The organism is Bradyrhizobium sp. CCBAU 25360 (assembly GCF_028128695.1).
In the GTDB taxonomy this organism is placed as follows: domain Bacteria; phylum Pseudomonadota; class Alphaproteobacteria; order Rhizobiales; family Xanthobacteraceae; genus Bradyrhizobium; species Bradyrhizobium ottawaense.
Genome location: NZ_LBJA01000033.1, coordinates 55,711 through 111,642, shown reverse-complemented (window position 1 = coordinate 111,642; position 55,932 = coordinate 55,711). Strand labels below are relative to the sequence as shown.

Below are 55,932 nucleotides of genomic sequence, written 5' to 3'. Positions count from 1 at the left end.
GATCTCGGCGGGGATCGCCTGTTTCACTGCGCCCATCGACTTCAGCATTCCACTTCAGCATTCCACTTCAGCATTCCTTGGGATCGACGAGGCCGTTGCTGCGCCCGACGATCTCGTAGTTTCCGCCCTTGGCGACCGCGGTGTACATCTTCATCTTGCAGTGCCGCTTGCCCGGCACCATCTCGGCAGGCCCGCCCGGACCTTCGGCGATCTTGGCATGGTCGAGCGCCGCCGCGACAGACTCACGATCGATCTTGCCGGCTTCCTTCACCGCGGCCTCCCACAGCTTCAGACCGCGATAGGTGCCGGTCGCCGCACTGCCGGCGGCGAACAGGAAGTTGCCGGGAAAATCCTTCTCGTAGGCCGCCTGGATTTTGGCGTCGAACGGGTTCTCCTTGGTCAACACCTTGAAATAGTCGAGGCAGCTGGCGAGTCCCTCGATCTCCGCGGCCTGATTGATGTTGAGCGTGTTCTCGTCATAGTAGACGCAGGCGAGCCGTCCGCCGTTCTTGAGGAAGCCCGCTTCATAGAGCTGCTTGAAGAACGGGCCGACGCCCGGCGGGATGACGGTGTTGAAGACGACGTCGACCTTGTTGGAGATGATGCGGTTGACGGTCGCGGAGAAATCCACCTGGTCGAGCGGGTAGTATTCCTCGAACACGACCTCGCCGCCATTCGCCTCGATCACCTTGCGGGCATAGACGTTGAGCGTGTGCGGCCAGACGTAGTTGGCGCTCGGCAGCGCGAACTTCTTGCCGCCGTTCTTGATCAGCCAGGGGATGAACTCGTCGCATTGCTGCGCCGGCGTCGGCCCGGTGCAGAACAGATAGGGCGTGCACTCCTTGCCCTCGTAGAGCTGCGGATAGATGTAGAGCGTCTTGCCGCGCGCCACGATGGGATCCTTGATCGCGTTGCGCATCGAGGAGGTGATGCCGCCCAAGACCATGTCGACCTTATCGCGCTGGATCAGCTTGCGCACATTGCCGACGGCGACGGATTCGTTGGAGGCGGTGTCCTCGATGTAGAGCTCGACCGGACGGCCGAGCAGACCGCCGGCGGCATTGATCTCCTTGATCACCATTTTGGCGACGTTGGCGTCGGCATTGCCGGCATAGGCGATCGGGCCGGTGAGGTCGGTCGCGATGCCGACCTTGATCGGAGCCTCTGCGGCATTGGCCCAGGGCGCCGGAATCACCCAGCTGCCGACCCCGGTTGCGACCGCGCCGGAGGCAAAGGCAAAATTGGAGAGGAAGCGGCGACGTGAGAGCTGCGTGCGATCGAACATGACTAAACCCCTTTTCCAGCGATGAGGCCCTGTGGGCGGAATTTGATGAAGACAATGGCAAGGACGAAGACGAGCACGTCGGCGACGACGGGCGCCATTACCCAGGGCAGCGCGGCGCTGAGCGTGCCGATGACACCGGCGCCCGCGACCGGCCCGATGAAGGAGCCGACGCCGCCGACCATGACCGCGACGAAACCCTGGATCAGGAAGCGCAGGCCGAGATCGGCGTAGAGGCTGAACACCGGAACGATCAGCGCACCGGCAAGGCCGGCGAGCGCGGAGCCGAACGCGAAGGTGGCGCCGTACATCAGGGGCGTGGAAATGCCCGAGGCCCGCGCCAGCGATGGATTCTCGAGCGTGGCGCGCATGCGCAGACCAAAGTTGGTGCGCGACAGCAGCAGATAGCAGCCGGCCATCACCAGAAGCGTGATGACGATGATGGTGAAGCGCCAGGCCGAGATGTGCATGGCGCCGATGTCGATCGAGCCGCCGATCGGCTCGGGCACGGTGAGATAAAAGCCGCCGATCAGGCCGCGCACGGATTCGCGGATGATCAGGCCGAGCGCATAGGTGCCGAGCATCGCCACGATCGGCGCGGCGTAGAATCTCCGGATGATCAGCGCCTCCAGCACGAAGCCGAGCGCGCCGACGACGAAGGGCGCCGCGACCATGCCGGCCCAGATCGGCAGGCCCTTGGCGTAGGCGAGATAGGTGATGTAGGCCCCGAGCAGGACGAACTCGCCCTGCGCGAAGTTGAAGATGCCCATCATGCTGGCGATGATCCCGAGCCCCAGCACGATCAGGACGATGATCGCACCGAAGCTCAGGATCTCGAACGCCGCGACGAACGCGTTAGCCATGCTTTGCTGTTCCGCTCGTCTTCACTGAGGCCCCGCTCACATCTTCTTCCAGTCGCCGATCTGCTCGAAGGCGTGCGCGGCGCGGTAGATGGTGGATTCCTCGAACATGCGGCCGACCAGCATCAGCCCGACCGGCAGGCCATCGACCATGCCGCAGGGCAGCGACATCGCGGGATGATGGGTGATGTCGAACGGCGCGGTGTTGGAGATCATCTCGAGGGCGCGGGCGACGTACTCCTCGCGGCTGGCATTGGGCTCCGGCAGCTTGGTCGCCTTCATCGGCGTGGTCGGCATCAGCAGCAGATCGTAGTCCCCGAACGCCTTGTCGTAGGCCGCGGTCAGCCGGCGCGAGATGTTGAGCGCCTTGCCGTAGAAGCGTGGACCGAAATTGTTGTTGATGTAGGTGCCGAGCATCATGAACAATTTCGTGGTTTCGGACAGCGAATCGGCCTGGCGGCGCCAGCCGCGATGGAAATCCATCAGCGAGGTCGAATAGAGATCGCCGCGGCTGAGGCCGTAGCCGTCGCCGAACATCATGGTCTGGGTCAGGCCTTCGGTGCCGATCGGGGTCCAGATCGCACCGCCCAGGAGGTGCATCGGGATCGACACCGTCTCGACGGTGGCGCCGATATCCTTGAAGCGCTTTGCGGCCTCGCGCACGCTTTCATTCACGGCGGCTTCTGCAACCGGCTGTTCAAAACCTTCCTTGACGATGCCGATCTTCATGCCCTTGACGCCCTGGCCGAGCGCCTTGGTGTACTCCTCGACCTTTGGCGACTTGATGCGCGGATCATAGCCGTCGTCGCCGGCGAGCACTTCGAGCAGCAGCGCGTTGTCGGCGACCGTCGCCGTCATCGGCCCGGTATGGTCGACATAGATCTCGATCGGCATGATGCCGGTATAGGGCACGAGACCCCAGGTCGGCTTCATGCCGTAGATGCCGCAGAACGAGGCCGGCATGCGGATCGAGCCGCCCTGATCGCCGCCGATCGCCATGTCGACCTCGCCGAGCGCGACCACGACGCCCGAGCCCGACGACGATCCGCCGGCCGAGTAGCCCATCTTGTGTGGATTGTGCACTGGCCCGTAGGACCCGGTGTGGCTGCCGCCGGACAGGCAGAAGTGCTCGCAATGCACCTTGCCGGCGATCTCGGCGCCGGCATCCAGCATGCGCGTGACGATGGTGGCGTCGAAATCGGGGACATAGCCTTCCAGCGTCGACGAGCCATTCGTCATGGGAACGCCGGCCAGCATGATGTTGTCTTTCAGCGCGACGGTCTTGCCCTTGAGCTTGCCGCTCGCGGCGCCCTTCACGGTCGACTTGCGATACCAGGCGTTGCGGGGGTTCTCCTCAGCCGAGGGGCGATAGCCCGGGGTGCGCGGATATTTCACCTCGGGCACCTCGTCCGGCATCGCGGCAACGAGATTGTAGGCCTCGATCGAGCCCTGCATCAGGCCGCGGAACGAGGCGACGTCGTCATCGGTGAGCGAAAGGCCGCATTGCTCGGCGACACTGCGCAATTGGGCGGGGGTGGGAAGGACAACTGTCACGGCGCTCTCCTCTGAGGCTTCTTGGTCCCTGGCGTTGGACGGAGTCTCGCGGTCGCGCTTGCACAAGCGCGGCCCGTTCGGCTTCGCGTCGATATTACAGACGGAAATATTTTCCTTTTCAAGTATTATTTCGCGAAGCCGCTGCGACGTATCAACAGCCGCCCCTCAAAGCGTCTTGATGATCTTGAAGTCGAGACCGTCGGCTTCAGCGAGGTACATCGGCATCTCGGCGCGCCCGTCGCGAAGAACCACGGGACCGCGGCCCGCCGAGTAAACGGTGTTGCGTGCGGCCTTCAGCAGCGGACGAAAGGCCAGCGACCCGGCACGATTGGCCACCGACTCCAGGAACCGCAACCCCTCATAATTCGACTGGCCGACCGAGCCGACCGGCGGCGCGTGCGGGCCGAACATGGCCTGGTAGCCACCGAGGAACTCGTCATTGGCACGCGAGGCCATACAGTTGAAATAGCCGGAGGCGCAGAACAAATTCTCGGTGTTGTCGGCGCCGATGCCGAGCAGCACGGTCTCGTCCATCGCGCCGGCAAGCCGCAGCGTCGAGGTCGCAAGGCCGGCTTCCGCGAAGGCGCGATTGAAGGTGATGCTGTCGGTGCCGATCAGCGAGATCAGCACGACATCGGGCTTGGCGGCGCGGATGCGCGCCAGATGCGGCTCGTGATTGTCCTCGCCGACGGGGACAAATTCCTCGCCGACGACCTGGCCGCCGGCCTCCTTGATGTAGCGCTTCACCGCGCGATGCGACTGCCAGGGCCAGACATAGTCGCTGCCGATCAGATACCAGCGCGCCGCCTTCTTGACGTCCGCCAGCCAGTGGATCGACGGCCGGCTCTGCCAGCGCGGCGTCTCGCCGATCGCCATCACGCCCGGCGTGCGCTCGCCGCCTTCATAGACGGGAGTGTAGATGTAGGGGATGCGGTTGCCGGTGACCTTGCGCAAAGCGACACGGACGGCGCTGATATGCGAGCCCATGATCAGGTCGACCTCGTCGAAGGCGATCGCCTGCTCGGCGCGTTGCACGACGTCTTCGATCGGGCCGCCGGAATCGTAGATCGAGAGCTCGAGCTCGCGCCCCAGGATGCCGCCGCGCTTGTTGATCTCGGCGACCGCGAGCATGGCGCTGTTGGTGGAGGTCGGGCCCCAGATTCCGGGCGAGCCGGTGAAGGTGAGGAAATTGCCGATGCGCAGCTTGTTGCGCGCGCCGCGGCGTTTCATGACATGCGTGTCAAACGGCGACAGGTCGAAATCCGCTGCCGCGGACGACAGATTCCTGAACAGCAAAGACGGTGGCAACGCCGGACCGCCATGAGCCGGGAAGTTTACCGTCGCGCGCACGCCAACTCCTGTCTGGCACCAGACCTGAAAGCACATTGAGCAGGCGGCCGCGGCTTCCGCCCTTTTGTTGTGCAATGATCCTATTTTGAAAATATTGAATATTCAAGAATTGAAGTGCATATAGATGCAGCATCGATTGCAAGACATTCACTCAATTAGGTCAAGACAAAGTCTTAGCCGTGGCAAAACCGTCGAAAGAAAACACCCCGATCACCGAACACCTCGCTTATTTGCTCGCGCAAGCCAACCGGGAGATCAACCGGCAGCTCGAGCTGCGGTTGAGCAAGGAAGGCGTGCCGGTCGAGCAGTGGCGCATCCTGAAGGTGCTGTCCGATGGCAACGGCCATTCGATGGGCGAGCTTGCGGGCGCCGTGCTGCTCAACCATCCGACGCTGACCAAGATGATCGACCGCATGGTCTCCGACACGCTGGTCTATCGCGTGCAGGACCCGGGCGACCGCCGCAAGGTGCTGATGTTCATCTCCGACCGCGGCAAAGTGTTGTGCAAGAAGCTCAACTCGCTCGCGGTCGACCAGGAGGAGCACATCCTGGAGAGCTACGGTGACAAGTCGACGAGCGAGCTCAAGCGGCTGCTGGAGAGCTTGATCGACAGCTCGAATTAGACCTCGTGAATTGGAGCGTGGGGGCCCTGCGAAGCCGACACACTCATCTGCCATTCAATGCATGGAGAGAGGACCTCCATGAAAGCACGCGCGTTGGTCACGCTGGCATTGGTGGCGCTCACAGAGCGCAGCAGGCCTTATTCAGTTCTCAAGGCTCGCCCTCGCGTCCAGGCGGAGAATGAGCAGGCGCCGCATAACTGCATCATCGCCAGCACGAGAGGGGATAGCGTTGGCCGTTCCATGTCGTCCAGCCCGCGGACTTGTTGCTGACCGGTTTGGCTAAATACCATTTATTGCCGTCGGCATGGTTGAAGTACACGCCGCCCTGCGTTCCGCTGCGTGGATTTGTTAACCTCACCCATCGCGAGCCATTATCTGAGAAGCTGCCTGCCCAGCGTGCTCCCGAGCTGGTGGTGCAAGTGTCGCCGTTACAGCTTGTCTGACTGTCATCAACGGCGGCCCATTTCATCCGGGCCGACCGGCCGTCTATGTTGCACGACCATGTTCCGCCCCACCATCCGCCCACTTGGCTCGCAGGGGCGGGACCGCAAGCGTAGAAACTCAGGGCAAGAACACACAAGGTGGTTGGCAGCGCGCGTTTGGACATTGCTGGCTCCCAATTTTCGGCCCCCGTGCGATTCAATCAAAACACGGATTGAGCTCATTAGAGGTGATCCAGATCACAATGAGCAGTGGCAAAATATTGGATGGTTACCCCAAGGCGATCCCCGAGACACGATGCCGCGCTTTGACCGTCGGCTTTCCAGGCTTCAGCTGCGCAGCCGGACGAGCGAGTGGCCGCCGACAATCTGCTGCAGCGGCACCCGGGAGTGACCAAAGGAACAGGCGCTGCAGGCCACGCGCATGGAACAGGGCGATGCTTCTCACGAGGGTGATGAACGGGCCAAGTACCTGTTCGCTCAACATCGGGGCTGGTTGCCAGGTGGGCAAAGCGTGCTCAGCCGCGCGTGACGGAAGCCAGACCCCCTGACAAATGTGAGCCAGCCATCCTCAATGGCGTGTGCCTACCATTCGTGATGCACCTGAAGATCAGCAGGCACCATATGGATCGGAAGCATTTCAATCCCTCGCGAACTCGAAGGCCAATACAGCACCGCGAGTTCGCTGGGTATTGAGATCATCGATCAGGCATACCGCCCGTGGCAGTGCTTGTACTTCTTGCCTGAGCCGCACGGGCAATCCTCGTTGCGGCCGACCTTGCCCCAGCTTGCCGGGTTCTTCGGATCGCGCAACGCTGCATCGCTGGCCTGAGCGCCGAGCGTGACGCTGGCGAGCGCCATTTCGTCCTCGCCGGTGTTCGGGTCGAACTTGTGCGCCTCCATCGGCGGCAGGACGGGCGCTTCCTGCTCCGGCGGAACGATCTCGACCCGCATCAGCTGCGCCGTGACGGCCTCGCGCAAGTGAGCGCTCATCTCCTGGAAGAGATTGAAGGCTTCGGTCTTGTACTCCTGCAAGGGATCGCGCTGGCCGTAACCGCGCAGCCCGATGACCTGGCGCAGATGGTCGAGCATGATCAGATGCTCGCGCCAGAGATGGTCGAGCGTCTGAAGCAAAATGGTCTTCTCGACGTAACGCATCACGTCGGGACCCCATTGCGCCACCTTGGCCGCCATGTGCTCGTCGGCCTTGGTCTCGATGCGCGTGAGCAGCTCCTCGTCGGCGATGCCTTCTTCCTTGGCCCATTCGTCGACCGGCAGGTCGAGATCGAGCACGCGCTTCAATTCGTCCTTCAGGCCGGCGACGTCCCACTGCTCGGCATAGGCATGCTCCGGCACGTGCTTGGCGACGAGGTCGTCGATGAAGGCGTGACGCATGTCGGTGACGGTCTCGGCGACGCTCTCGTCCTTCATCAGGTCGACGCGCTGGTCGAAGATCACCTTGCGCTGGTCGTTCTGGACGTTGTCGAACTTCAGGAGGTTCTTGCGGATGTCGAAGTTGCGCGCCTCGACCTTCTGCTGCGCCTTCTCCAGCGCCTTGTTGATCCAGGGATGGATGATGGCCTCGCCCTCTTGCAGGCCGAGACGCTGGAGCATGCTGTCGAGGCGATCCGAGCCGAAGATGCGCATCAGATCGTCTTCCAGCGACAGGAAGAATTTCGAGCGGCCGGGATCGCCCTGACGGCCGGAACGGCCGCGCAGCTGATTGTCGATACGGCGGGATTCGTGGCGCTCGGAGCCCATGATGTAGAGGCCGCCGGGCTTGGTCACGGTCTTGGCGGGCTTGTTGCCCTTCGCCGGCTCGATCTCGACGATCTCTTCAGCCTTCAGCACGATGTCGCGGAAGCGCTCGACGTCGGCCTTGATCTGCTCGATCTTCCTGGCTTTCTCGGCCTCGTCCTCGATGCCCGCGGTCTCCTTCGGGATGCGCATCTCGAGCGAGCCGCCGAGCTTGATGTCGGTACCGCGACCGGCCATGTTGGTCGCGATCGTGATCGCGCCGGGCACGCCGGCTTCCGCGACGATATAGGCTTCCTGCTCGTGGAAGCGCGCATTCAGCACCGCGAACAGTTTCGCCGGCTTGCCGGCGCGCGCGGCAGCGTAGAGCTTGTCGAGCGCGTTCTCCTTGCCGAAATCGATCTGCTTGTAGCCGTTCTGCTTGAGAAACTCGGCCAGCACTTCCGACTTCTCGATCGACGCCGTGCCGACCAGCACCGGCTGGAGTCGCGAATTGGCCCGCTCGATCTCGGCGAGGATGGCCGCGTATTTTTCCTTGTGGGTGCGATAAACCTCGTCGTCCTCGTCGAGGCGGCCGATCGGCACGTTGGTCGGGATCTCAACGACTTCGAGCTTGTAGATGTCGAAGAGCTCGTCGGCTTCGGTCAACGCCGTGCCGGTCATGCCGGCGAGCTTCTCGTACATCCGGAAATAGTTCTGGAAAGTGATCGAGGCCAGGGTCTGGTTTTCCGGCTGAACCTGCACGTGCTCCTTGGCTTCCAGCGCCTGGTGCAGACCCTCGGAATAGCGGCGGCCCTGCATCATGCGTCCGGTGAACTCGTCGATGATGACGACCTCGTCGTCGCGGACGATGTAGTCCTTGTCGCGCGTGAACAGCGTGTGCGCGCGCAGCGCCTGGTTGATGTGGTGCACGACGGAGACGTTCTCGACGTCGTAGAGCGACTCGCCCTTGAGCTGGCCGGCATCGCGCAGCAGGGTCTCGATCTTCTCCATGCCGGCTTCGGTCAGCGTCACCGTGCGCTGCTTCTCGTCGACCTCGTAGTCGGTCTTGTCGAGCTTGGGCAGGAAGCCGTCGATGGTGTTGTAGAAATCGGAGCGGTCGTCGAGCGGACCGGAGATGATCAGCGGCGTGCGCGCTTCGTCGATCAGGATGGAATCGACCTCGTCGACGATGGCGAAGAAGTGCGGGCGCTGGACCATGTCCTCGAGCCGGTACTTCATGTTGTCGCGCAGATAGTCGAAGCCGTATTCGTTGTTGGTGCCGTAGGTGATGTCGCAGGCATAGGCCGCCTTGCGCTCGGCATCGTCGAGGCCGTGCACGATCACGCCGGTGGTCATGCCGAGGAAGCCGTAGATCTGGCCCATCCAGCCGGAGTCGCGGCGGGCGAGGTAGTCGTTGACGGTGACGACGTGGACGCCCTTGCCGGCGAGCGCGTTGAGGTAGACCGCGAGGGTCGCGACCAGCGTCTTGCCTTCGCCGGTCTTCATCTCGGCGATATCGCCCTCGTGCAGCACCATGCCGCCGATCAGCTGGACGTCGAAATGGCGCTGGCCGAGCGTACGCTTGGCGGCCTCGCGCACGGTGGCGAAGGCGGGGACCAGCAGCTCGTCCAGCGTCTTGCCCTCGGCGAGCTGCTTCTTGAAGTCGGCGGTGCGGGCCTTGAGCGCCTCGTCGGAGAGCTGCGAGACCTCTCCTTCCAGCGCGTTGATCGCGTTGACGCGGGACTGATATCCCTTCACCCGCCGGTCGTTGGCGGAGCCGAAAAACTTGCGGGCGAGCGCGCCGATCATGCCTAGTTCCTGTGTTCGCGATTCAAACGCGTTGCAGCCAAGAAGTTGTCACCCGCCTGCCTATCAACTCACCGTGACGCCTGATGGCGTCAGAGCCCGGACTGCGGGGGGTCATCCGCCATATGGGTGGGAATTGGGCAAGTCTGGGTTCAACGGCCAAAAACGCAGCAAAATAAACGCCATCGCCATGGTCGCGACCGGGCAGAGATATGGCCCGGTCAGGGCCTTGTCAACGGCGGGCGCATTGCGGCTAATTCATCATTTTGACAGACTTTTCGCGTTGCCAAGCCCCCCTGTATTGGGCGAGTGTCCGCCCCGCTCGAGCAGCCCCCTGCTTCAACATAAGGATTTTCCATGACCACCTCGTTCCCGGTAACCAAAACCGGCCTGCGCTTCGGCCTCGCCACCGCCCTCGTGGGCTGCCTTGCGCTGGCGCTGATCGCGGGTCCCGGCCGGGCCGCCGACGATCCGGTGCTGGCGAAGGTCAATGGCGCTGAAATCAAGAAGAGCGACGTCGCCATGGCCGAGGAGGAGCTCGGGCCGAGCCTCGCCCAGATGGACCCGGCGACCAAGGACGAGAACGTCCTGTCCTTCCTGATCGACATGAAAATCGTCAGCAAGGCTGCCGAGGACAAGAAGGTTGCCGATAGCGAGGAATTCAAAAAGCGCCTGGCATTCGCCCGCAACCGGCTTCTGATGGACAGCCTGCTCGCGGGTGAGGGCAAGGCCGCCACCACCCCCGACGCCATGAAGAAGGTCTATGAAGAGGCCTCCAAGCAGATCACCGGCGAGCAGGAAGTGCGCGCCCGCCACATCCTGGTCGAGACCGAGGACGAGGCCAAGGCGGTGAAGGCCGAGCTCGACAAGGGCGCCGATTTCGCCGAGCTCGCCAAGAAGAAGTCCAAGGATCCGGGTTCGGCCGACGGCGGCGATCTCGGCTTCTTCACCAAGGAGCAGATGGTGCCGGAATTCTCGACGATCGCCTTCGCGCTCGAGCCCGGCAAGATCTCCGACCCCGTCAAGTCGCAGTTCGGCTGGCACGTCATCAAGGTCGAGGAAAAGCGCAACCGCAAGGCGCCGGACTTCGAGCAGGTCAAGGCCCAGATCGAGCAGTACGTCACCCGCAAGGCCCAGGCCGACTACGTCGCCAAGCTGCGCGCCGAAGCCAAGGTCGAGCGGCTGGACCAGCCGGCGGCGGACGCCAAGCCGGCGGATGCGGCGAAGCCCTCCGACAGCAAGATGGCGCCGCCTGCAAAGAAGTAAGAATTCGCTGTCACTTCGGTGACGTGAAGAGTATCTAAGCCTTCGTGATGCCCGGCCCCCGCGCCGGGCATCTGCATATTCAGATCCCACCAAGGCGCCCCGCGATGTCCTCCTCCGTCTCCCCGCTCGCCCCGAAAACAGTTCCCGACATGCCCACCATTGCGGGCATCCGTCTCGCGACGGCCGAAGCCGGCATCCGCTACAAGAACCGAACCGACGTGTTGCTGGCGGTGATGGACAAGGGCACCGCGGTCGCCGGCGTCTTCACCAAGTCGAAATGCCCCTCCGCACCGGTGGAATGGTGCCGCGCCAAGCTGAAAGGCGGCAAGGCGCGCGCGTTGGTGGTCAATTCCGGCAACGCCAATGCCTTCACCGGCAAGACCGGCCGCGCCTCCACCGCGCTGACCGCGAAGATCGCGGCCAAGGCGGTCGGATGCAGCGAGGGCGAAATCTTCCTGGCCTCGACCGGCGTGATCGGTGAGCCGCTGGACGCGACCAAGTTCGACGGCGTGCTGGGCCGATTGGCTGAAGCCGCCGAGCCCGGCGACTACCTCGCTGCGGCCAAGGCGATCATGACCACCGACACATTCCCGAAGGTCGCGACCGCGACCGTCAAGCTCGGCAAGGCCAAGGTCACCATCAACGGCATGGCCAAGGGCGCCGGCATGATCGCCCCCGACATGGCGACGATGCTGTCCTTCATCTTCACCGACGCACCGATCGCGCCCGCGGCCTTGCAGGCGCTGCTCAAGAACGGCGTCGAGGACACCTTCAACGCGGTGACGATCGACGGCGACACGTCCACGTCGGACACGCTGCTGGCCTTCGCCACCGGCGCTGCCGCCGAGCACGGCGCACCGAAGATCAGCCGCGCCAGCGATCCGCGCCTGAAGGCCTTCGTCAAAGCCTTCAACCAGGTGCTCGCCAATCTTTCTGAACAAGTGGCCCGGGACGGCGAAGGCGCGCGCAAGCTGGTCGAGATCACCGTCGAGGGCGCCAAGACCAAGACCTCCGCGCGCAAGATCGCGATGTCGATCGCCAACTCGCCGCTGGTCAAGACCGCGATCGCCGGCGAGGACGCCAATTGGGGCCGCGTCGTGATGGCAGTCGGCAAGGCCGGCGAGCCGGCCGATCGCGACAAGCTTTCGATTTCCTTCAACGGCATCCGCGTCGCCAAGAGCGGCGCGCGCGATCCGGATTATGACGAGGCGCAGGTCTCGGAAGCGATGAAGGCCCCGGAGATCGCGATCAAGGTCTCGCTCGGCCTCGGCAAGGGCCGCGACCGCGTGCTGACCTGCGACCTCACCAAGGAATATGTCGCGATCAACGGCGATTACAGGTCGTAGTTTCGCTACTCTCAGACCCATCCCCGCGCAATGGCGAAGCCATTGTCGCTGGAGGTGCGAGTGATGGGGCGCGAAGCGCCCCATCGGGAGCCTCGAAGGATGCACGGCGACCGCTACAGCCGCGTGGAGAGAGCCGGGCCGTCGCCCTTCGAGGGCCGCCGAAGGAGCGGCCACCCCAAGGGTGACGGTAAGAGAGCGCGAGAGCCGTGCTTCAAATCACCCTGAAATCCGCGCGTCCGCGACCGCTTTCTTGAACAGCGCGTTCATGGCGTCCGAGATGCCTTGCGTCGGGCTCACCTCGAAATAGAGCCCGGACGACGCGCAGCTCTGCATGTTCTGCGCGATCTCGCTGTTCGGCGACGGCCCGTAGGGGCCGGTATTGAACGGAGCGACCCATTTCATGTACCAGCTGTTGGTGGGCAGCGCGAGGTACGTTGTGTACAGCACGGCAATCTTGACGCCCCGGTCCTTCATCGTCTTGCAGAGCGCAGCATTGAGCGGCGATTGGCACCGCGTGGTGCCGGAGAGCGGTTTCAGGCATCCGGTGTTGCTCTCGTCAGCGACCCCGTCGGAGACGAAGAACAGATATTTGAGCGGGCTGGACGACGTGCCGGTTCCGGGGGAGCTGATCTCGCCGTTGATCGCAGGGAATATCGCGGTGAATGCCGTGTCCTGGTCGTTATTTTCGTTCTGACCGTTCACCGACATCAGGTCGATATTACCCGCCGCCGATTTGGCGCTGGAGAGAGAGCCCGACAACGAAAACAGATTGCGCAGGCCGAGCGTGCTTGCGGAGCCGCCGAAATCGTAGATCGCCATTCTGAACTGGTTTGAATAGGTTTCAGTCGCACTCGCAGTATCCATCAACGACTGCGTTGCGGTCCGCAGCACGTCGATCCGGGTGGTCACGCCAAGCTTTTTGGCAAGGTCGTAGTAATTGTTCTTGTCCTTGAGGTCGTGGCAGGCGAAAGCGCACTTGTCCGATGTGTTGTTGACCATCGTCTGCACGTCGGTCGGCGTGGCGCCGACACCCATCGACGGCGAATTGTCCAGCAGCAGGTAGAAATCGATATAGAGCGGCATGCTGGCCGTCGCTTTCGACGTACCGGTCAGCGTCAGCGCGGTCTTGCCGATCAGGCCGAGAAACATGGTGTTCACGGTGGCGTTGAACGCGACGGTCGAGGTGACGGTCGATCCGGTTTTGACCACGGTCGGCGTGACGCTGTTGAGAGTGTAGCCGGTCTGATTGGCGCGATTGGCGTCGAAGATGTTCTGGGCGTCGGTGACGCCCACGGAGATCGAGCCATCCGACGTCATGGAGCCGGCGGCCTTGAAGGCCGGCGATGCCTTGGCGATCGAGCCGACGCTGGCAGCATCGGCTGCGGCCTGAAGCTTGGCCCGGGTCTGCGTCGCGCGCGAGTAGTCGACCGCGCAGCCGACCGCCGTGATCAACGGGACGCAGGCGAGCGCGAAGATCACCGCGATATTGCCGCGCCGGTCTTGGACGAACCGGCGGATGATGGTGGAATTCGCTGCGCGCATGGCTTGGGCCCGAGTGGTTTAAGCGTTTCCACTCTAGGAACCGTCGATTAAATATGACTTATGGGAACCTCGAAAACATGGGCCGCAATAGGGTTAATAAACCGTTGCGGATGATCTTCAGCGAGCGACATCGCGTATGGCCGATCTGAAACTGACACTGGTTGTGGCTTGCGCGCTGATCGACCCCGACAAGCGCGTCCTGATCGCGCAGCGCCCCGCGGGCAAGACGCTGGCCGGCCTCTGGGAGTTTCCCGGCGGCAAGCTCGAGCCAGGCGAGCGGCCGGAGCAGAGCCTGATCCGCGAGCTGCACGAGGAGCTCGGCATCACCGTCGCCGAGCCGTGCCTGGCCCCACTGACCTTCGCGAGCTACGGCTACGAGACCTTCCACCTCCTGATGCCGCTCTATATCTGCCGGCGCTGGGAGGGACAGGTGACGCCGCGCGAAGGCCAGACCCTGGCCTGGGTCCGTGCCAACAAGCTGCGCGACTACCCGATGCCGCCCGCGGACATTCCGCTGATCCCGCATTTGATTGATCTATTGATGTGAGATGCACTGTGCCCCGGACGCAGCGCAGCGCTCCTTCAGCGATGCGCTGCAGAGCCGGGGCCCACGCTTGCCGCGGAGCTGGTCCCGGCTCTGCGCAGCAGCGTTTCACGCTGCAGCGCGTCCGGGACACGCATCACTCTTTCCCCGCCTTCTTCACCGCCTCCGCCAGGCTCGCTTTCGCCGATCCCGGCTTCAGCGGCTGCTGCTGGCTCGCATGCGGGGCCCAGCCGGAGAGCCAGATGATGTCGAAGGTGGCACGGATGCGGCCGTCGGCATCGGCAAAGCGCTCAGTGTAGATCTCGGCCATCCGCAGCAGCGTCGCGCGCCGGCTCGGTGTTCGCCGCCGCTCGATCAGCACATTGGCAGCGCCCATGCGCCGGAGATCCTGCATCAGCGCGAATGCGTTGGAATAGCGCACCACGACGCGGTCGACGTCGGTCACCGGCAGCGCAAAGCCCGCGCGCTGCAACAGCGCGCCGATGTCGCGCAGGTCAGCAAATGGCGCGACGCGCGGCGAAACGCCGCCCTCGCATTCGGCTTCCGCGGCGGCAAAGGCCTGGCGCAGCTCGGTCAGGCTGTCGCCGCCGATCATCGCCGCGAGCAGCAGGCCGTCGGGCTTGAGCGCGCGGCGGATTTGCGCGAGCACGCCCGGCAGATCGTTGACGAATTGCAGCGCCAGCGCGGAGACGACGAGATCGAGGCTTTCGGGCGCGAAGGGCAGCGTCTCTGAACCCGCAGCATCGAGCGCGATCCGTTGGAGGGAAGGCAGGCGCGTGCGCAACGCCGCCAGCCCCTCACCAGGCGTCCAGAGATCGACCGCCGCGTGAAACTCCCGCATCACCGCAGCCAACCGGTCGGACATGTCCTCGGCGACGCGATCAAGCAGGAAGGTCACCTCGCCCTGTGTCTGCGCACGCCGCTGCCGCGATTGCAGCAAAGCGCGATCGAACAGAGCGGGCGGGGTTTGCGGGGACTGAACCATGCCGCTGGTTACGCCGATCATGCTGGTTCTGGCAATCGCTCCCGTGTCCCGGACGCGCCGCAGCGCTCTTGCGCTGCTGCGCAGAGCCGGGACCCAGACACCAACACCGGACGATGCCGTGAGATGGGCCCCGGCTCTGCAGCGCACCGCACCGGACGATGCTTCGCATCGCCGGGGCGCTGCACTGCGTCCGGGGCACGAGAGCGTGGCTTGAGCCCGGAGCCTCAGAACGCTAGCCTTCCCGCATGGACGCCGACGCCGCCCCCACCCGTTCCATCGCCGCCCCCTTCCGGGCGGCGTGGACGGCCGGCCGCCACGCGCTGTCGCGCGCGGCACGGCTCGCGCTCGACATCGCGCTGCCGACGCAGTGCGTGTCCTGCCGCGAACCGGTCGATGGCGAGGGCGTTTGCGCTTCGTGCTGGGCGCGGCTGTCATTCATCGAACGTCCCTACTGCCCGCGGCTCGGCATTCCCTTCGTCTATGATCCCGGCCCCGACATGCTGTCGATGGAGGCGATCGCGAGCCCGCCGGCCTACCAGCGCGCCCGCGCGGCCGTGCGCTATGACGACGTCGCGCGCACGCTGGTGCATGCGTTGAAATACCAGGACCGCACCGATTTGGCGCCCGCCATGGGCCGCTGGATGGCGCGCGCGGGCGGCGAGCTGCTGGCCGGGGCCGACATGCTGGTGCCGGTGCCCCTGCATTGGCGGCGAGCCTGGCGCCGCCGCTACAACCAGTCCGGAGCCCTGGCGCAGATCATCGGGCGGCAGAGCGGTGTCAGGGCGAGGGCTGAGGTGCTGCGCCGGGTGCGCGCCACCGAGCAGCAGATCGGCCTGTCGCGGGCCCAGCGCGCCACCAATGTGCAGGGCGCGTTCCAGGTATCTCCCGACCGTCAGGCCGAAATCCAGGGCCGCCGCATTGTCCTGATCGACGACGTCCTGACGTCGGGGGCGACGCTGGATGCCTGCGCGCGGGTCCTGCTCCGGGCCAAGGCCGCCCAGGTCGACGTGCTGGTCTTCGCCCGGGTTGTCGAGAGCGGCCCCCGTCCCATATAATTCAATGACTTCATGAGATGAGAGCGCCGGACGCCATGACTGCTGCTGTCGAGATCTACACCAGGCCGGGCTGCGGCTATTGTTCCGCGGCGAGGTCCCTGCTGACCCGCAAGAAGGCGACCTTTACTGAATTCGACGTCGCCAAGAACCCCTCCTGGCGGGACGAGATGTACGACCGCGCCGGCGAAGGCTCGACCTTCCCGCAGATCTGGATCGGCGGAACCCATGTCGGCGGCTGCGACGATCTCTACGCCCTCGATCGCGAAGGCAAGCTCGACGGCATGCTGGACAGCGTGAAGGCGGTGTCATGAGCGAGAACCGCACCTTCACGGCCGCCATGGTGCAGATGCGCACCGGCCTGATGCCCGGGCCCAGCCTCGAACAGGCCACGAAGCTGATCCGGCAGGCTGCGGCGGGCGGCGCCGACTACGTGCAGACGCCCGAAGTCAGCAACATGATGCAGCTGAACCGCAAGGCGCTGTTCGAGCATCTGCAGAGCGAGGAGGACGACACTTCGCTGAAGGCCTACCGGGCGCTCGCGGCGGAACTGAAGATCCATCTCCATGTCGGCTCGCTGGCGCTGCGCTTCTCGGCCGAAAAGGCGGTCAACCGCTCCTTCCTGATCGGGCCCGAGGGGAATGTGCTCGCGAGCTACGACAAGATCCACATGTTCGATATCGAGCTGCCGGACGGCGAGAGCTATCGCGAATCCGCCAATTACCAGCCGGGCGAGACCGCGGTGATCTCCGACCTGCCGTGGGGCCGGGTGGGCTTGACGATCTGCTACGATTTGCGCTTTCCCGCGCTTTACCGCGCCCTCGCCGAGAGCGGTGCATACTTCATCACCGTGCCCTCGGCCTTCACCCGCAAGACTGGCGAAGCGCACTGGCACGTGCTGCTGCGCGCGCGCGCGATCGAGACCGGCTGCTTCATCTTCGCAGCTGCCCAGGCAGGCACCCACGAGAACAAGCGCGAGACCTATGGCCATTCGCTGATCATCGATCCCTGGGGCGAGATTCTCGCCGAGGGCGATGTCGAGCCCGGCATCATCATGGCCAGGATCGACCCGGCCAAGGTCGAGACTGCCCGCCGCGCGATTCCCTCGCTCCAGCACGGCCGCCGCTTCGGCGTGTCCGATCCCAAGGCCGGGCCGGATCATTTGCACCTCGTGCGGGGATCGGCATGATCCGCTACGCGCTTCGCTGCGACCGCGACCACGGCTTCGAGAGCTGGTTCCAGAGCTCGTCGGCCTATGATTCGCAGGTCAAGCGCAAGCTCGTGACCTGCCCGATCTGCGGCTCCGCCAAGGTCGACAAGGCGATCATGGCCCCGCGCATCGTCGGCAAGAAGGGCCGTGGGCGCGCGGCGCCACCGCCGGAACCGGCGGCTGCCCCCACGCCCGAGGCAGCACCATCAGGACCGACCTCGCTGATGCTGGCGCAGGAGAAAGAGCTGCGCACCAAGCTGAAGGAGCTGCGCGATCACATCGTGAAGAACGCCGACAATGTCGGCGAGCGCTTCGCCAATGAAGCCCGCGCGATGCATTACGGCGACAAGGAGCACCGTCCGATCTACGGCGAGGCCTCGCCGGAGGAGGCGAAGTCGCTGATCGATGAGGGCATCGAGGTGTCGCCGCTGCCGACATTGCCGGAAGACCGGAATTAGGCCCCCACCAGCACCGCCACACCGATGATGATCAGCGCGATACCTGCAAGCTCGCGCGGCGCGATCGGCTGCTTGAACGAATAATACGCCACCGCTTGCGCGAACAGCACCTCGATCAGAGCGAGCGTGCGGACATTGGCGGCGGCCGTCAGCGCGAACGCCAGGAACCAGAATTGTGACGCGAAGGCGCCCATGAAGCCGGCCAGCATCGACGGCTTCCACAGGCCGAGGATCGCCTGCAGCACCTTTGGCGCGCGCCAGAGCAGATAGATCGTCAGCACCAGCGTCTGCACGAACAGGCCGAGCACCAGCGTGAACGAGGCCGAGGTCACGAATGAGACGCCGGGAACGTTGATGATCGCACCGCGAAAGCCAACCGCAGACAGCGCGAACGCGGCAGCCGCAACGAGGCCGGTGATGGTCGGCTTCAATTCGGCAAAACTCTTCTCGCCGCCGGGCCTGAGCGCGGTGATGACGACGCCGACGGTCGCGATCACGATCGCCAGCACCTTCAGCCAGGTCAGGTGATCGCCGAGGAAGACGAAACCGAAGATCGCGGTCTGGATCGCCTCGGTCTTCAGGTACGCCGTCGTCACCACGAAGGAGCGATCGTTCATGGCGAGCAGCATCAGGCCGGTGGCGACGATCTGGCTGAGCGCGCCGAGCAAGAGCCACGGCCAGAACACGGTCGGCGGCATGCCCAGACGATCGCCGGTGGCGACCAGCACCACGCCGAGGAACAGCACCGAAAACGGGAAGCCGAACAGGAAGCGGATATTGGTCGCGCCCCAGGTCCCCAGCGGCTTCGTCAATGACCGCTGCATCGCATTGCGCGCGACTTGGCCGAGCGCAGCAACGAGGGTGAAGGGAATCCAGAGGCTGGCGATGGTGAGCATGGGGTGGGCGGGCATTAGCGGGAAATAACTGCGGCCAACCTGCAAGTTGAGGCCAGCGCGGTCAACCACACGGACGTCATGGGAGCGATGCTCTCGCCACAAACTCGGTGTCGTCCCTGCGCACGCAGGGACCCATAACCCCAGGGAGCAGTTTTGCGACGACTGCCAGCCCGCGCATCCAACACCGCGCCCCACCGACAGATCACGCGGTATGGGTCCCTGCGTTCGCAGGGACGACAGCATTTTCTGGGCCGCGTCACACCGTCAAACCAACAGATCACTTGGATCCCGCCACTCGGGATTATCGCGCTCGATCAGCTCGATCTTCCAGTCGCGCTTCCAGCGCTTGAGCTGTTTTTCGCGGGCAATTCCGCTCGCTCGAAGGATTCGGTGTAGACGAGGCGGTGCACGCCATAGCGCTTGACGAACTCCGAGCCCTTGCCGGCGCGGTGCTGCTCCAGGCGTTTCTGGAGAGAGTTGGTTACGCCGATGTAGAGCGTCCCATGATGGCGGCTGGCGAGGATGTAGACGTAGTACATGCTCGGGGCGCCTGATTGGGCTAACTAGACGGGCCTGTGGTTATGGGTCCCTGCGTTCGCAGGGACGACATCGGCAGAGGAGTCGCAACTCGCATCACACTCACACCATCCCTTCCGCCACCACCATGTAGTTCACGTCCATGTCCGACGAGAGCGTCCATTTGTCAGCGAAGGGGCTGTAGACCACGCCGGTCTGCTCGGTGATGACGAGGCGATTGTCGAGCAGGTATTTTGTCAGCTCGTCGGGGGTGACGAACTTGTTCCATTCGTGGGTGCCGCGCGGCAGCCAGCGCAGGACGTATTCGGCGCCGACGATGGCGAGCGCGAAGCTCTTCCAGTTGCGGTTCAGCGTCGAGGCCACCATGAGGCCGTTCGGCTTCAGCATCGCGGCGCAGCGCTTCAGGAAGACGCCGACATCGACGACGTGCTCGACCACTTCCATCGCCAGCACGATATCGAAGCGCTCGCGCGGGTCGATCTCCTCCACCGTGGTACAGCGGTAGTCGATCGCAAGATGGCCCTTGTCGGCGTGCAGCTTGGCCGCGGCGATGTTGCTCTGGGAAGGGTCGACGCCGATGACCTGCGCTCCCAGCCGCGACAGCGGCTCGCACAACAGGCCGGCGCCGCAGCCGATGTCGAGCACGCGCAGGCCGCCGAGGCAGTTGAGGCTGCGCACGTTGCGCTCGAACTTGCGGCAGGCGGCGTCGCGGATGTAGCCGAGCCGCAGCGGGTTGATCCGGTGCAGCGGCGCCATCTTGCCGTTGGGGTCCCACCACTCCGCCGAGAGCTTCGAGAATTTTGCGATCTCGGCGGCGTCGACGGTCGAGCCCGGCTGCGGGCTGGCGGAGAGAGAAGTATTTTGCTGCATGCTCATGGTTACGCGCGGTCCTACCGCGTGGTGATCGAACTACGGAAGGCGAGCGGCGAGGCGATGGTCTTGATCGTCTCGATCCCCTCGCCGACGCCGCGAATCGTCACGTCGCCGTAGTTGAGAATACGTCCAAGGATGGTCTGATCGACATCGACGCTCTCGACCTTGTCGAGCGCCATCTCGAAGGTGCGGCGCTTGATGAAGCCGGTCTTGTGCACGACCCTGAGATTGGTGACGTCGGTCTCGGTGGTGAAGCGGTGGAACCAGCCCTTGAGGGTCCAATACACGGCCGCCAGCGCCGCGACACTTGCGGCTCCCAGGCAAAGCAAAACGAGCCAGTCGACGGCCGCCTGCCGCGACAGGATCAGCAGGCCCAAAGCCGCGATCCAGGCCAAAATCGCCGGAAAATAGAAGATCCAATGCGCATTGGTCGAATACAGCACCCGCTCCCCGGGCTGCAGGATTTCGTCAATATAGCGCGCCATAACCTCTGATAACCCATTGCCCGGATTGGCCGCAGCAGGAACCCGCTTGCCCCCGGCCCCGCCCCTCTGTATACGCGCGGTCGGGCCTGCGGCATCGCCTCGCGCGGGTCACCATACTTATCCTTATGAGGGAATGCACGCGTCGTCATGAGCCGCCTCGTGATGAAATTCGGCGGCACATCCGTCGCCAACATCGAACGTATCCGCAACGTCGCACGCCATGTGAAGCGTGAGGTCGACGCCGGCCACGAAGTGGCCGTGGTCGTCTCGGCGATGTCCGGCAAAACCAACGAGCTGGTGGCCTGGTGCACCGAGGCCTCGCCGATGCACGACGCGCGCGAATACGACGCCGTCGTCGCCTCCGGCGAACAGGTGACATCCGGCCTGCTTGCCATCGTGCTTCAGGGCATGGGCATCCAGGCCCGCTCCTGGCAGGGCTGGCAGATCCCGATCAAGACCAGCGACGCCCACGCCTCGGCCCGGATCGAGGACATCGACGGCAGCGAGATCATCAGCCGTTTCAAGGATCGCAAGGAAGTCGCGGTCATCGCCGGCTTCCAGGGCATCGACCCGAAGACCAACCGCATCACCACGCTCGGCCGCGGCGGCTCCGACACCTCGGCCGTGGCGATCGCCGCCGCCGTCAAGGCCGACCGCTGCGACATCTACACCGACGTCGACGGCGTCTACACAACCGACCCGCGAATCGTGCCGAAGGCCAAGAGGCTCGACAAGATCGCATTCGAAGACATGCTGGAACTGGCCTCCCAGGGCGCAAAAGTGCTCCAGGTCCGCTCGGTGGAACTCGGCATGGTCCACAACATGCCGATCTTCGTCCGCTCGAGCTTCGACAAGCCCGAGGATATCGACCCGCATGCCAACCAGCCGCCCGGCACGCTGATCTGCAGCGAGGAGGAGATCATGGAAAGCCACGTCGTCACTGGTATCGCCTTCTCCAAGGACGAGGCCCAGATCTCGGTGCGCCAGATCGAGGACAAGCCGGGCGTTGCGGCCTCGATCTTCGGCCCGCTGGCGGATGCAAACATCAACGTCGACATGATCGTGCAGAACGTCTCCGAGGACGGCAAGACGACCGACCTCACCTTCACGGTGCCGGCGGCCGACTATACCCGCGCCAAGGACACGATTACCGCCGCCAAGGGCAAGATCGGCTACGCGCGGCTCGATACCGCCACCGACGTCGCCAAGATCTCGGTGATCGGCAGCGGCATGCGCAGCCATGCCGGCGTCGCCGCCCAGGCGTTCTCGGCCCTCGCCGGACGGAATATCAACATCCGGGCCATTACAACCTCCGAGATCAAATTCTCGGTTTTGATCGATACCGCCTATACCGAGCTCGCGGTGCGCACCCTGCACACGCTCTACGGTCTCGATCAGGCCTGAAACGCGACCATCGTCGCGCTTCAGGTTGTTGTTTGAGCATGGTCTTTCCGGAAAACCGTTTCGCACTTTCCGGACCATGCCTGGACTAATTTTCTCTTAGCGGTCGCAGCAAACGCGAAGGTGTACACACCTTCGCGTTTGGCAGGCGTTTTGCTTGGCAAAACAAGCCTCAATTCGCTATACGGCGAACAGGGTGGGCTGCCGCAGACTGTGTCCCAGTTAGGCGGCGCTGATTCGGTGCAAGCGCTAAATCTCCAGTGGATTTTGGGCTTGTGCCGGCGCCGGACAAACAAATTGGTTGTTTTTCTGGAATTTTAGGCCAGCCGCCGGCCGATACGGCCGGGCCGGGCACACGGAGGAGATTGACGGGACATGCGGAGCGCGTCGGGAGGTCCCCGCGTCTTGTTGAGACGGCTCCGCGAAACCATGGCGGAACAGGTCTCGGCCCAGGAGCGGCTGGACAAGATCGTGGTGCTGATCGCCGCCAACATGGTGGCCGAGGTGTGCTCGGTCTATGTGCTGCGCATCGACAACACGCTGGAGCTCTACGCCACCGAAGGCCTCAACCGCGAGGCCGTGCATCACACCGTGCTGAGCGCCCATGAGGGCCTGGTCGGCCTCGTCGCCAGCGAGGCGACGCCGCTCAACCTGAGCGATGCGCAAACCCACCCGGCCTTCTCGTTCCGCCCGGAGACCGGCGAAGAAATCTACCACTCCTTCCTCGGCGTGCCGATCCTGCGGGCCGGCAACACGCTTGGCGTGCTGGTGGTGCAGAACCGCGCCAAGCGCAACTATGTCGAGGAGGAGCTCGAGGCGCTGCAGACCACCGCGATGGTGCTGGCCGAGCTGATCGCCTCGGGCGAGCTGTCCGCGCTGGCCCAGCCGGGGCTGGAGCCTGCCGCGCGCCATTCCGCGCAGAAGGTCGGCGCGATCCTCTCGGAGGGCATCGCGCTCGGCCATGTCGTGCTGCACGAGCCGCGCGTCGTCATCAAGGACTACATCGCCGAGGACCTGCCCAAGGAAGTCAAGCGGCTCGACACCGCGCTGGCCAAGCTCCGCGCCGATCTCGACCGCATGCTGGAGCGCGGCGACGTCGCCGAGGGCGGCGAGCATCGCGAGGTGCTGGAAGCCTATCGCATGTTCGCCAACGACCAGGGCTGGTCGCACAAGCTGCACGAGGCGGTCGCCACCGGCCTCACAGCGGAAGCCGCCGTCGAGCGCGTGCAATCCGACACCCGCGCGCGCATGCTGCGCTCGACCGACCCCTATTTGCGCGACCGGCTGCACGATCTCGAGGATCTCGGCTACCGCCTGATGCGGCAGCTGGTCGGCCAGGACCACGCGCCCTCGCGCGAGCAGCTGCCCGACAACGCCATCGTCATCGCCCGCGCGATGGGCCCGGCGGCGCTGCTCGACTACGACCGCAAGCGCCTGCGCGGCATCGTGCTGGAGGAAGGCACTGCCAACTCCCACGTCTCGATCGTGGCGCGCGCGCTCGGCATCCCCGCGGTCGGTGAGGTGCCGAACGCGCCCGGCATTGCCGATCCCGGCGATGCCATCATCGTCGACGGCACCTCCGGTTCGATCTATGTGCGCCCCTCGCAGGAAGTCGAGGCGGCCTTCGCCGAGCGCGTGCGCTTCCGCGCCCGCCGCCAGGCGCAATATCTGGCGCTGCGCGACCTGCCCTGCGTCACCAGGGACGGCCAGAAGGTCGAGCTGATGATCAACGCGGGTCTTGCCATCGACCTGCCGCATATCGAGGACACCGGCAGCGCCGGCATCGGCCTGTTTCGCACCGAGCTGCAATTCATGGTCGGCCAGAGCCTGCCGCGCACCAGCGACCAGCTGGCGCTGTATCGCACCGTGCTGGATGCGGCCGGCACCAAGCCCGTCACCTTCCGCACCCTCGACATCGGCGGCGACAAGGCGCTGCCCTATATGGAAGCCGTGATCGAGGAAAATCCCGCGCTCGGCTGGCGCGCGATCCGGCTCGGGCTCGATCGTCCCGGCCTGCTGCGCGGCCAGATCCGCGCGCTGCTGCGCGCCGGTGGCGGCCGCGCGCTGCGCATCATGTTCCCGATGATCTCGGAAGTCGCCGAATTCGATTCGGCGAAGGCGCTGGTCGAACGCGAGCTCACTTATCTGCGCCAGCACGGCCACACGCTGCCGGAGCGTATCGACATCGGCACCATGGTCGAGGTCCCCGCTTTGCTCTATCAGCTCGACGAGCTCTTGAAGAAGGTCGACTTCATCTCGGTCGGTTCCAACGATCTGTTCCAGTTCCTGTTCGCGGTCGACCGCGGCAATGCCAAGGTCTCCGAGCGCTTCGACACCATGTCGGCGCCGATCCTGCGCGCGCTGCGCGAGATCGCACGCAAGTCACAGGCGGCGAAGAAGTCGCTCTCGCTCTGCGGCGAGATGGCGTCCAAGCCACTTGGCGCGCTGGCGCTGATTGCGCTGGGCTACCGCTCGTTGTCGCTTTCGGCAACCGCGCTCGGTCCGGTGAAGGCCATGGTCATCGATCTCGATGCAAAGAAGGCCGAAGCCGTGCTCGGTCCGCTCCTCGACGCGCCGGCGGGCAGCGTCTCGATCCGGCAGAAACTGACGGAATTCGCCGAGGCCGAAGGCCTGGCGTTGTAGCGGGCCTGTCGCCGCTCCCTGCCGCCTCGCCTCCTTCCGCCATTTGAGACTGAACCGATGTCGTCACTCCCCGAAGCCAAACTGGACGTGCTCCTTGCACATCATGCCTCTCTCGAGGCCGAATCGTTGGGACAGCTCGCCTCCGAGCGCTACGTGCAGATCACGCGCGAGCTCGCCGAGATCACCCCGCTGATCGAAGCGGTGAAGGCATATCGGTCTGCCGTCAAAGAACTCGCCGACACCGAGGCGCTGATCGCCGATCCCGCGACCGATGCCGAGATGCGCGGCATGGCGGAAGCCGAGCGCGACGAGCTCGCGCCGAAAATCGAGGAGCTGGTCCAGAAGATTCGCGTTGCGCTGCTGCCCAAGGACGCCATGGACGACCGCAACGTGGTGCTGGAAATCCGCGCCGGCACCGGCGGCGACGAGGCTTCGCTGTTTGCCGGCGACCTGTTCCGGATGTACGAGCGCTTCGCTGCCTTGCAGGGCTGGAAGGTCGAGGTGATCTCGGCCAGCGAAGGCACCGTCGGCGGCTACAAGGAAATCATCGCGGAGGTGCAGGGCCGCGGCGCGTTCTCCAAGCTGAAGTTCGAGTCCGGCGTGCATCGCGTGCAGCGCGTGCCGGACACCGAGACGCAGGGGCGCATCCACACTTCGGCCGCGACGGTGGCCGTGCTGCCGGAGGTCGAGGACGTCGACGTCGACATCAAGAACGACGATTTGCGCATCGAGACCATGCGCGCGCAAGGCGCCGGCGGCCAGCACGTCAACAAGACCGAATCGGCGATCCGCATCACCCACATCCCGACCGGCATCGTGGTGATGATGCAGGACAGCCGCTCGCAGCACAAGAATCGCGCCTCCGCCATGAACATCCTGCGCTCGCGCATCTACGACGCCGAACGCCAGCGCGTCGATGCGGCACGGTCGGCCGAGCGCAAGGAGAAGGTCGGCTCAGGCGACCGCTCCGAGCGCATCCGCACCTACAATTTTCCGCAAGGCCGCGTCACCGACCACCGCATCAACCTGACGCTCTACAAGCTGCCGCAGGTGATCGCGGGCGAAGCGCTCGGCGAGTTGACCGACGCGCTGACCACCGAACACCAGGCCGCGCAGCTCGCCGCACAAGGCGCGGCAGCCTGATCCCTGCTCAGCGCACCTTTGCCAGGAACGATCGCAGGATCTTGCCCAATGCGGGTGCAGCGGCGCTCAGCTCGTCCAGGTGAATGCGCGAAAGCGAGCGAAGCTTCTGCTCGCCCTTGGCCGTCAGCTTGACCAGGACGCGCCTTGCATCCTCGGGATCGGCCTCCCGGCCGATCAGCTTCAACTTCGCCATGCGGTCCACCAGCTCCACCGCCGTATGGTGCCGGATCAGGAGGAAGCCGGCGATGTCGCCGACGCTGGCGCCGTTGGGGTCGGCCAGTCCCTTGATCGCCAGCAGCGCCTGGTGCTGCTGCGGCGTCAATCCGGCGTTCTGGGCCGCCGCTTCGCTGAAGGCGAGGAAGGTGCGCAGCTGGTAGCGGAATTGGGCGAGCGCGGCGTAGTCGGCCTCGCGCATCGCGCCGCCCCTCGAGGGCGCAGCACGCGCCGTGCGTCCAGTCTTCCGCTTCGAGTCAGCCATTCCGTGCCTTTCGACCTCCGCCCGCCAGCGGAGCGGGCGCTGCCGAGACTAGCAAGGAAGGCGGGGCGGAACCACCGATGGGCCTCGCAGATGCACAAATATAGCGGGCTTTGCAGCCCTCCTATTCGAAGTTGGAGAGCAGGATCTTCACCAGGATGACCTGAAACGCGATCGGAATACGAACGCTCTTCCGCCTGATCGAGCGCTGGAGCGCACTGGCGATCTCGGCGCTGGTCAAGGCGCCTTCGGATGCATTCGTGATCAACTCGCCCCACATCTGCGACAGCGAGCCGCCGGGCGGGATCACCGGCTTGATGGTCACGCCGCAGCCCTGCGCCCAGTCCACGATCTCCCGCATGGTGTGAGGACCGCAATTGCGCGTCGTCGCAAGCCGCTCCGCCGTCAGTGCGAGCAGCAGCTCGCGCGAGGGCGACCAGGTCCCCTTCGGCGGCTGCTCGCCGGTGAGCTCGACCGCGAGCTCCTTCAGGACATTCTGGGCCCGCACGCTCAGTCTCTGCATCGGCACCGGCGTGCGCTTGGCCTGAACGGAGCCGATGGCCGGCCCCCGCTGCCCGGCGGACCGGCCGCGCGACTCCGGCATGCGCGAGGCATCGCCGGACTGCGGCGATGCGCGCTGGTCGCTTCCCTCCCCGGCAGGCCACGCCGCCTCCTGCCGCTCCGCCTCTTGCGGCCAGGACCGTCGCTTCCGGGTACCCGCTACTGTCGTCTGCCGCGGCATCTCTCTCGCCGAACCCGCCAATCTCGTACTCACAAAGACTAATATATATCGTGATCCGATATGTTTTCACGCGATAATTCTCGTCGTTCGACCAAAGGCGAAATTGACAGATGGTGCTCACGAGCAATGTTTAGGTCCAGGAGCTACACGCGGATGTGACGCGCCCGGTGCAGGCAGGCCTTTCGAGGCCGGTTGCCGCCGGACAGGTCGTGTTTTGCCTGCAAACAAGAACGATATCCGGAGGAAACGATCATGACCGACCATCTCATTCGCCGTGGCCTCTCGCGCCGCGGCCTGCTCCAGACCACGGCAGGCCTCATCGGCGGCTCGGTGCTGCCTGCGATGCCGGCCTTCGCCGAGGACAAGCCGGCCGTCGGCTCCTATCCCGCGGGCGTTTCGGGCTCCACCGCCTTCATCGGCATCTCGGTGCCGCGCACCGGCACCTATGCCGTGCAGGGCGAGGACGAGCTCAAGGGCTATCAGCTCGCGATCGAGCACATCAACAGCGGTCACGACCTGATCAAGAAGATCTCGCCGAAGACCAGCAAGGGCGTGCTCGGCAAGGAGCTTAAATTCGGCGTCGCGGATTCCGCGGCCAAGCCGAACGAGGCGGTGCAGGCGCAGCAGCGCTTCATCAGCGAGAACAAGGCGATCATGATCACCGGCGGCACCTCGAGCGCCGTTGCGGTCGCGCTGAACAAGCTCGCCCAGCGCGAGAAGGTGATCTTCGTCTGCGGCATCTCCGGCTCGAACGACACCACCGGCAAGGACTGCGTCCGCTACGGCTTCCGCCAGAATTTCTTCGGCCAGACCGCCGCGGCGGCGATCGGCCCCGTCATGGTCAAGGAGTTCGGCAAGGGCAAGAAGGCTGCGTATCTCACGCCTGATTACACCTACGGTCACACCGTCACCAAGTCGATGCAGGACTTCCTCGCGACCGCCGGCTGGACCACCGTCACCAACCAGGTCGCGCCGCTCGGCGCGCCCGACTATTCGTCGTATCTGCTGAACGTCGCGAATTCCGGCGCCGACGTGCTGATCAACGTCAACTGGGGCCACGACGCGGTGCTGTCGACCCAGCAGGCCAAGCAGTTCGGCGTGCTCGACAAGATGAAGCTGGTCGTCCCCTACCAGGTGCCCTTCATCGCGCGCGAGACCGGCGGGCTGATGCAGGGCGTCTACGCCGCGACCGACTATTGGTGGACGCTCGAGGACAAGTTTCCGCTCGCCAAGATGTTCAACGAGGCCTTCGAGAAGAAGTACGGCTACAAGCCGGAATGGGGCGCGGAGAACGCCTATGTCAGCTTCGCGCACTGGGCCCGCATGTGCGAGCAGGCCGGCAGCTTCAACCCGCCCGACGTGATCAAGGCCTATGAGAAGGGCGAGACGCTGCCGTCCCTGGTCGGCGACGTGCATTACCGCCCCGAGGACCATCAGTGCGTCCGCCCCGTGATCATCGTCAAGGGCAAGCAGCAGAAGGACATGAAGACCAAGGAAGACTGGTACGATGTGGTCGAGATCGTGCCCGGCGAAGGCTTGATGCAGAAGCCGGGCGCCTTTGGCTGCCATCCCGGCGACTACAGCTGAGCTCGCGCTAACCCCCTGTGACGCCGTAGGTCGCTTCCGGCTCCTGCGGCGTCACCCTTTTTTGCGCACCGCCGGAACGCGCCACAACCGTGACCATTGCATGATTAGTTGGCCCAACCTCGTCTCGCAGCTCTTCAACGGGCTCGCGCTCGGCGCGCTGCTCGCGCTGATCAGCTCCGGCCTGACCATTATCTACGGCACGCTCGGCGTGCTCAACCTCGCGCATGGCGCGATGTTCATGATCGGCGGCTATGCCGGCTTCGTCGCCTACCAGTACACCGAATCGTTCATCCTCGCGGTGATCGCCGGCTCGCTGTTCGTGATGCTGCTGGGCGTTGCGATGGAACGCGTCATCATTCGCCATTTCTATCATCGGCCGCACGAGGACCAGTTGCTCGTGACCTTCGGGCTCGGCATCTGCTTCGTCGAGATCATCCGGCTGATCTTCTCCAGCCAGTCGCAGCTGGTGCCGCCGCCGGCGATATTCCAGGGCATCACCAATCTCGGCTTCATGTTCTATCCGACCTACCGCCTCGCGGTGGTCGGCATCGTCGCGATCGCACTCGGCGCGCTGTTCATCATCCTCTACCGGACCCGTCTCGGCATGATCGTGCGGGCCGGCATCGAGGATTCCGTGATGGTGGATTCGCTCGGCATCAATGTCTACCGGGTCTTCATGGTGGTGTTCGGCATCGGCGCGATGGCCGCCGGCTTTGCCGGCATCGTCAACGCGCCGGTGGTGTCGCTGACGCCGGGCATCGGTGACGACATCCTGGTCCAGACCTTCGTGGTGGTGGTGATCGGCGGCGTCGGCTCGTTCCCAGGCGCGATCCTGGGCGGCCTGATCGCCGGCGAGATCATCAGCGTCACCTCCATGTTCAACCCCGGCTACGCCTATGTGATGCTGTTTGCGGCGATGACGCTCGTGCTCGTGGTGCGACCGCATGGCCTGCTCGGCGTCCAGGGCCGCGAGTGAGTGATCGCCTGATGCTCAAGCAACGCCCCTTCCTGATCGAGGCACTGACGGCCATCGGCCTGATCGCGGCTCCCTTCGTGCTGCCCCATCTCGGCTTCGCACCCAACACCGTGAACCGGATCCTGGTCTGGGGCCTGTTCGGCCTCGGCTTCGACATCCTGTTCGGCTTCACGGGCCTGTTGTCGTTCGGCCAGTCCGCCTTCTACGGCACCGGCGGCTTCGTCGCCGCCTACCTCCTGACCCGCGCCGGCTTCGGCAACGTGCTGGGCGCGCTGATCATCGGCATGATCGCGGCGGCCGCGACCGGCTATCTGATCGGCCTGATCGCGCTCCGCCGCACCGGCATCTACTTCGCCATGATCACCGTGGCGATCGCAGAGGTGTTCTTCTTTGTCGAGTTCAATCCGCTCTCCGACTTCACCGGCGGCGAGAACGGCCTGCCGGGCGTGCCAACGCCGAGCTTCAATCTCGGCTTCACCACCGTCCACTTCACCAATGGCTGGTCGCTCTACCAGTTCATCGCGCTGTGCTATTTCATCGGCGTCATCATCGCGCTGAGGATCGTGCGCTCGCCGGTCGGCGCCGTCCTCAGCGCAATCCGCGACAATCCGCTGCGCGCCACCGCGGTCGGCCACAACATCCACGGCTACAAATTGACTGCTTTCGTGATCGCAGCCGCCTACGCCGGTTTCGCCGGCGGCCTGCTCGGCGTGCTCCAGGCCTTCATGCCGCCGGACGCCTTCACTTTCGACACGTCCGGCCAGCTGGTGATGCAGACCGCCATTGGCGGCCGAGGCACGCTGTTCGGGCCGCTGGTCGGCGCGACCGTCTGGCTCTTCCTCCAGGATTTCCTCCAGTCCGCGCTGGGCCTGGGCGCCGCCTGGAAGCTGGTGCTCGGCGTCGTGTTCGTGCTGCTGGTCTGCTTCCTGCGCGGCGGTATCATCGGCGGTCTTGCGGACCTTTATCGCCTTCTCTCCGGCAGGCGTAAGCGGAGCGATATGGAGGCCGAGCCGGACACTGAGACGACACTGCACCTTGCGCCCGCGCCGATGCAGGCCAAGGAGGTCGCGCACCCCGCCTATTCCGGGCCGATCCTGAAAGCCACCGGTCTCACCAAGCGCTATGGCGGCCTCGTCGCCAACAGCGACATCGATTTCAGCGTCAATCAAGGCGAGCTGCGCGGCATCATCGGCCCCAACGGCGCCGGCAAGTCGACCTTCTTCAAGATGCTGACCTGCGAGATCGCGCCGACATCGGGCCAGATCGTGTTCGAGGGACGCGACATCACGGGATTGAAGGTCACCGAGGTGTGCCAGCTCGGGCTCACCAAGAGCTACCAGGTCAACCAGCTCTTCACCGGGCTGACGGTACGGCAGAACCTGACGATCGCCGCGCTCGCCGAGCTGCGCGGCAAGTTCCGCCTCGATCTCTTCCGCAAGCTCTCCAGCGTCAAGGGCCTGGCGGAGCAGGTGGAGCATACGCTCGCTTTGGTCAATCTGACCCGCCGCGCCGACACGCCGGTCGCCGAACTCGCTTATGGCGAGAAGCGCAGGCTCGAGATCGGGCTCGCGCTGGCGACCTCGCCGCGCCTGCTGCTGCTCGACGAGCCGCTCGCGGGCATGAGCCCGCGCGAGCGGGTCGAGACCGTCAAGCTGCTCAAATCGATCGCGCGCGGCCGCACCATGATCATCATCGACCACGACATGGATTCGCTGTTCGAGCTGGTCGAGCGCGTGACGGTGCTTCAGGAGGGCAAGGTGCTGCTCGACGGCACGCCGGAGGAAATCAGGACCAACGCCGCGGTGCAGGAGGCCTATCTCGGCGGCGTGCACGGGGAGATCGCCGCATGAGCCTGATCGAGGTCAACGGCCTGAACAGCTATTACGGGGATTCCCACATCCTGTTCGACGTCGCCATGCACGTCGAACGTCACGAGGTGGTGGCGCTGCTCGGCCGCAACGGCGCCGGCAAGAGCACGACGCTGAAGAGCCTGATGGGCGTCGTGACGCCGCGCAGCGGCAGCGTGAGGTTCGACGGCATCGATATCGCCGGACGCAGGAGCCACAGGATCGCGCAGGCGGGCATGCAGCTCGTGCACGAGGAGCGCCGTATCTTCGGCAGCCTGTCGGTGGAGGAGAACATCACCCTTGCCGGGATCACCGCGCCGAAACGCTGGCCGCTCGACCGCGTCTACGAGATGTTTCCGCGGCTGAAGGAGCGACGGAGCAACCGCGGCACCGAGCTCTCCGGCGGCGAGCAGCAGATGCTCGCGATCGCGCGGGCGCTGGTGCGCGATCCCAAGATCGTGCTGCTGGACGAGCCGTTCGAGGGGCTCGCGCCCGTCATCGTCCACGATCTCGTCAAGGCCTGCCGCGAGCTGGCGGCGGCCGGCCAGACCATCGTGCTGGTCGAGCAGAATTTGGCGGCGACGCTGGCGCTGGCAAGCCGGATCTACATCGTCAACAACGGCCACATCGTGCACGAGGGTCCGGCGCAGGAGCTCAAGGCCCAGCCGGAGCTGCTGCAGCGCTATCTCGGCGTCTAGCCACCCGCCGATCTCGGCTGTCAGGCTCAGCCGCCAAGCGCCGCGATCATCCGCTTGGCGTGATCGGCGAGCACGGCCATATCTTCCTTGCGCGTCTGCGCCGGCAAGAGATCGACGCCGGCCCTGACAGGCATGACGTGCATGTGCAGGTGAAGCACCACCTGCCCGCTGGCCGGCTCGCTGAACTGCTGGAGGATGATACCCTCCGCGTCAAACGCCTTCATCGCCGCAATCGCGATTCGCTTGGCCGTCCGGGCGACGGCGGCCAGATCGTCCTCCGCGATATCCAGGATGCCGCGCGCCAGCGCCCGCGGAATCACCAGCGTGTGTCCGGGCGCGCGCGGCATGATGTCGAGGAAGGCCAGACTGCGGTCGTCCCTGAAAACCTCGAAGCAGGGAATCTCGCCGCGCAGGATCTTTGCGAAGACGTTCTGATCGTCATAGGCCGTCATGGACCCCTCCACGCTTGCGAGGCGCGATCAAACGCGCTCCTTTCCGTTGACGCAAGCGAGCCGGCCGATCTATCCACGATGGCAGGCAGGATGGCTCCATTGGCGACAAATATCGATCCCGGACATAATGTCGAGAGTGCGCGGCGCGCGCTCGGGGCACGGCTGCAAGCGGCCGGCATCGAGCAGGCGGCCCTCGATGCGCGCCTGCTCGTCGGGGCCGCGTTGGAGCTCGATCTGACCGGTATGGTGACGCAGGCATCGCGACAACTCACGCCTGAGGAGACCACGCGGCTCGAACGATACGCGCAACGCCGGCTCGCGCATGAGCCGGTCGCCCGCATTCTCGGCGTGCGAGACTTCTGGGGCATGCCGTTGCGGTTGTCGGAGGCGACGCTGGTACCGCGGCCGGACACCGAGACCGTCGTCGAACTGGCGCTCGAGATCTTCTGGGGGCTGTCGATATCGGGGCGGCGCCCGCGAATCGCTGATATCGGCGTCGGATCGGGCGCCATCCTTCTCGCATTGCTGCGGGAGATTCCCGACGCGTTTGGCGTCGGCACCGATGTCAGCCCGACGGCGCTCGATACGGCGCGCGACAATGCGGCCGCCCTCGGCCTCGTTGATCGCGCCGGCTTCGTCGCCTGCTCCTATCTGACGGCGCTGCGCGGGCCATTTGACCTCATCGTCTCGAACCCGCCCTATATTCCCTCCGCCGAAATTCCGAAACTGAGCATCGAGGTGCGCGAGCACGATCCGCATCTAGCGCTCGACGGCGGCAATGACGGATACGACGCCTATCGCGCCCTGATCCCGCAGGCCGCCGAGCGTCTCGCCCCCGGCGGAGCGCTGATCGTCGAGGCCGGACAGGGGCAGGCCAGAAATATTGAAACCTTGATGATAGCAGGCGCGTTAACGGTGGACAGGCCACCCAACTCCGACCTGGCGGGCATTCTGCGGGCCGTTTCGGCCCGAAAAATGCCCCCATAAAAGCCGGATTGGCTTGCAAAAAGCTCTTGGAATATCCCTTGGGAACGACTACGTTCCGATCAACACATCGGTGCCGGCCCCGTAGACCTACGGGCGAAAGCCGGGCTCTCGGGCGAGAGCTTTACTGATAAAGGTTCCAAGCCGCAGGTCCTGTGAAGCGCGATAGCCATTGGAGCTGCGCTGCTCTCCGACCGCAAAGTGAACGAAAGCCTGATATTGCGCTTGAAGACTTACGCAACACAGCTGGGCTTGTTTCGGCAGGCAAAATGAATGGGTTCGCTGGCGATCAGTGCTGGCGGGTGGGGAACGCGTCCTTGTTTGAACGCGACGGTCGACGAACATCGGCAGGGTTCGATCCGCTCTTGGGCGCGGTGCGCGCGAGCGATGTGAACCGCTGTCCAGGTCACTCCTAGCAATCAAGTAATGCGTGCAACGTTTAGGGCTGGAATTAAAGGCAGGACATGAGAAACGGTCAGAACAAGCAGCGGATGCGCAACCGCAACAATAACAATAACAACAACAACCGGCGCAGCCAGAACCCGATGACCCGGGTCTACGAGTCCAACGGACCCGACATCAAGATCCGCGGCACCGCCTCGCACATCGCTGAAAAGTATCTCCAGCTCGCGCGCGACGCGCGCTCTTCCGGCGACCCCGTTGCAGCCGAGAACTACTACCAGCACGCCGAGCATTATTTCCGTCTGATCGCCGCGGCCCAGGAACAGTTCCGCCAGAATCAGCAGCCGCGCGGCGACGAGCCGATCAGCAGCGACGACGGCGACGACGACGGCGAGAATTTCTCGAATTTCGGCCAGGAGCCGGGCTTCGTCCCGCAGCCGCAACAGCAGCAGCCCTTCGCGCGCGACCGCGACGGCCAGCGCGATCATCACCAGCGTGACCATCAGCAGCGCGAAAACCAGCCCTATCAGCGCGATCAGCAGCAACCGCGCGAGCACCGCGAGCGCGACCATCGCCCGCAGCCGCAATATCAGCCCCAGCCGCAACCGCAGAATCAGCCGCAGCCCGTCGTCACCGACACCGGCAGCGTCGATCGCCTGCCCTCCTTCATCACCGGTGCGCAGCCGCAGGTGAACGGCGGCGCGAATGGCGGCGAGGGCGGTGCCGGCGGTGGCGAACGCTTCCCGCGCCGGCGGCGCCGGCCGCATGGCCCGCGCCCCGAGCGCGAAGCAGCTCCGGCCGCGTCCGGCGATGATCTCGCGCCCAGCGAGTAAGTGAGCTTCTTCTAATCGACTGATCTGGAATCGTCCCGGCCTCGCCGGGACGATTTTGTTTTTGACGACCATCGGTCGCGGCAACGCTTGTGACCTAGCCGCGCGTCACCGTCGTCGAGGATGGCACCAGCACGGGCTTCGCGAGCGAGGGAATGAGCCGCGCCCGCTCGCGCTTGGCGGGGATCGCGCGGTAGACCTGCTTGGTCGCCTCCACGATATGGACGCCGGCAAAGGGCAGCGACAGTGCCGCACCGGCGCGCTCCCACATCTGCGCCGATTTCAGCACCCAGCCGCCGGCATAGGGCGGCATGAACAGCGCCTCTCCCCAGGCGGTCGGCGTGAACCAGGTCTGGCGCAGCAGGTCGGTGATCTGCGAGCGCGAATAGGGCCGGCCGTGACCGAACGGCGTGCTGTCGGTGCGGGTCCACACCCCGCGCCGGTTCGGGATCACCGCGATCACGCGCCCGGACGGCGACAGTACCCGCCAGACCTCGCGCAGCAGCGCGGCCGGATCGTCCGACATCTCCAGCGCGTGAACCAGCAGGATGCGGTCGACCGCGGCGTCGGGAAGCGGCAGCGAGAATTCGTCGACCAGAGAGGCCAGCGCCGGCCGTCCCGTCGGCCATTTCAGGACGCCCTGGGCCGCCGGCATGAAGGCGAGGCAGCGCTCGGCGTCTTCGCGGAACAATCCCAGATAGGGGGTGGGATAGCCGAGGCCGAGCACGCGGTGGCCCTCCGCCCTCGGCCAGCGTTCCCTGATGCCGCGATTGATCATTTGCCGCGCCACGATCCCGAGGCGGCGGGAATAGAACTCGCGGAGGTCGACGACGTCGATGGTCATGACGGCAATGTAACATGCGCAAGACCGCCGCCGCGCGCGGAATATTGCATTGCCTGCGCAACGTTAACGCCATATTTGTCTGGCGGGGCTGAGCCCGATGGAGATGACATGGCCGCCGAAATTCGTACTTTCAGCTGTTTAAACGACAATTTCGGCTATCTGATCCACGATGTGGAAACCAAGGCGACGGCATCGATCGACGCGCCCGAGGCCGGCCCCATCCTGGCAGCGCTGGAGCGCGAGGGCTGGCAGCTCACCGACATCCTGATCACCCATCATCACGGCGATCATGTCGGCGGGGTCGCCGAACTCAAGCAGAAATACAACTGCCGCGTCGTCGCGCCGCACGACAAGACCACGAAAATTGCGGACGTCGATCTGCGTGTTGCCAATGCCGACGTGATCAAGATCGGCAATTTGCTGGCGCGCGTCCTGGAGACGCCCGGCCACACGCTCGACCACATCTCCTACGTGTTCGACACCGAGAAGACGGTGTTCGCCGCCGACACGCTGTTCTCGATCGGCTGCGGCCGGGTGTTCGAGGGCACCTATCCGATGATGTGGGATTCGCTTCTGAAGCTGCGTGCCCTGCCCGACGACTTCAAGCTCTATTGCGGCCACGAATACACGGCCTCCAACGTCAAGTTCGCGCTCACCGTCGATCCCGACAATGCGGCGCTCCAGGCGCGCGCGGCGGAGGTGACGAGGCTCCGGGCCGAGAACAAGCCGACCATTCCCACGCTGCTTGGCGACGAGAAGCGGGCCAACGTGTTCCTGCGCGCCGATGAGCCACAGGTCGCGGCAAGGCTGCACATGAAGGGCGCGGATGCCGCCGCAGTCTTCGGCGAGCTGCGCGAGCGCAAAAACAAGTCCTGAAGTACAAGTCCTGCAGAAGAAAGTCCTGACTGGATCGATGCCGACTGCAGCCGAGATCATCGCGCGCCTCGAACTCCGTCCGCATCCCGAGGGCGGCCACTATCGCGAGACGTTTCGCGACCAGACCACGGACGCCAACGGGCGTTCGCGCTCGACCCTGATCTACTTCCTGCTGGCACGCGGCGAGCGTTCGCACTGGCATCGCGTCGATGCGGTCGAGACATGGCACTATTACGCCGGCAGTCCCTTGATGCTGCGCATCGCCCACGACGGCTGCTCGCAGCACCAGGTGCGGCTCGGCACTGACCTTGCGAATGGAGACCGGCCGCAGGCGATCGTGCCGGCACAGGCCTGGCAATCGGCGGAGACGACGGGCGAGTGGACGCTGGTCGGCTGCACCGTGGCCCCGGCATTCGAATTCGCAGGCTTCGAGCTCGCACCACAGGGCTGGGAGCCGTAGTCCCGCACCGTCATTCCGGATTCGCCCGGAATGACGATCACCGCTTCCGTAGCACCATATCCTTCGCGGCAATCAAACCGCCGCCGGCAATCAGGATCGCAGCAATCGCGATGTTGGCGCTGGCCTTGGCGAAACCGGCGGCGATGAGGAAGCCGGTCGAGAGCAGCGGCGTCGCGTAGGAGGCAGCGCCGAGCACGCGGATGTCACCGCGCTTCATGCCGATGTCCCAGGCGTAGAACGCGGCACCGACGGGACCGATGCCGAGCGCAATCACCGAGAGCCATTGCAGCGTGGTCTCCGGCCAGACGGTGGTCTCGAGCAGGCCATGCATCAGCGCGGCAAGCACGGCGGTGGCCAGACAGAATCCGGCGACCGCATCGGTCGGAACGGCCTTGAGCCGGCGCGACAGCACCGAATAGGCCGCCCAGACGAACGCGGCGATGAAGGCCGCAGCCAATCCCGGCACCTGCCCCGCCACGAAGCCGGAGGTGTTGCCGGCGAACAGCAGCACGGTGCCGACAAGGCCGAGCATCGCGCCGACGATGTGATGGAGGGCGAGCCGCTCGCCCGGCAGGAAGGACGAGAACAGCACGATCAGCAGCGGCCACAGATAATTCAGCAGGCCGGCTTCGGCCGGCGGCGCAAAGCGCAGCGCGAGAAAATACAGCGCGTGATAGCCGAACAGGCCGCCGACGCCGACAGCCCAGACGACCAGCGGCTGACGCAGGCTCTTCGCCGCCTCGCCGCGGCCGATCCAGGTGAGCAGGCCGACCAGGCCGCCGATCGCGAAGGTCATCGCGGCGAGCTGGAACGCCGGGATCGTTCCGGTCGCCACCGTCATCACCGACAGCAGCGACCACATCAGGATCGCGGTCAATCCGATCAGCGTGGCTGTGCGCGGGGTCATTGACGAAGGCTCTGAGGACAACGATGCCCGGCACGAGGCCGGGCATTGTCGTCTTCACTAACGCCTTGTCGCGCCTGAAGCTACAGGCTTTTGACCTGAAGGCTTGGCGCCATATCAGGCCTGATACTGGCCGCCATTGATGGTCATCGTCGAGCCCGTGATGAAACCGGCTTCGTCGGCCGCCAGGAACACCACCGCCCGCGCGATCTCCTCGGGCTCGCCGAGCCGGCTGACCGGGATCTGCGGGATCACGTTCTTCTCCAGGACGTCCTTCGGCACCGCCTGCACCATTTCGGTGTTGATGTAGCCGGGGCAGATCGCATTGACGGTGATGCCGCCCTTGGCATTCTCCAGCGCGAGCGCCTTGGTGAAGCCGATGTCGCCGGCCTTCGCCGCGGAATAATTGACCTGACCGAACTGCCCCTTCTGGCCGTTGATCGACGAGATCGAGATGATGCGGCCGAACTTGCGCGAACGCATGCCCTCGATGACCTGGCGCGTCATGTTGAAGAGCGAGCCGAGATTGGTGTTGATGACCGCGTTCCACTGCTCCAGCGTCATCTTGTGGAAGGCGGTGTCGCGGGTGATGCCGGCATTGTTGACGAGCACCTCGATCGGTCCGAGTTCGGCCTCGACCTTCTTCACGCCCTCGGCGCAGGCATCGAAACTGCTGACGTCCCATTTGTAGACGGCGATGCCGGTCTCGGCCTTGAACTTCTCCGCCGCCGTATCGTTGCCGGCATAGCTCGCCGCAACCTTGTATCCCGCCGCCTTCAGTGCCTTGCTGATCGCAGCACCGATGCCCCGCGTACCACCCGTGACCAATGCAACACGTGCCATGTCGTATTCCTTCCCTTGGACTCTTCGGACGTTTCTGAAGCGATTGTTTTTTAACGTTGGATTATGCGGTTGGTTTGACGGACATCAAGAACAAAACGCCCGGCGTTGAGCCGGGCGTTTGTATTTAGTCGAGGCCTGCAAGATTGCGAAGAATATTTGATTTGCAACCGCTGCCTTTTTAGTCGCGTGCAACGCACGCATTGACGTGTGCAGCGCACGCGCAAACTGCGCGTAAGCTACGTGTCAGCCATCTTCAGTCGCGCGCGATGCACATCGCGATGCCCATGCCGCCGCCGATGCACAGCGTGGCGAGGCCCTTCTTCGAATCGCGCTTCTGCATCTCGTGTAGCAGCGTCACCAGGACGCGTGCGCCGGACGCGCCGACCGGATGACCGATCGCGATCGCGCCGCCGTTGACATTGACCTTGGAGGTATCCCAGCCGAGATCCTTGTTGACGGCGCAGGCTTGCGCCGCGAAGGCCTCGTTGGCCTCGATCAGGTCGAGATCGCCGACATTCCAGCCGGCCTTCTTCAGCGCGGCGCGCGAGGCCGGGATGGGGCCGGAGCCCATGATCTTCGGATCGACGCCGGCCTGCGCCCAGGACACGATCCGGGCGAGCGGCTTCTTGCCTTCCTTGGCGGCCTGCTTGGCGGTCATCAGCACCACGGCGGCGGCGCCGTCATTGATGCCGGATGCCGAGCCCGCGGTGACCGTGCCGTCCTTCTCGAAGGCGGGCTTGAGCTTGGCCATGCCGTCGAGCGTGGCGCCATGACGCGGATATTCGTCGGCGCTGACGACGATGTCGCCCTTGCGGGTCTTGATGGTGACGGGAACGATCTCGTCGGTGAACTTGCCGGCCTTCTGCGCCGCTTCGGCCTTCTGCTGCGAGGCGACCGCGAACTCGTCCTGCTGGGCGCGGGTGATCTGCCACTGCCGTGCGACGTTCTCGGCGGTGTTGCCCATGTGGTAGCCGTTGAAGGCATCCCACAGGCCGTCCTTGATCATGGTGTCGACGAACTCGACAGGACCCATCTTGACGCCGCCACGCAGATACTGGGCGTGCGGGGCCATGCTCATGGATTCCTGGCCGCCGGCGACCACGATCTCGGAATCGCCGTTGAGCAGCGCCTGGTAACCGAGTGCGACCGTGCGCAGGCCCGAACCGCAAAGCTGGTTGACGCCCCAGGCCGGGCTCTCCACCGGAATACCGGCGGCGATCGAGGCCTGACGGGCCGGGTTCTGGCCCTGGGCGGCGGTCAGGATCTGACCCATGATGACTTCCGAGACCCGACCGGGCTCGATGCCACCGCGCTCCAGCGCGGCCTTAATGGCAATGGCGCCGAGATCGTGGGCGGGAAGTGTCGCGAACGCTCCGTTGAAGCTTCCGACCGGGGTGCGGGCGGCGCTGACGATGACGACATCGTCTGACATGGGCATCTCCTGAGGCTTGAGGTTTCTTGAAAGGGGCAGGCGGGGCTTTGAGAAAACGGCTCGCCAGTCTCGTCAGCCATCCTGTTAACGTCGTTGAGGCATGTCAATCGGCCGGCGACCGAATTCATACCGCAGCGCATTCAAAATAGCGTTCTTGGCGCTTTCGCAAGCAAGATTTTGCTCTGCGATTAACCGTGCCGCACAAAACGGTAGCGTGAGCCCTTTGAAAATGCTTATTTTGTTGCGTTGCGTACTCTTCCCGCCCTGCGGCATAGCCCGCTCGGTTCCCGTTCTCCGCGCTTGCAAGTGAGAGCCCATGGCGAAATCAGACCAACCCACGACCATCAAGAAATACGCGAACCGCCGGCTCTATAACACCGGAACGAGTACCTATGTGACGCTGGAAGACCTCGCCGCGATGGTCAAGGATGGCGAAGATTTCCTGGTCTATGACGCCAAGACCGGCGACGACATCACCCGCTCCGTGCTCGCCCAGATCATCTTCGAGCAGGAGAACAAGGCCGGCCAGAACCTGCTCCCGACCACCTTCCTGCGCCAGCTCATCCGCTTCTACGGCGACAGCATGCAGATGGTGGTGCCGAAATATCTGGAGCAGTCGATTGCGACCCTGACCCAGGAGCAAGAGAAGTTCCGCAAGCAGATCGCCAACACCCTGTCCGGCACTCCTTTTGCTCCTCTGGAAGAACAAGTCCGCCGGAACATGGAGCTGTTCCAGCAGACCTTCTCGATGTTCAAGCCGTTTGCTCCCAATGCGGGCCGTCCGGCGGCCGCCGCCGAGCCGGAGTCCGACGCGAACGCCGAGACGCCGAAGGACAGCAACATCGACGATTTGCGCCAGCAGATGAAGGACATGCAGGAGCGCCTCGAGCGCATGTCGAAGAAGGACGAGTAGGACCTTTCGCGTCGACCAGCGCGTCCGCCCGCGGCGGGCGCGCGATTGGCAATTTCGCGCGCGCCTACCATTTCTTCCTCACCGGCTTTAACCCAGTCATCCTCGCGCAACGGCGAAGCCGTTGTCGCTGGAGGCCTCCGCTCCGGCGCCTCAGGATGACGGGTTGACACGCACGGAGCGCGCGATGCCCGACCGCACCATGCATTGGGACAACGTCTACGCCACCAAGGGCGAGGCCGAGGTCAGCTGGTTTCAGGATAGCCCGACGATCTCGCGCGACATGATCCGCGCTGCCAATCCGGATCGCGACGCGGCGATCATCGATATCGGCGGGGGCGCTTCGCGGCTGGTCGATGCTCTTCTTCAAGACGGATATCGCGATCTCACCGTGCTGGACCTCTCCGCCAACGCGCTCGACGCGGCGAAGACGCGAATCGGTCGGGCCTCTTCCGCGGTCGACTGGATCGTCGCCGACGCCACGGCTTGGCGGCCGGCCAGGACTTACGATGTGTGGCACGACCGCGCGGCGTTTCACTTCCTGACCGACCCGCACGACAGGGACGCCTATGTCCAGCGCCTGCGATCCGCGATTGCGCCTGGCGGCCAGATCATCATCGCGACCTTTGCGCCCGACGGTCCGGAGAAATGCAGCGGCTTGCCGGTGCAACGCCATGACAGCGCCAGCCTTGCTGCGGAGCTCGGGCCGGATTTCGAGCTGGTCGAGACGCGCCGCGAGACGCATCATACGCCTTGGGGCTCGACGCAGGCGTTTCAGTTCAGCCGGTTTCGAAAGCGCAACTAAGATCAGCTGTCATGCCCCGCGAAGGCGAGGCATCCAGTACGCCGAGGCCCATCGGTTCAATCACTGCCGTCTCTGGAATACTGGATGACAGCGGAGTAAATGGCAGCTACGCCGCCAGCTTCACCGCATGCGCGAAGTCCCAATAGAGCTTGCGCGCACGGGTGTAGAACGGGCCCGGCTTCAGCTCACGCTCGTCGATGCGGATCACCGGGGCGACCTTGGCGAAATTGCCGGTGGAGAAGATCTCGTCGGCAGCCAGGAAGTCGGCATAGCGCAGCGTCTTCTCGACCACGGTGACGCCGTCGCCGCGAAGCAGGGTGATGACGCGCTGGCGCGTGATGCCGTTGAGGAAGGTGCCGTTCGGCACCGGCGTATAGACCACGCCGTCCTTGGCCATGAACACGTTGGAATTGCCGAACTCGGCGACGTTGCCGAGCATGTCGAGCATCAACGCGTTCTGGAAGCCGCGCGAGGCGGCTTCCGCGAGCGCACGCGAATTGTTCGGGTAGAGGCAGGCCGCCTTGGCCTCGACCGGGGCGCATTCGGCGGTCGGCCTGCGGAATGGCGACAGGGTGATGGCGTTGCCGACGGGTTTGGGCATCGGCGCCTCGTAGATGCACAGGCACCAATTGGTGGTCTCGGGGTCGAACAGCACGCCGCCGCCCGAGCCGTTCTGCGCCCAATACATCGGACGGACGTAGAGCTCTGCATTGGCCGCAAAGCGGGCAATGCCTTCGGTTGCGAGCGTGAGCCAGGTGCCGGTATCGACTACCGGCTTCAGGCCAAAATTGATCGCGGATTGATTGGCGCGGGCGACGTGACGATCGAGATCGGGCGCAACACCCTCGAACGCGCGTGCACCGTCGAACACGATCGAGCCGAGCCAGGCCGCATGCGTGCGCGGGCCCATGATCGGCACATTGCCGTCGTGCCATTTACCCTCGAAGAAGGTCCAGCTCGGCGAATATTCGATCGGCTTCCTGATCTCGGCCATATCAGGCCTCCCCTTGGCGTGCTGCCGCAATATAGCGCCACTATTGGACGCAACATCTAAATGATTCCCTGCGCGGAATTGGTGGGTTACCCTCTCCTGCCAGGGGAAAAAGGAAGCAGCATGTCGCTCGATCCGCTCGCAAAGCGCCTGTTGACCATGATGGCTGCGGCTGGGCCGCGGGCGAGGGGCCGGCCGAGCGTGGAGGCGCGGCGGCAATCGCTGGCGAAGCTGATGCAGTACGCGCGCACCGATGCGCCGGAGGTGACGGTGCGCGACGGTATGATGCCCGGCCGCGCCAGCGAACTGCCCTATCGGCTCTACACGCCTGCAAATGCCGATCAGCGTGCGCCGGGCTTCGTGTTCTTCCATGGCGGCGGCATGGTCGCGGGCGGCATTGCCACGCATGATCGCATCGCGGCGGCGCTGGCGCATGCCACCGGCTGCCGCCTCGTCTCGGTCGACTACCGGCTCGCACCGGAGCACAAATTCCCTGCCGCCGTCGATGACGCGATTGCCGCCACCGAATGGGTCGCGCGCGAGGCCGAGTCGCTCGGCATCGATGCGGACCGTCTGGTGGTCGGCGGCGATTCCGCGGGTGCAACGCTCGCTGCGATCGTGTGCCAGGAGGCAGCGCAGACCGCCGGCCTCGCCATCGCCGCTCAATGCCTGATTTGCCCGGTGCTGGATTTCGAGGAAACCTCGCCCTCACGAGAGGCCTTTGCCGAGGGCCATCTGATCGACCGCGTCACGATCGAGGCCGATCTCTCCGACTATCTGCCTGACGGTATCGACACCGCCGATCCCCGCGTTTCTCCCTTGCGGGCAACACGGCTCACGGGTCTGCCGACCGCGATCATCCACACGGCCGAGTACGATCCGATGCGCGATGAAGGCAATGCCTATGCCCGCAAGCTGCTCGCCGCGGGCGTCGCCGTCGAGCATGTCTGCCACGACGGCATGGTTCACAATTTCCACGCCATGGGCGCGATCCTGCCGCAGGCGCAGCTGGTGCTGTCGCAGATCGGCGAGCAGGTGCGACGAGCGGTTGCGAGGTAAGAGCGCGTATCAGGCGCGCGCATCGATAACGGCCCTCGCTGCCACAACATAGTCAGGCCAATGCGCGTCCGCATAACGTTCGGCCTGCCGGGCGCAGGTGACGTCGGGCGCATGCGCCGCGGCGATCAGGCGCGCAAAGCGTTCTTCGGCAACCGTCGCGTCATCGCGCACTGGCGCGGGTGCGGCCGCGACAGCGGTCGGAGCGACGGCGAGCCCCGCCATTCCGGCGAGCAGGATGCGGCGTGACGTGGTCATGGCTGTCGTCCTCCATTGCCCGGCCTGCACTCTGGCCGGCGAAGCGTATCGGTGCAATCACGACAGGGTAGCCGCGCACATCGATGCCGTCCATCGTTTGCGGATAGCGCTTGACCACGGGAGCGATCACGTTCCATCTAGCACACGATTTCGCCACACAGTCCCCGCGCGTCGGATTGTCACGTGCCCAGTCACTGCCTATCGCATCGTCCGGCTCTGCGCACTGTCGCAATGGGACTGGCCTGTCTGGCGATTTCGACCAGCGCCGCCTTCTCCGCCGAAGCCGAGGAGGGCGCACCGGCAAAGCCGGCGGTCCCGAACATCTATCTCGATCTGCGCACGACCTACGCGACGATTCCGGCGGGCGCGCTCGGGCTCGGCTTCGGCAACACGTCACTGTCGGCCGCGCTCGAGGCTTTGGCGGTGCGCAGAGGCGCAGCGCTGTCGAACGGCTTGCCGGCCGCGAAATCGATTGCCGTCGACCTGCCGCTGACCGTCGACGTCAGCGACCGCGTCTCGCTCTATGGCGGCGTGTCGGGCTCGACGACCGACATCGGCGGCTGGTCGACGTTCGACGTCACAAGCTGGAACATTGGCGTGCAGGCCGACATCTATCGGCAGAATGGCGGCTCGATCCCGACCATCACGTTGCAATCGACCTTGACGCAATCGGTGCCGAACGATCAGGGCATGACGAACTCGTTCAACAACATCCTGGAATTCGACTACGCGCTCGACGAGGACGAGACGCGCGGCTGGCTGGCCGGCGTGCAGTACACCACCACCACCATCGCCAGTCCGTTCGCCAGCATCCGGCCCAACACGATCCTCTATGCCGGCGGCTATTACCAATGGCCGAGCAACTGGAAGTTCACCGGGCGCCTCGGCATGCAGTCGTTCGGCGGGGCGCAGCTCGCGGGCCGGACGCTGGCGGAGTCTTTCACGCAGCCGATCCTGCGGCTCGACCTCGATCGCATGGACGACAACGACAACCGCCTGTTCGGCATCACCGCGCAGATCGCCTGGATGCCGAAGCCGTCCTACCAGGTGACGTTGCGAACGCCGCTCTATGCGGTCCGCAACTGACTGGGATCATGGTGGATAGGTGGTAAACCGGATCTCCCGAGACCAGCCTGTCTCGTGCAAGGACCGTGGCCGATCGCATCCGCAAACGTGTGATGAGCGCGCAAATCGTCGCCGGCGAAATTCAGTTCGGCCTCACCGTGAGCGTCGGGATCGCCGAGGCCGCCGTCAGCATGTCCGGCATCGACGCGCTGATGGGCGCGGCCGATCATGCGCTCTACCAGGCCAAGGCCGAGGGCCGCAACCGCTGCATCGCCTTCGCGCCCCCGCCGCCTGAAAGCAAGGCGGCGGAGTGATCGAAGGACGCGGCTTTTAGTCCGGCACCGGCACGTCGAACGTGTTGAGCGTGACCGAGACCATGCAATAGATGCCGACGAGATAGGACAGCTCGGCCGCGCCGTGCTCGCCGAACTCTTTCACGGCGGCGCGCCAGGTCAATTCCGGCAGCACGCCGCCACTGACCAGCGCGGACGCCACGTCATACGCGATAGCCTCCTGCCTGGTGAGATCCACCGGCCGCTGACCGGCGACGATGGTCGCGAGCTTTTCGTCAGACAGGCCGCGCTGCTCGGCGACCAGCACATGGGCATAGAGCTCGTAACCGGAGCGGAAGTGCGAGCCGGTGACGAGGATGGCGACCTCGCGCACCGGGGCCGGCAGCAGCGGGTTCGACGCGATCGCCTTGACCAGCTCCCACACCGGCTTGCCGAAGCGCGGCTCGCGGACCCAGGGATTCCAGGGCCCGAGCAGCGCCCCGTCGTCGCGCATGTTCACGAAGCCCTTGAAGTGGTCCTTGATGCCGGCTCGCATGTCGTCATAGAGCGGCTTCTGTTCGTCGGTCAGATCCTTCGGATCGAGAATGGGAAGGCGCACGGTGGAGATCTCCTCGTTGAGAATACGAGGCTTGCCCGCAGGTGCGCGCAACGCAAGTGAAGTTGCCGTGACATCGCACGCCAGGCGGGCGTTCCGACAAATTCGATTATGTCGCCTCGGGGCCTCGTGCGCTCTGGGGATTTGCGAAATCGTCGACGGCGAGCGTCAGCGGCTCACCTGTCGCGAGAAACGACGACAAATTGGCCTCGAACGGCGTCGGATCGAGCCCGCGCGCCTTCAGCCAAGCGGGCTCGTAATAGGTCTGCCGATAGCGCTCGCCGGAATCGCAGATCAGCGTCACCAGCGATCCCGTCGCGTTCGACTGGCGCATCTCCGAGGCAAGCCGGCACAGCGCCAGGAAATTTGTGCCGGTGGAGCCGCCCACCGGGCGGCGCAGCCGGCGCGACAACACGTTCATCGCCGCGATCGTGGCCGCATCCGGGATCTTCATCATGCGGTCGACCAGGCCAGGCACGAAGGAGGGCTCGCAGCGCGGACGGCCGACGCCCTCGATCAGTGACGGGCGGTCGCACACACGAGACCGGTCCTGCGAGCGGAAGCAATCGAAGAAGGCGGAATGCTCGACATCGGCAACGCAGAGCCGCGTCGGATATTGGCGATAGCGCAGATAGCGTCCGATGGTGGCCGAGGTGCCGCCGGTGCCCGCGCCCATCACGATCCAGTCCGGCAACGGCCGCGGCTCGCCGTGCAATTGCGTGAAGATCGATTCAGCGATGTTGTTGTTGCCGCGCCAGTCCGTCGCGCGCTCGGCGAAGGTGAACTGGTCCATGTAATGGCCGCTCAGGCGCGCGGCGAGCGCGGCGGCCTCCGCATACAGCGCGCGGCCGTCGTCGATCAGATGGCAATTGCCGCCATAATGCTCGATCGCGGCGATCTTCTCCGCCGAGGTCGTGCGCGGCATCACGGCGTAGAAGGGCACGCCGATCATCTGCGCGAAATAGGCCTCCGACACCGCGGTCGACCCGGACGAGGCCTCGACGACGGGCGTGCCTTCACGGATGTGGCCGTTGCAGAGCGCGTAGAGGAACAGCGAGCGCGCGAGGCGATGCTTCAGGCTGCCGGTCGGATGGGTCGACTCATCCTTCAGATAGATGTCGATGCCTGATAGCGCCGGCACGATCAGCCGGATCAGATGCGTGTCCGCTGTGCGGCACTGGTCGGCCTCGATCGCGGCCACGGCCTCGTCGACCCAGCCGCGCCGATAGGCCGGTCCGGCCGGATTGTGCGGGCGGAAGGGAAATGTCTGCATCGAGCGAATCTCTCACGACACGCATTGCGCATCAAGGGCGCGCTCAAAATTCCAACGGCGCGTTGTCGACGACTTCCTTCATCACGAAGAAGGTGCGGGTCTGGCGCACGCCGGGCAGCGCGATGAGCTGCTCGCCATGGATGCGGTTGAAATCCTCCATGTCGCCGACGCGGATCTTCAGGAAATAGTCGAAGTCGCCAGCGACGAGGTGGCAGTCGAGCACGAATTTGAGCTTGGCGATCGCCTGCTCGAAGATCGCAAAGCTCTCCGGCGTCGAGCGGTCGAGCACGACGCCGACCATCACCAGCGTGCCCTTCGCCACCTTCTTCGGCGCGACCATGGCGCGCACAGCGGCGATGAAGCCGTCCTCGAGCAGGCGCTGGGTGCGGCGGTGGCAGGTGGCGGGGCTGATTGCGACCGTTTCGGCCAGCTCGGCATTGCTCAGCCGACCGTTGTTTTGGAGCAATCTCAATATCTTAAGGTCGGTGCGATCGAGCCGCGCAGCCATGAAAGAAGCTTTCATAAACAGGTAATCTTCTGGAAGGATTATTAGCGCTTGCCACTATTTCCGCAAGAAATGGCGCAACATTGACGCAATATTCGAGAGCACATTTTTCCGACGCGATGCTAGGCAGCTGCCAACACCAACGCCAATCGGGATGACCCATGAAGCTGGACAAATTTCCGCGCTACCCACTGACCTTCGGCCCCACGCCCATCGAGAAGCTGGAGCGGCTGTCAGAACATCTCGGCGGCAATGTCGAGGTCTACGCCAAGCGCGAGGACTGCAATTCCGGCCTCGCCTATGGCGGCAACAAGCTGCGCAAACTCGAATACATCATCCCCGACGCGATCGCGTCCAACGCCGACACGCTGGTCTCGATCGGCGGCGTGCAGTCGAACCACACCCGCATGATCGCCGCCGTCGCCGCCAAGATCGGAATGAAGTGCCGCCTGGTGCAGGAAGCCTGGGTGCCGCACGAGGACGCGGTCTATGACCGTGTCGGCAACATCATGCTCTCGCGCATCATGGGCGCCGACGTGCGCCTCGTCGACGACGGCTTCGACATCGGCATCCGCAAGAGCTGGGAGCAGGCGATCGACGAGGTGAAGGCGGCGGGCGGCAAGCCCTACGCGATTCCCGCCGGCGCCTCCGTGCACAAGTTCGGCGGCCTCGGCTATGTCGGCTTCGCCGAAGAGGTGCGCAAGCAGGAAGCCGAGCTCGGCTTCAAGTTCGACTACATCGTCGTCTGCACCGTCACCGGCTCGACCCATGCCGGCATGCTGGTCGGCTTCGCCGCCGACGGCCGCGCCCGCAAGGTGATCGGCATCGATGCGTCTTTCACGCCGGCGCAGACGAAATCACAGGTGCTCGAGATCGCGCAGAACACCGCAAAGCTCGTCGAGCTCGGCAAGGACCTCGTCACTGAGGACGTCGTGCTGATCGAGGACTACGCCTATCCCGCCTACGGCGTGCCGTCGGAAGAGACCAAGGAAGCGATCCGCCTCACCGCGCGTCTCGAAGGCATGATCACCGACCCCGTCTACGAGGGCAAATCGATGCAGGGCCTGATCGACCTCGCGCAGAAGGGCTATTTCGAGAAGGGCGCGAAGATCCTGTACGCGCATCTCGGCGGCGCGCCCGCGCTGAACGGGTATGCCTACGCGTTTAGGAATGGGTGAGGCTGCGCCGTACCTCGCGCCTCCACTCGCTGTCGTCCCGGGCAAGCGGAAGCGCAGACCCGGGACCCATAACCCCAGGGAGACGTTTGGCGAAGAACGTCTCCCCGTGCCCCAAGATAAATCACGCGGTATGGATCCCGGATCTGCGCTCCGCTTGTCCGGGATGACGAGAAGCCCTACCGCGTCCTGACGATCTGTAGCAGCTCGTCGCCGTAATGCTCGAGCTTCTTGTCGCCGATGCCGGGCACGTTGCGCAGCTCGTCGAGTGTCGTCGGCCAGGCCCGGACGATGCCGTCGATGGTGGCATCGTGCAGCACCACATAGGCCGGCACACCGCGCTCGCGCGCAATGTCCGAACGCCACGAGCGCAGCCGCGCGCGCAGTTCGGGATCGACATCGCCTTGCGGGGCGTTGGCGGCGGGCGCAAGGTCGCCGCGGCGGGATTTGCCGCGGCTTGCGCGAAGGCGCGTGCCGGGCGCTTCCTCGCGCAGCCACACCTCGGTCTCACCGCGCAGCACGCCGCGCGCGGTCTCGGTCAGCTTCAGCGCGCCATAGGCTTCGCTGTCGCTCTGCAAATGCCCCATCGCCACCAATTGCCGCAGCACGGTGCGCCACTGCTTTTCGTTGAGCTCGCGTCCGATGCCGAACACCGAGAGCTTGTCGTGGCCGAACTGCGTCACCTTCTCGGTCAGGCGCCCGACCAGCACGTCGATCAGATGCATCGCGCCGAAACGTTGCCCGGTGCGATAGACGCACGACAACAGCTTCTGCGCCAGCACCTTGCCGTCGCGCATTTTCGGCGGCGTCAGGCAGTTGTCGCAATTGCCGCAGCTCTCGCCCATCACGATCTCGCCGAAATAGGCGAGCAGCCGCCGACGCCGGCAGTGCGGCGTCTCGGCAAGGCCGACCAGCGCATCGAGCTTGCCGATCGAGACCCGCTTGAATTCGTCGGAGGCGCTGGATTCGTCGATCATGCGACGCTGCTGCACGATGTCGGAGAGGCCGTAGGCCATCCAGGCCGCCGACGGCTTGCCGTCGCGACCGGCGCGCCCGGTCTCCTGGTAATAGGCCTCGATGCTCTTGGGCAGGTCGAGATGGGCGACGAAGCGCACGTCGGGCTTGTCGATGCCCATGCCGAACGCGACGGTCGCGACGATGACGATGCCGTCCTCGTTGAGGAAGCGGTCCTGGTTGCGCGAACGCACCTGGCTGTCGAGCCCGGCGTGGTAAGGCAGCGCCGCAATGCCGGCCTCGTCGAGCGCGGCGGCGACCTCCTCGACACGGTTGCGGGACAGGCAATAGACTACGCCGGCGTCCCCGGCATGGCGCTCCCGGATGAACTCCTTCAGCTGCGACACCGCACTGCGCTTGTCGACGATCTCGTAGCGGATGTTGGGCCGGTCGAAGCTGGAGACGAACTGCGGCGAGTCCGCGAGCTGAAGCCGCGCGACGATCTCCTTGCGCGTCAACTCGTCGGCGGTCGCGGTCAGCGCGATGCGCGGCACGTCGGGGAACCGTTCGGCGATGATGGAGAGGCCGACATATTCGGGGCGGAAGTCGTGGCCCCATTGCGAGACGCAATGCGCCTCGTCGATCGCGAACAGCGCCACCTTGGCCTGCGCCAGCAGCGACAGGCACCGCGGCGTCACCAGGCGTTCCGGCGCGACATAGAGCAGATCGAGATCGCCCGCGAGCAGCCGCCGCTCGATGTCGGAGGCCTCCTGCAGCGTCAGCGACGAATTCAGCGCGGCGGCGTTGACGCCGGCCTCGAGCAGGCCGGCAACCTGGTCGCGCATCAGGGCGATCAACGGCGACACCACGATGCCGCAGCCTTCGCGCAGCAGGGACGGCAGCTGATAGCACAACGACTTGCCGCCGCCGGTCGGCATCAGCACCAGGCAATTGCCGCCGTCCGTGACGTGCCGGATGATCTCGCCCTGCGAACCGCGAAAGCCCGGCAGGCCGAACACCGAATGCAGCACCGACAGCGCATCGCGGCCGTTGGCCGGCGCAGGTCGCGGGGCGGTGGAAGGGGCATTCATGGGCGTTCGGGGAACAAGGCCAAGAGATTCGTCACAAGGCCAGTCGCATGCTGGCGTCGGCGTGGCAAGAGCGTTTGAGGGTCGAGGCGCGGCTGCTTCCTCCCTCTCCCCATTCCTACGGGGAGAGGTGAATAAGCCCTACGCCCCGATCCTGCGCAGCGCTTCTGCGACCGTCACGATCGGCATGTTGCGCTGTCCGGCGGCTTCCAGCGCATGACGCATCAGGTCCGGCGTGCAGCCATAGGGGCTCGGCGCGTCCGCGACGTCATGGCCGTAGAAGATCAGCCATCCACCGCTCGCCACCGCCTCGTCGAAATAGCGATCGACGCCTGCCTTGTCGATCTCACAATTGACCAAGGGCGACGCACGCAGGAACTGGAGATCGATGACGTCGCTGTTGACGCCGGGAAGGATGCCGCGCGCAGAACGGAAGGCCTTGGCGAGCTGCGGCTTGCGCCAGACCGAGGCAATCCCATAGGGATAGGCGAAGTTCTCCAGATTGATCGAGGAATCGATGCTGCGAAAATAGGTGCGGTTCCGCTCGATCTCGCGAGCCATCGCGGCCTCGTCGAGATTGGCCGAGCTCTGATGCGAGAAGGTGTGGCAGGCAATCTCGTGACCGGCGCGGTGAAGCCGCACGATCGCATCGTCCGACAGGCCATGCCAATGGTCCGACGGCTGCCCGATCAGGCTGCCGGCGAGATAGAACGTACCGCGGCCGCCATGCTCTTCCAGTAGCGCGGCGCCCTCGCCTGCGGCGCTATCCGGGGCATCGTCGAAGGTGAAGCTCACGATCGGCGCATGCGCAGGCAGCCGGTGCGACGCGGCGCGGAAATGCCGGGCCAGCCGATTGCTCACGCGTCCCTGGAGTGCCGACCACACGACTGCGTTTCCCGTGATTCCGTATATCTGTACTGAAACATTCGCGCGCTGGTCGAGGCAAGCCTAACGCCTGGGTAATCCTAACGCGGAACCAATATCCTTCGCTAACGCGCAAGGGCCGGCGCTTCGGTTTCCACACTGAGATATTGCAACCAATTGCGGAAAAGCACCGCGGCCGCACTGCCGGCGCCGATATCGGCGCGCAAATTCAGCCCGGGCAGTTCGTTGGTGAGCGCCGCATGGCGTTGGTGCGCCGCCTTCTTCTCGAAGCGGACCAATTTCTCTTCCGTCGCTGCGTCAAAATAGCTCACGGGCAGGCGCGGATAGTTCTCACGCTCCCGCGCAAGGTAGCGGCCGATGTCGCGCAGATATTCGCGCTGGAGCGACAGCGCGTCATATTCCGGATGCCCCTGGAAGAACACGAACCGGCTGGCATATTGGCGAACGAAAATGTCGACGCCGGCCTCCGCCGAGCGTGTCAGCACCTGATAACCGGCCTGCACCAGGTCGCTCTCCGCGAGCTCGTTGAGGCGCGAATGCGACACCTTCAGCGGCGCCGGCGCGGCACGCGTCAGGGCATCGCTCGTCACGGCGTCGCAATCGAAGATGCCGTGACATTTGGCCGGCAGCCGCCGCCGTTCGATGCCGTCGAGATGCAGCACCGCCGCATGCGCGGCAAGGCACGACCAGATCGTCGAGCGCGTGTTGGCCTTGGCCCAGTCAATGAGGTCGGCGAGGTCACGCCAATAAGGCTCCTGGTCGAGCTCGGGCGCAACCGGCTCGGCGCCTGTCACGATCAGCCCGTCGAATTTCTGGCGCTTCAGATCGGAGAGGTCGGAATATTCGCTCTCGACATGCCACTTCGCCTCCGGCGAGCGCTTCACGCTGGGCAGCGAGAAGCAATGGAAGCGGATGCGGCGCGGACCGGCCGCCGCCTGAAGCAGCTTCAAGAACTGACGCTCGGTCGCCTTCAGCGCCGGATCCGGCATGTTGTTGACGAGCCCGATCGTGAGCTCAGCGCCGTGATCGCGCGCGAGATCGCGCTCGGCCGGCACCAGCGCCGGGCTCGATATGACTTGATCCCTGTCGATCAAGATCGTCATTGACGCCGCCGCCTACTCCGCGGCCTCGAGGCGCGCCGAGAGGCAGGCCTTGTCCAGCGCCTGGTCGATGTCCTCGATGATGTCAGAGACATGCTCGATGCCGATCGAGAGCCGGATCGTTTCCGGCAGCACGCCGGCGACGCGCTGCTGCTCTGCCGACATCTGCCGATGGGTGGTCGAGGCCGGATGGCAGGCCAGCGACTTGGCATCGCCGATATTGACGAGGCGCGTGATCAGCTTCAGCGCGTCATAGAAGGACTTGCCGGCCTCCATCCCGCCCTTGATGCCGAAGGTGAACAGTGACGAGGCGTTGCCATCGAGATATTTCTGCACCAGCGGATAATAGGGGCTGTCGGGAAAGCCGGTGTAGTTGACCCAGGCGACGCGTGGATCCTTGCGGAGGAATTCGGCGACCTTGCGCGCGTTCTCGACATGGCGCTCCATGCGCAGCGCCACGGTTTCGATGCCCTGCAGCAGCAGGAAGGCGTTGAACGGCGACAGCACCGAGCCCATGGTGCGCTGATAGACACTGCGCGCGCGCTCGATATAGGCGGTCTTGCCGAAGCGCTCGGCATAGACGAGGCCGTGATAGGAGGCGTCGGGCTTGTTGTAGGCCGGGAAGCGATCGGCGTATTTCGCCCACGGGAAGTTCCCGGAATCGACGATGGCACCGCCGAGCGTGGTGCCGTGGCCTCCCAGAAACTTTGTCAGTGAGTGCACGGCGATGTCGGCGCCGTAGTCGAACGGCTTGAGCAGAATCGGGGTTGCGACGGTGTTGTCGACGATCAGCGGCACGCCATGTGCATGCGCGATGTTGGCCAGCGCCTCGATATCACAGACATTGCCGGCGGGATTGCCGATGGTCTCGGCGAACACCGCGCGGGTGTTCTCGTCGATCAGCTTCGCGACCGCCTCCGGCTTGTCGCTCTCGGCGAAGCGGCCAGTGATGCCCTGCCGCGGCAGGATGTGTGAGAGCAGCGTGTGCGTGGTGCCGTAAAGCTGCGGCACGGAAACGATGTTGCCGCCGTGATCGGCGACGTTGACGAAGGCGAAATGCAGCGCCGCCTGGCCGGTCGCGACCGCGAGTGCACCGACGCCGCCTTCGAGCTGCGCGATGCGCTTCTCCAGCACCGCGCTGGTGGGATTGGCTATGCGGCTGTAGCGAAAACCCTCGGCCTCGAGATTGAAGAGCGCCGCGCCGTGATCGGCGCTATCGAAAGCGTAGGCCGCGGTCTGGTAGATCGGCACGGCGACCGCGTGCGTGGTCGCTTCGGGCTCGTAGCCGGCGTGAATAGCGATCGTCTCGTTGCGCATCGTGCCACCTCCGCGTGGGGCGGGCCGCACTTATTGGCCTGTATGAGGCATGTGCGTTGTCCGCCGCCCCCGTGTTAGAGGCGGGTGGTAAAGCGGACAATAATTCGCTTAGAGATCGAGGAAGTAACCCTAATGCTTGTCGGCGAATTGGCCGGAATCCGGGTTAAAGCGGATTAACGAAGTGCGACCTGCACGGCCGTGGCGGCGCCATGCCTTCTCCTTGCGGAGAAAGATGGCGCCGCCAATGCGGCGACAATCATGGACTAAACCATGCTCTCCCACAGCCTGCGTGCGAGCACGCCGGCGCGCTTCTCGATCGCGGCCGCCGCGTCGAGCGCGAGGTCCTCGCGATAACGCCCGGCAATGAGCTGCACGCCGATCGGCTTGCCGTCGTGCGCGGCCACCGGCACCACGGCGCCGGGCAGGCCCAGCACGTTGATCGCCGAGATGAAGCGGATCTCGCCCCAGAAGATCTCGCGCACGCGCTCGGGGCTGACGGTATCCTCGCGCGGGCCCGGCGTCGGCTTCACCGTGGTCGGCGCCAGCACGACCGGGTACTCCTCGAAGAACAATTGCCAGGCGCGGATGTGGCCGTTGCGCGCGGCGGTCGCCTGCATCCAGGCCTTGAGATCGAGCACATTGGCCTTGGCCTTCATGCCGCCCCAGGCCTTGTGGAAATCTTCGGACGTGACCTTCAGCATGCCGGCCTCCTGCATCACCACGGTCTCGTTGGTGATGATGTCGCACCAGGTCTGCCAGACGCCGTTGATGTCGGGCACCTCGACCTCGCTGACGCGATAGCCGGAACGTTCGAGATGATCGGCGGCTTGGCGCAGCGCCGCGCGTACGGAGGGGTCGACCTCCATGTCCTCGGGGATCTTGGCCAGCGCCACCTTGATCGGCCCCTTCGGCCTCTCGCCGACCAGCGGCGCCGGCACCCACCAGGGATCGCGCGGATCGCGCCGGCTCATCACCTCGAGTGCAAGGCGAACGTCCGCGACATGGCGCGCGAGCGGCCCCTGCGCCGACATCAGATGCGCCAGCATCGGCCGCTCGGCCGTTGCGCTCGCGTTGAACGCGGGGATGCGCCCCTGCGTCGGCTTGATGGTGGCGACACCGTTGCAATGCGCGGGCCAGCGCAGCGAGCCGCCGATGTCATTGCCATGGGCGATGGTGCCGATGCCGGCGGCGACCGCCGAACCCGCACCGCCCGAGGAGCCGCCGCAGGTGATATTGGGATCCCAGGGATTGAGCGTCAGCCCGTGCAGGGGATTGTC

At 64.8% G+C, this 55,932-nt stretch carries 55 protein-coding genes and 1 pseudogene (2 of these 56 cut by a window edge); 25 read left to right on the top strand and 31 right to left on the bottom strand.

What is annotated here, in order from left to right; translation table 11 throughout:
* From XH81_RS10385 to XH81_RS10360, 6 genes are all read right to left on the bottom strand, one after another.
* On the bottom strand, window positions 1-48 hold the 5' portion of the coding sequence (locus tag XH81_RS10385) for a branched-chain amino acid ABC transporter permease (protein WP_028141881.1). Its footprint begins 1,053 nt before the window's first position; the window shows 48 of its 1,101 coding nt (coding positions 1-48); its start codon is at window positions 46-48; its stop codon lies beyond the left edge, outside the window.
* A gap of 19 nt (window positions 49-67) precedes the next feature.
* Window positions 68-1,285, bottom strand: a complete 1,218-nt coding sequence (locus tag XH81_RS10380) for a substrate-binding protein (RefSeq protein WP_028141882.1) — start codon at window positions 1,283-1,285, stop codon at window positions 68-70.
* Between the two features lie 2 nt (window positions 1,286-1,287).
* Entirely contained in the window at window positions 1,288-2,145 is an 858-nt protein-coding gene (locus tag XH81_RS10375) for a branched-chain amino acid ABC transporter permease (protein WP_028141883.1), read from the bottom strand.
* Window positions 2,146-2,181: 36 nt separating this feature from the next.
* The gene (locus XH81_RS10370) at window positions 2,182-3,696 is read right to left on the bottom strand and encodes an amidase (RefSeq protein ID WP_028141884.1); all 1,515 of its coding nucleotides are present in this window, start codon (window positions 3,694-3,696) and stop codon (window positions 2,182-2,184) included.
* Window positions 3,697-3,861: 165 nt separating this feature from the next.
* A complete protein-coding gene (locus tag XH81_RS10365) occupies window positions 3,862-5,046 on the bottom strand; it encodes a substrate-binding domain-containing protein (RefSeq protein ID WP_028141885.1) in 1,185 nt (394 codons plus the stop codon).
* Window positions 4,937-5,188: a hypothetical protein gene (locus XH81_RS10360; RefSeq protein WP_162130963.1), complete on the bottom strand. Its 252-nt coding sequence runs from the start codon at window positions 5,186-5,188 to the stop codon at window positions 4,937-4,939. Before XH81_RS10360 ends, XH81_RS10365 begins: the two co-directional genes overlap by 110 nt.
* A 37-nt stretch (window positions 5,189-5,225) precedes the next feature.
* On the opposite strand from XH81_RS10360, the gene XH81_RS10355 reads away from it, so the two are divergent.
* The gene (locus XH81_RS10355; protein WP_018320557.1) at window positions 5,226-5,669 is read left to right on the top strand and encodes a MarR family winged helix-turn-helix transcriptional regulator; all 444 of its coding nucleotides are present in this window, start codon (window positions 5,226-5,228) and stop codon (window positions 5,667-5,669) included.
* 202 nt (window positions 5,670-5,871) lie between these two features.
* Here the strand turns inward: XH81_RS10355 and XH81_RS38720 are convergent, their stop codons facing one another.
* The gene (locus XH81_RS38720) at window positions 5,872-6,276 is read right to left on the bottom strand and encodes a DUF6006 family protein (RefSeq protein ID WP_369426469.1); all 405 of its coding nucleotides are present in this window, start codon (window positions 6,274-6,276) and stop codon (window positions 5,872-5,874) included.
* 538 nt (window positions 6,277-6,814) lie between these two features.
* Window positions 6,815-9,655 carry a preprotein translocase subunit SecA gene (secA, locus tag XH81_RS10350; protein WP_028141886.1) on the bottom strand — a complete coding sequence of 947 codons (2,841 nt, stop codon included), beginning with the start codon at window positions 9,653-9,655 and terminating at the stop codon, window positions 6,815-6,817.
* Between the two features lie 354 nt (window positions 9,656-10,009).
* Here secA and XH81_RS10345 point away from each other — a divergent pair, with 354 nt between their 5' ends.
* Both XH81_RS10345 and argJ read left to right on the top strand, forming a co-directional pair.
* Window positions 10,010-10,918: a peptidylprolyl isomerase gene (locus XH81_RS10345; protein WP_028141887.1), complete on the top strand. Its 909-nt coding sequence runs from the start codon at window positions 10,010-10,012 to the stop codon at window positions 10,916-10,918.
* Window positions 10,919-11,022: 104 nt separating this feature from the next.
* Complete coding sequence (argJ, locus tag XH81_RS10340) at window positions 11,023-12,264, top strand: bifunctional glutamate N-acetyltransferase/amino-acid acetyltransferase ArgJ (protein ID WP_028141888.1); 1,242 nt, start codon at window positions 11,023-11,025, stop codon at window positions 12,262-12,264.
* A 216-nt stretch (window positions 12,265-12,480) separates the two neighbouring features.
* Here argJ and XH81_RS10335 read toward each other — a convergent pair whose 3' ends face one another.
* Window positions 12,481-13,806, bottom strand: coding sequence for a TadE/TadG family type IV pilus assembly protein (locus XH81_RS10335; protein WP_028141889.1), 1,326 nt, complete (start codon window positions 13,804-13,806; stop codon window positions 12,481-12,483).
* A 136-nt stretch (window positions 13,807-13,942) separates the two neighbouring features.
* Between XH81_RS10335 and mutT the strand changes: the two genes are divergently transcribed.
* Window positions 13,943-14,353, top strand: a complete 411-nt coding sequence (gene mutT / locus XH81_RS10330; RefSeq protein ID WP_028141890.1) for an 8-oxo-dGTP diphosphatase MutT — start codon at window positions 13,943-13,945, stop codon at window positions 14,351-14,353.
* Between the two features lie 133 nt (window positions 14,354-14,486).
* Here the strand turns inward: mutT and XH81_RS10325 are convergent, their stop codons facing one another.
* Window positions 14,487-15,356 carry a methyltransferase domain-containing protein gene (locus tag XH81_RS10325; protein WP_028141891.1) on the bottom strand — a complete coding sequence of 290 codons (870 nt, stop codon included), beginning with the start codon at window positions 15,354-15,356 and terminating at the stop codon, window positions 14,487-14,489.
* A 224-nt stretch (window positions 15,357-15,580) separates the two neighbouring features.
* Between XH81_RS10325 and XH81_RS10320 the strand changes: the two genes are divergently transcribed.
* The 4 genes from XH81_RS10320 to XH81_RS10305 are packed head-to-tail and all read left to right on the top strand — an operon-like array spanning window position 15,581 to window position 18,055.
* Window positions 15,581-16,390 (top strand): ComF family protein, encoded by an 810-nt coding sequence (locus XH81_RS10320; protein WP_028141892.1) that lies wholly within the window; start codon window positions 15,581-15,583, stop codon window positions 16,388-16,390.
* Window positions 16,391-16,425: 35 nt separating this feature from the next.
* A complete protein-coding gene (gene grxC, locus XH81_RS10315; protein ID WP_028141893.1) occupies window positions 16,426-16,701 on the top strand; it encodes a glutaredoxin 3 in 276 nt (91 codons plus the stop codon).
* Window positions 16,698-17,576 (top strand): carbon-nitrogen hydrolase family protein, encoded by an 879-nt coding sequence (locus XH81_RS10310; protein ID WP_028141894.1) that lies wholly within the window; start codon window positions 16,698-16,700, stop codon window positions 17,574-17,576. The genes grxC and XH81_RS10310 overlap by 4 nt, the downstream gene beginning before the upstream one ends.
* A complete protein-coding gene (locus XH81_RS10305) occupies window positions 17,573-18,055 on the top strand; it encodes a DUF1178 family protein (RefSeq protein WP_028141895.1) in 483 nt (160 codons plus the stop codon). The genes XH81_RS10310 and XH81_RS10305 overlap by 4 nt, the downstream gene beginning before the upstream one ends.
* Here XH81_RS10305 and XH81_RS10300 read toward each other — a convergent pair.
* From XH81_RS10300 to XH81_RS10285, 4 genes and pseudogenes are all read right to left on the bottom strand, one after another.
* Window positions 18,052-18,951, bottom strand: a complete 900-nt coding sequence (locus tag XH81_RS10300) for an EamA family transporter (protein WP_028141896.1) — start codon at window positions 18,949-18,951, stop codon at window positions 18,052-18,054. The two genes, XH81_RS10305 and XH81_RS10300, sit on opposite strands and share 4 nt — an antisense overlap.
* Window positions 18,952-19,215: 264 nt before the next feature.
* Window positions 19,216-19,490, bottom strand: a pseudogene (locus XH81_RS10295) (GIY-YIG nuclease family protein).
* A 100-nt stretch (window positions 19,491-19,590) separates the two neighbouring features.
* On the bottom strand, window positions 19,591-20,364 hold the full coding sequence (ubiG, locus tag XH81_RS10290; RefSeq protein WP_028141897.1) for a bifunctional 2-polyprenyl-6-hydroxyphenol methylase/3-demethylubiquinol 3-O-methyltransferase UbiG: 774 nt from the start codon (window positions 20,362-20,364) through the stop codon (window positions 19,591-19,593).
* Window positions 20,365-20,378: 14 nt separating this feature from the next.
* Entirely contained in the window at window positions 20,379-20,846 is a 468-nt protein-coding gene (locus tag XH81_RS10285; RefSeq protein WP_028141898.1) for a PH domain-containing protein, read from the bottom strand.
* Window positions 20,847-20,993: 147 nt separating this feature from the next.
* On the opposite strand from XH81_RS10285, the gene XH81_RS10280 reads away from it, so the two are divergent.
* From XH81_RS10280 to prfA, 3 genes are all read left to right on the top strand, one after another.
* Window positions 20,994-22,250: an aspartate kinase gene (locus XH81_RS10280; protein ID WP_028141899.1), complete on the top strand. Its 1,257-nt coding sequence runs from the start codon at window positions 20,994-20,996 to the stop codon at window positions 22,248-22,250.
* Between the two features lie 372 nt (window positions 22,251-22,622).
* The gene (gene ptsP, locus XH81_RS10275) at window positions 22,623-24,890 is read left to right on the top strand and encodes a phosphoenolpyruvate--protein phosphotransferase (protein WP_028141900.1); all 2,268 of its coding nucleotides are present in this window, start codon (window positions 22,623-22,625) and stop codon (window positions 24,888-24,890) included.
* 57 nt (window positions 24,891-24,947) lie between these two features.
* Window positions 24,948-26,033, top strand: coding sequence for a peptide chain release factor 1 (gene prfA, locus XH81_RS10270; RefSeq protein WP_028141901.1), 1,086 nt, complete (start codon window positions 24,948-24,950; stop codon window positions 26,031-26,033).
* 7 nt (window positions 26,034-26,040) lie between these two features.
* On the opposite strand, the gene XH81_RS10265 is transcribed toward prfA, so the two are convergent.
* Both XH81_RS10265 and XH81_RS10260 read right to left on the bottom strand, forming a co-directional pair.
* Window positions 26,041-26,511, bottom strand: a complete 471-nt coding sequence (locus XH81_RS10265) for a MarR family winged helix-turn-helix transcriptional regulator (protein ID WP_028141902.1) — start codon at window positions 26,509-26,511, stop codon at window positions 26,041-26,043.
* A 121-nt stretch (window positions 26,512-26,632) separates the two neighbouring features.
* On the bottom strand, window positions 26,633-27,112 hold the full coding sequence (locus XH81_RS10260; protein ID WP_049801891.1) for a hypothetical protein: 480 nt from the start codon (window positions 27,110-27,112) through the stop codon (window positions 26,633-26,635).
* Window positions 27,113-27,502: 390 nt separating this feature from the next.
* Between XH81_RS10260 and XH81_RS10255 the strand changes: the two genes are divergently transcribed.
* From XH81_RS10255 to XH81_RS10240, 4 genes are all read left to right on the top strand, one after another.
* Entirely contained in the window at window positions 27,503-28,837 is a 1,335-nt protein-coding gene (locus tag XH81_RS10255; protein ID WP_028141904.1) for a substrate-binding protein, read from the top strand.
* A gap of 100 nt (window positions 28,838-28,937) precedes the next feature.
* A complete protein-coding gene (locus XH81_RS10250) occupies window positions 28,938-29,813 on the top strand; it encodes a branched-chain amino acid ABC transporter permease (protein WP_026202378.1) in 876 nt (291 codons plus the stop codon).
* Between the two features lie 11 nt (window positions 29,814-29,824).
* On the top strand, window positions 29,825-31,663 hold the full coding sequence (locus tag XH81_RS10245) for a branched-chain amino acid ABC transporter ATP-binding protein/permease (protein ID WP_028141905.1): 1,839 nt from the start codon (window positions 29,825-29,827) through the stop codon (window positions 31,661-31,663).
* Complete coding sequence (locus XH81_RS10240) at window positions 31,660-32,358, top strand: ABC transporter ATP-binding protein (protein ID WP_028141906.1); 699 nt, start codon at window positions 31,660-31,662, stop codon at window positions 32,356-32,358. The genes XH81_RS10245 and XH81_RS10240 overlap by 4 nt, the downstream gene beginning before the upstream one ends.
* A gap of 26 nt (window positions 32,359-32,384) precedes the next feature.
* Here XH81_RS10240 and XH81_RS10235 read toward each other — a convergent pair whose 3' ends face one another.
* Window positions 32,385-32,810: an HIT domain-containing protein gene (locus XH81_RS10235; protein WP_028141907.1), complete on the bottom strand. Its 426-nt coding sequence runs from the start codon at window positions 32,808-32,810 to the stop codon at window positions 32,385-32,387.
* A gap of 90 nt (window positions 32,811-32,900) precedes the next feature.
* On the opposite strand from XH81_RS10235, the gene prmC reads away from it, so the two are divergent.
* Both prmC and XH81_RS10225 read left to right on the top strand, forming a co-directional pair.
* A complete protein-coding gene (prmC, locus tag XH81_RS10230) occupies window positions 32,901-33,797 on the top strand; it encodes a peptide chain release factor N(5)-glutamine methyltransferase (protein WP_271596164.1) in 897 nt (298 codons plus the stop codon).
* Between the two features lie 461 nt (window positions 33,798-34,258).
* Window positions 34,259-35,029: a DUF4167 domain-containing protein gene (locus XH81_RS10225; RefSeq protein WP_271596163.1), complete on the top strand. Its 771-nt coding sequence runs from the start codon at window positions 34,259-34,261 to the stop codon at window positions 35,027-35,029.
* Between the two features lie 94 nt (window positions 35,030-35,123).
* Here XH81_RS10225 and XH81_RS10220 read toward each other — a convergent pair whose 3' ends face one another.
* Window positions 35,124-35,870 (bottom strand): methyltransferase domain-containing protein, encoded by a 747-nt coding sequence (locus tag XH81_RS10220; RefSeq protein ID WP_028141910.1) that lies wholly within the window; start codon window positions 35,868-35,870, stop codon window positions 35,124-35,126.
* Window positions 35,871-35,978: 108 nt separating this feature from the next.
* Between XH81_RS10220 and gloB the strand changes: the two genes are divergently transcribed.
* Both gloB and XH81_RS10210 read left to right on the top strand, forming a co-directional pair.
* Complete coding sequence (gene gloB, locus XH81_RS10215; RefSeq protein ID WP_028141911.1) at window positions 35,979-36,746, top strand: hydroxyacylglutathione hydrolase; 768 nt, start codon at window positions 35,979-35,981, stop codon at window positions 36,744-36,746.
* 37 nt (window positions 36,747-36,783) lie between these two features.
* Complete coding sequence (locus XH81_RS10210) at window positions 36,784-37,206, top strand: cupin domain-containing protein (protein WP_018320528.1); 423 nt, start codon at window positions 36,784-36,786, stop codon at window positions 37,204-37,206.
* Between the two features lie 37 nt (window positions 37,207-37,243).
* On the opposite strand, the gene yddG is transcribed toward XH81_RS10210, so the two are convergent.
* The 3 genes from yddG to XH81_RS10195 form a co-directional block, all read right to left on the bottom strand.
* Window positions 37,244-38,113: an aromatic amino acid exporter YddG gene (gene yddG / locus XH81_RS10205; protein ID WP_028141912.1), complete on the bottom strand. Its 870-nt coding sequence runs from the start codon at window positions 38,111-38,113 to the stop codon at window positions 37,244-37,246.
* A gap of 114 nt (window positions 38,114-38,227) precedes the next feature.
* Entirely contained in the window at window positions 38,228-38,953 is a 726-nt protein-coding gene (gene phbB, locus XH81_RS10200) for an acetoacetyl-CoA reductase (protein WP_028141913.1), read from the bottom strand.
* A 253-nt stretch (window positions 38,954-39,206) separates the two neighbouring features.
* A complete protein-coding gene (locus XH81_RS10195) occupies window positions 39,207-40,385 on the bottom strand; it encodes an acetyl-CoA C-acetyltransferase (protein WP_028141914.1) in 1,179 nt (392 codons plus the stop codon).
* Window positions 40,386-40,701: 316 nt separating this feature from the next.
* On the opposite strand from XH81_RS10195, the gene phaR reads away from it, so the two are divergent.
* Window positions 40,702-41,298 (top strand): polyhydroxyalkanoate synthesis repressor PhaR, encoded by a 597-nt coding sequence (gene phaR / locus XH81_RS10190; protein ID WP_038950262.1) that lies wholly within the window; start codon window positions 40,702-40,704, stop codon window positions 41,296-41,298.
* Window positions 41,299-41,482: 184 nt separating this feature from the next.
* Window positions 41,483-42,100, top strand: coding sequence for a class I SAM-dependent methyltransferase (locus tag XH81_RS10185; protein ID WP_028141916.1), 618 nt, complete (start codon window positions 41,483-41,485; stop codon window positions 42,098-42,100).
* A gap of 106 nt (window positions 42,101-42,206) precedes the next feature.
* Here XH81_RS10185 and XH81_RS10180 read toward each other — a convergent pair whose 3' ends face one another.
* Window positions 42,207-43,094 (bottom strand): branched-chain amino acid aminotransferase, encoded by an 888-nt coding sequence (locus tag XH81_RS10180; RefSeq protein ID WP_028141917.1) that lies wholly within the window; start codon window positions 43,092-43,094, stop codon window positions 42,207-42,209.
* Window positions 43,095-43,214: 120 nt separating this feature from the next.
* Between XH81_RS10180 and XH81_RS10175 the strand changes: the two genes are divergently transcribed.
* A complete protein-coding gene (locus tag XH81_RS10175; RefSeq protein WP_028141918.1) occupies window positions 43,215-44,150 on the top strand; it encodes an alpha/beta hydrolase in 936 nt (311 codons plus the stop codon).
* 9 nt (window positions 44,151-44,159) lie between these two features.
* On the opposite strand, the gene XH81_RS10170 is transcribed toward XH81_RS10175, so the two are convergent.
* Window positions 44,160-44,405, bottom strand: a complete 246-nt coding sequence (locus XH81_RS10170) for a hypothetical protein (RefSeq protein ID WP_038974719.1) — start codon at window positions 44,403-44,405, stop codon at window positions 44,160-44,162.
* A gap of 216 nt (window positions 44,406-44,621) precedes the next feature.
* Here XH81_RS10170 and XH81_RS10165 point away from each other — a divergent pair, with 216 nt between their 5' ends.
* A complete protein-coding gene (locus XH81_RS10165; RefSeq protein ID WP_028141920.1) occupies window positions 44,622-45,491 on the top strand; it encodes a hypothetical protein in 870 nt (289 codons plus the stop codon).
* A 47-nt stretch (window positions 45,492-45,538) separates the two neighbouring features.
* Window positions 45,539-45,784, top strand: a complete 246-nt coding sequence (locus XH81_RS10160) for a diguanylate cyclase (protein ID WP_085967929.1) — start codon at window positions 45,539-45,541, stop codon at window positions 45,782-45,784.
* Between the two features lie 16 nt (window positions 45,785-45,800).
* Here XH81_RS10160 and XH81_RS10155 read toward each other — a convergent pair whose 3' ends face one another.
* From XH81_RS10155 to XH81_RS10145, 3 genes are all read right to left on the bottom strand, one after another.
* On the bottom strand, window positions 45,801-46,361 hold the full coding sequence (locus tag XH81_RS10155; RefSeq protein WP_028141922.1) for a carboxymuconolactone decarboxylase family protein: 561 nt from the start codon (window positions 46,359-46,361) through the stop codon (window positions 45,801-45,803).
* A 106-nt stretch (window positions 46,362-46,467) separates the two neighbouring features.
* Window positions 46,468-47,631: a PLP-dependent cysteine synthase family protein gene (locus XH81_RS10150; RefSeq protein WP_271596162.1), complete on the bottom strand. Its 1,164-nt coding sequence runs from the start codon at window positions 47,629-47,631 to the stop codon at window positions 46,468-46,470.
* Window positions 47,632-47,674: 43 nt separating this feature from the next.
* On the bottom strand, window positions 47,675-48,139 hold the full coding sequence (locus tag XH81_RS10145; RefSeq protein ID WP_028141924.1) for an Lrp/AsnC family transcriptional regulator: 465 nt from the start codon (window positions 48,137-48,139) through the stop codon (window positions 47,675-47,677).
* Between the two features lie 158 nt (window positions 48,140-48,297).
* On the opposite strand from XH81_RS10145, the gene XH81_RS10140 reads away from it, so the two are divergent.
* Entirely contained in the window at window positions 48,298-49,314 is a 1,017-nt protein-coding gene (locus tag XH81_RS10140; RefSeq protein ID WP_028141925.1) for a 1-aminocyclopropane-1-carboxylate deaminase, read from the top strand.
* Window positions 49,315-49,490: 176 nt separating this feature from the next.
* On the opposite strand, the gene recQ is transcribed toward XH81_RS10140, so the two are convergent.
* The 5 genes from recQ to XH81_RS10115 form a co-directional block, all read right to left on the bottom strand.
* A complete protein-coding gene (recQ, locus tag XH81_RS10135; RefSeq protein ID WP_028141926.1) occupies window positions 49,491-51,356 on the bottom strand; it encodes a DNA helicase RecQ in 1,866 nt (621 codons plus the stop codon).
* A gap of 138 nt (window positions 51,357-51,494) precedes the next feature.
* Window positions 51,495-52,238, bottom strand: a complete 744-nt coding sequence (locus tag XH81_RS10130; RefSeq protein WP_028141927.1) for a polysaccharide deacetylase family protein — start codon at window positions 52,236-52,238, stop codon at window positions 51,495-51,497.
* Window positions 52,239-52,342: 104 nt separating this feature from the next.
* A complete protein-coding gene (gene metA / locus XH81_RS10125) occupies window positions 52,343-53,341 on the bottom strand; it encodes a homoserine O-succinyltransferase MetA (protein ID WP_028141928.1) in 999 nt (332 codons plus the stop codon).
* Between the two features lie 12 nt (window positions 53,342-53,353).
* Window positions 53,354-54,655, bottom strand: coding sequence for an O-acetylhomoserine aminocarboxypropyltransferase/cysteine synthase family protein (locus XH81_RS10120; RefSeq protein ID WP_028141929.1), 1,302 nt, complete (start codon window positions 54,653-54,655; stop codon window positions 53,354-53,356).
* Window positions 54,656-54,918: 263 nt separating this feature from the next.
* Window positions 54,919-55,932 carry the 3' portion of an amidase family protein gene (locus XH81_RS10115; RefSeq protein WP_028141930.1) on the bottom strand. It continues 558 nt past the right edge of the window, so 1,014 of the gene's 1,572 nt are visible here — the last part of the coding sequence; its start codon lies beyond the right edge, outside the window; it ends in the stop codon at window positions 54,919-54,921.

Excerpts from the sequence above, each read along its gene's own strand:
- XH81_RS10335 (WP_028141889.1), bottom strand. The coding sequence starts at position 13,806 with ATGCGCGCAGCGAATTCCACCATCATCCGCCGGTTCGTCCAAGACCGG.
- XH81_RS10240 (WP_028141906.1), top strand. The coding sequence starts at position 31,660 with ATGAGCCTGATCGAGGTCAACGGCCTGAACAGCTATTACGGGGATTCC.
- XH81_RS10175 (WP_028141918.1), top strand. The coding sequence starts at position 43,215 with ATGTCGCTCGATCCGCTCGCAAAGCGCCTGTTGACCATGATGGCTGCG.
- phaR (WP_038950262.1), top strand. The coding sequence starts at position 40,702 with ATGGCGAAATCAGACCAACCCACGACCATCAAGAAATACGCGAACCGC.
- XH81_RS10260 (WP_049801891.1), bottom strand. The coding sequence starts at position 27,112 with ATGCCGGAGTCGCGCGGCCGGTCCGCCGGGCAGCGGGGGCCGGCCATC.
- XH81_RS10325 (WP_028141891.1), bottom strand. The coding sequence starts at position 15,356 with ATGATCGGCGTAACCAGCGGCATGGTTCAGTCCCCGCAAACCCCGCCC.
- XH81_RS38720 (WP_369426469.1), bottom strand. The coding sequence starts at position 6,276 with ATGTCCAAACGCGCGCTGCCAACCACCTTGTGTGTTCTTGCCCTGAGT.
- XH81_RS10320 (WP_028141892.1), top strand. The coding sequence starts at position 15,581 with ATGGACGCCGACGCCGCCCCCACCCGTTCCATCGCCGCCCCCTTCCGG.
- XH81_RS10120 (WP_028141929.1), bottom strand. The coding sequence starts at position 54,655 with ATGCGCAACGAGACGATCGCTATTCACGCCGGCTACGAGCCCGAAGCG.
- XH81_RS10210 (WP_018320528.1), top strand. The coding sequence starts at position 36,784 with ATGCCGACTGCAGCCGAGATCATCGCGCGCCTCGAACTCCGTCCGCAT.
- XH81_RS10305 (WP_028141895.1), top strand. The coding sequence starts at position 17,573 with ATGATCCGCTACGCGCTTCGCTGCGACCGCGACCACGGCTTCGAGAGC.
- XH81_RS10225 (WP_271596163.1), top strand. The coding sequence starts at position 34,259 with ATGAGAAACGGTCAGAACAAGCAGCGGATGCGCAACCGCAACAATAAC.
- XH81_RS10170 (WP_038974719.1), bottom strand. The coding sequence starts at position 44,405 with ATGACCACGTCACGCCGCATCCTGCTCGCCGGAATGGCGGGGCTCGCC.
- ubiG (WP_028141897.1), bottom strand. The coding sequence starts at position 20,364 with ATGAGCATGCAGCAAAATACTTCTCTCTCCGCCAGCCCGCAGCCGGGC.
- argJ (WP_028141888.1), top strand. The coding sequence starts at position 11,023 with ATGTCCTCCTCCGTCTCCCCGCTCGCCCCGAAAACAGTTCCCGACATG.
- mutT (WP_028141890.1), top strand. The coding sequence starts at position 13,943 with ATGGCCGATCTGAAACTGACACTGGTTGTGGCTTGCGCGCTGATCGAC.
- XH81_RS10300 (WP_028141896.1), bottom strand. The coding sequence starts at position 18,951 with ATGCTCACCATCGCCAGCCTCTGGATTCCCTTCACCCTCGTTGCTGCG.
- XH81_RS10185 (WP_028141916.1), top strand. The coding sequence starts at position 41,483 with ATGCCCGACCGCACCATGCATTGGGACAACGTCTACGCCACCAAGGGC.
- XH81_RS10245 (WP_028141905.1), top strand. The coding sequence starts at position 29,825 with ATGCTCAAGCAACGCCCCTTCCTGATCGAGGCACTGACGGCCATCGGC.
- secA (WP_028141886.1), bottom strand. The coding sequence starts at position 9,655 with ATGATCGGCGCGCTCGCCCGCAAGTTTTTCGGCTCCGCCAACGACCGG.
- grxC (WP_028141893.1), top strand. The coding sequence starts at position 16,426 with ATGACTGCTGCTGTCGAGATCTACACCAGGCCGGGCTGCGGCTATTGT.
- XH81_RS10250 (WP_026202378.1), top strand. The coding sequence starts at position 28,938 with ATGATTAGTTGGCCCAACCTCGTCTCGCAGCTCTTCAACGGGCTCGCG.
- XH81_RS10285 (WP_028141898.1), bottom strand. The coding sequence starts at position 20,846 with ATGGCGCGCTATATTGACGAAATCCTGCAGCCCGGGGAGCGGGTGCTG.
- phbB (WP_028141913.1), bottom strand. The coding sequence starts at position 38,953 with ATGGCACGTGTTGCATTGGTCACGGGTGGTACGCGGGGCATCGGTGCT.
- XH81_RS10150 (WP_271596162.1), bottom strand. The coding sequence starts at position 47,631 with ATGCAGACATTTCCCTTCCGCCCGCACAATCCGGCCGGACCGGCCTAT.
- XH81_RS10220 (WP_028141910.1), bottom strand. The coding sequence starts at position 35,870 with ATGACCATCGACGTCGTCGACCTCCGCGAGTTCTATTCCCGCCGCCTC.
- XH81_RS10345 (WP_028141887.1), top strand. The coding sequence starts at position 10,010 with ATGACCACCTCGTTCCCGGTAACCAAAACCGGCCTGCGCTTCGGCCTC.
- prmC (WP_271596164.1), top strand. The coding sequence starts at position 32,901 with ATGGCTCCATTGGCGACAAATATCGATCCCGGACATAATGTCGAGAGT.
- XH81_RS10280 (WP_028141899.1), top strand. The coding sequence starts at position 20,994 with ATGAGCCGCCTCGTGATGAAATTCGGCGGCACATCCGTCGCCAACATC.
- ptsP (WP_028141900.1), top strand. The coding sequence starts at position 22,623 with ATGCGGAGCGCGTCGGGAGGTCCCCGCGTCTTGTTGAGACGGCTCCGC.
- XH81_RS10195 (WP_028141914.1), bottom strand. The coding sequence starts at position 40,385 with ATGTCAGACGATGTCGTCATCGTCAGCGCCGCCCGCACCCCGGTCGGA.
- gloB (WP_028141911.1), top strand. The coding sequence starts at position 35,979 with ATGGCCGCCGAAATTCGTACTTTCAGCTGTTTAAACGACAATTTCGGC.
- XH81_RS10235 (WP_028141907.1), bottom strand. The coding sequence starts at position 32,810 with ATGACGGCCTATGACGATCAGAACGTCTTCGCAAAGATCCTGCGCGGC.
- XH81_RS10145 (WP_028141924.1), bottom strand. The coding sequence starts at position 48,139 with ATGGCTGCGCGGCTCGATCGCACCGACCTTAAGATATTGAGATTGCTC.
- metA (WP_028141928.1), bottom strand. The coding sequence starts at position 53,341 with ATGACGATCTTGATCGACAGGGATCAAGTCATATCGAGCCCGGCGCTG.
- XH81_RS10375 (WP_028141883.1), bottom strand. The coding sequence starts at position 2,145 with ATGGCTAACGCGTTCGTCGCGGCGTTCGAGATCCTGAGCTTCGGTGCG.
- XH81_RS10265 (WP_028141902.1), bottom strand. The coding sequence starts at position 26,511 with ATGGCTGACTCGAAGCGGAAGACTGGACGCACGGCGCGTGCTGCGCCC.
- XH81_RS10180 (WP_028141917.1), bottom strand. The coding sequence starts at position 43,094 with ATGGCCGAGATCAGGAAGCCGATCGAATATTCGCCGAGCTGGACCTTC.
- yddG (WP_028141912.1), bottom strand. The coding sequence starts at position 38,113 with ATGACCCCGCGCACAGCCACGCTGATCGGATTGACCGCGATCCTGATG.
- prfA (WP_028141901.1), top strand. The coding sequence starts at position 24,948 with ATGTCGTCACTCCCCGAAGCCAAACTGGACGTGCTCCTTGCACATCAT.
- XH81_RS10310 (WP_028141894.1), top strand. The coding sequence starts at position 16,698 with ATGAGCGAGAACCGCACCTTCACGGCCGCCATGGTGCAGATGCGCACC.
- XH81_RS10255 (WP_028141904.1), top strand. The coding sequence starts at position 27,503 with ATGACCGACCATCTCATTCGCCGTGGCCTCTCGCGCCGCGGCCTGCTC.
- XH81_RS10140 (WP_028141925.1), top strand. The coding sequence starts at position 48,298 with ATGAAGCTGGACAAATTTCCGCGCTACCCACTGACCTTCGGCCCCACG.
- recQ (WP_028141926.1), bottom strand. The coding sequence starts at position 51,356 with ATGAATGCCCCTTCCACCGCCCCGCGACCTGCGCCGGCCAACGGCCGC.
- XH81_RS10380 (WP_028141882.1), bottom strand. The coding sequence starts at position 1,285 with ATGTTCGATCGCACGCAGCTCTCACGTCGCCGCTTCCTCTCCAATTTT.